Origin of the sequence: Streptomyces neyagawaensis, from assembly GCF_023516595.1 — a bacterium.
Taxonomy (GTDB): Bacteria; Actinomycetota; Actinomycetes; order Streptomycetales; family Streptomycetaceae; genus Streptomyces; species Streptomyces neyagawaensis.
This window is the reverse complement of sequence record NZ_JAMGBG010000103.1, coordinates 1-56,286: the sequence shown is the minus strand read 5'-3', so window position 1 is coordinate 56,286 and position 56,286 is coordinate 1. Positions and strand designations below refer to the sequence as shown.

At 72.0% G+C, this 56,286-nt stretch carries 53 protein-coding genes and 1 riboswitch (1 of these 54 only partly in view); of the genes, 29 read left to right on the top strand and 24 right to left on the bottom strand.

What is annotated here, in order from left to right; genetic code table 11:
• On the top strand, positions 1–1,198 hold the 3' portion of the coding sequence (locus M8J73_RS33095) for a Cif family virulence factor (protein ID WP_249829443.1). The gene continues 23 nt to the left of window position 1, outside the view; only the last 1,198 of its 1,221 coding nucleotides appear in the window; its start codon lies beyond the left edge, outside the window; the stop codon is at positions 1,196–1,198.
• A gap of 68 nt (positions 1,199–1,266) precedes the next feature.
• Here M8J73_RS33095 and M8J73_RS33090 read toward each other — a convergent pair whose 3' ends face one another.
• Positions 1,267–1,638, bottom strand: a complete 372-nt coding sequence (locus M8J73_RS33090) for a winged helix-turn-helix transcriptional regulator (RefSeq protein WP_055541227.1) — start codon at positions 1,636–1,638, stop codon at positions 1,267–1,269.
• A gap of 83 nt (positions 1,639–1,721) precedes the next feature.
• Between M8J73_RS33090 and M8J73_RS33085 the strand changes: the two genes are divergently transcribed.
• A complete protein-coding gene (locus M8J73_RS33085) occupies positions 1,722–2,630 on the top strand; it encodes an NAD(P)-dependent oxidoreductase (protein WP_055541226.1) in 909 nt (302 codons plus the stop codon).
• Between the two features lie 23 nt (positions 2,631–2,653).
• On the opposite strand, the gene M8J73_RS33080 is transcribed toward M8J73_RS33085, so the two are convergent.
• Positions 2,654–3,895 (bottom strand): glycosyltransferase 87 family protein, encoded by a 1,242-nt coding sequence (locus M8J73_RS33080; RefSeq protein WP_055541225.1) that lies wholly within the window; start codon positions 3,893–3,895, stop codon positions 2,654–2,656.
• 238 nt (positions 3,896–4,133) lie between these two features.
• Here M8J73_RS33080 and M8J73_RS33075 point away from each other — a divergent pair, with 238 nt between their 5' ends.
• A complete protein-coding gene (locus tag M8J73_RS33075) occupies positions 4,134–5,276 on the top strand; it encodes a glycosyltransferase family 4 protein (protein ID WP_249829442.1) in 1,143 nt (380 codons plus the stop codon).
• Positions 5,277–5,336: 60 nt separating this feature from the next.
• Positions 5,337–6,974 carry a GMC oxidoreductase gene (locus M8J73_RS33070; RefSeq protein ID WP_476718384.1) on the top strand — a complete coding sequence of 546 codons (1,638 nt, stop codon included), beginning with the start codon at positions 5,337–5,339 and terminating at the stop codon, positions 6,972–6,974.
• 18 nt (positions 6,975–6,992) lie between these two features.
• Here M8J73_RS33070 and M8J73_RS33065 read toward each other — a convergent pair whose 3' ends face one another.
• Entirely contained in the window at positions 6,993–8,789 is a 1,797-nt protein-coding gene (locus M8J73_RS33065; RefSeq protein ID WP_055539420.1) for an AMP-dependent synthetase/ligase, read from the bottom strand.
• Between the two features lie 306 nt (positions 8,790–9,095).
• Between M8J73_RS33065 and M8J73_RS33060 the strand changes: the two genes are divergently transcribed.
• The 6 genes from M8J73_RS33060 to M8J73_RS33035 all read left to right on the top strand — a co-directional run bounded on the left by M8J73_RS33060 (position 9,096) and on the right by M8J73_RS33035 (position 14,445).
• Entirely contained in the window at positions 9,096–9,893 is a 798-nt protein-coding gene (locus tag M8J73_RS33060; RefSeq protein ID WP_079054910.1) for a metallophosphoesterase family protein, read from the top strand.
• A gap of 83 nt (positions 9,894–9,976) precedes the next feature.
• Entirely contained in the window at positions 9,977–10,417 is a 441-nt protein-coding gene (locus M8J73_RS33055) for an SRPBCC family protein (RefSeq protein ID WP_055516449.1), read from the top strand.
• A gap of 174 nt (positions 10,418–10,591) precedes the next feature.
• Positions 10,592–11,761 (top strand): ArsA family ATPase, encoded by a 1,170-nt coding sequence (locus M8J73_RS33050; protein ID WP_055539418.1) that lies wholly within the window; start codon positions 10,592–10,594, stop codon positions 11,759–11,761.
• A 57-nt stretch (positions 11,762–11,818) separates the two neighbouring features.
• Positions 11,819–12,325, top strand: coding sequence for a DUF5304 domain-containing protein (locus tag M8J73_RS33045; RefSeq protein ID WP_055539417.1), 507 nt, complete (start codon positions 11,819–11,821; stop codon positions 12,323–12,325).
• 260 nt (positions 12,326–12,585) lie between these two features.
• Positions 12,586–13,539: an ROK family glucokinase gene (locus M8J73_RS33040; protein ID WP_055539416.1), complete on the top strand. Its 954-nt coding sequence runs from the start codon at positions 12,586–12,588 to the stop codon at positions 13,537–13,539.
• A 147-nt stretch (positions 13,540–13,686) separates the two neighbouring features.
• Entirely contained in the window at positions 13,687–14,445 is a 759-nt protein-coding gene (locus M8J73_RS33035; protein WP_055539415.1) for an endonuclease/exonuclease/phosphatase family protein, read from the top strand.
• Positions 14,446–14,572: 127 nt separating this feature from the next.
• Here M8J73_RS33035 and M8J73_RS33030 read toward each other — a convergent pair whose 3' ends face one another.
• On the bottom strand, positions 14,573–15,037 hold the full coding sequence (locus tag M8J73_RS33030; protein ID WP_107423993.1) for a MarR family winged helix-turn-helix transcriptional regulator: 465 nt from the start codon (positions 15,035–15,037) through the stop codon (positions 14,573–14,575).
• 102 nt (positions 15,038–15,139) lie between these two features.
• Between M8J73_RS33030 and M8J73_RS33025 the strand changes: the two genes are divergently transcribed.
• Positions 15,140–16,087 carry a quinone oxidoreductase family protein gene (locus M8J73_RS33025; RefSeq protein WP_055539413.1) on the top strand — a complete coding sequence of 316 codons (948 nt, stop codon included), beginning with the start codon at positions 15,140–15,142 and terminating at the stop codon, positions 16,085–16,087.
• A gap of 86 nt (positions 16,088–16,173) precedes the next feature.
• On the opposite strand, the gene M8J73_RS33020 is transcribed toward M8J73_RS33025, so the two are convergent.
• The 4 genes from M8J73_RS33020 to M8J73_RS33005 form a co-directional block, all read right to left on the bottom strand.
• Complete coding sequence (locus tag M8J73_RS33020) at positions 16,174–17,244, bottom strand: CU044_5270 family protein (protein ID WP_055539412.1); 1,071 nt, start codon at positions 17,242–17,244, stop codon at positions 16,174–16,176.
• Complete coding sequence (locus M8J73_RS33015) at positions 17,237–17,860, bottom strand: RNA polymerase sigma factor (RefSeq protein WP_055539411.1); 624 nt, start codon at positions 17,858–17,860, stop codon at positions 17,237–17,239. The genes M8J73_RS33020 and M8J73_RS33015 overlap by 8 nt, the downstream gene beginning before the upstream one ends.
• Positions 17,861–18,163: 303 nt before the next feature.
• Positions 18,164–18,877 carry a hypothetical protein gene (locus M8J73_RS33010; protein ID WP_055539410.1) on the bottom strand — a complete coding sequence of 238 codons (714 nt, stop codon included), beginning with the start codon at positions 18,875–18,877 and terminating at the stop codon, positions 18,164–18,166.
• On the bottom strand, positions 18,870–19,787 hold the full coding sequence (locus tag M8J73_RS33005; RefSeq protein WP_055539409.1) for an alpha/beta hydrolase: 918 nt from the start codon (positions 19,785–19,787) through the stop codon (positions 18,870–18,872). The genes M8J73_RS33010 and M8J73_RS33005 overlap by 8 nt, the downstream gene beginning before the upstream one ends.
• Positions 19,788–19,984: 197 nt before the next feature.
• Between M8J73_RS33005 and M8J73_RS33000 the strand changes: the two genes are divergently transcribed.
• The 4 genes from M8J73_RS33000 (at position 19,985) to M8J73_RS32985 (ending at position 24,051) form a co-directional block, all read left to right on the top strand.
• Positions 19,985–20,776, top strand: a complete 792-nt coding sequence (locus tag M8J73_RS33000) for a lysophospholipid acyltransferase family protein (RefSeq protein WP_055539423.1) — start codon at positions 19,985–19,987, stop codon at positions 20,774–20,776.
• Positions 20,777–20,845: 69 nt separating this feature from the next.
• Positions 20,846–22,090 (top strand): MacS family sensor histidine kinase, encoded by a 1,245-nt coding sequence (macS, locus tag M8J73_RS32995; protein ID WP_206187863.1) that lies wholly within the window; start codon positions 20,846–20,848, stop codon positions 22,088–22,090.
• 98 nt (positions 22,091–22,188) lie between these two features.
• Positions 22,189–22,836 carry a response regulator gene (locus M8J73_RS32990; RefSeq protein ID WP_055539422.1) on the top strand — a complete coding sequence of 216 codons (648 nt, stop codon included), beginning with the start codon at positions 22,189–22,191 and terminating at the stop codon, positions 22,834–22,836.
• Between the two features lie 186 nt (positions 22,837–23,022).
• Positions 23,023–24,051: a 6-phosphofructokinase gene (locus M8J73_RS32985; RefSeq protein ID WP_055539407.1), complete on the top strand. Its 1,029-nt coding sequence runs from the start codon at positions 23,023–23,025 to the stop codon at positions 24,049–24,051.
• Between the two features lie 130 nt (positions 24,052–24,181).
• Here the strand turns inward: M8J73_RS32985 and M8J73_RS32980 are convergent, their stop codons facing one another.
• Together M8J73_RS32980 and M8J73_RS45610 are read right to left on the bottom strand one after the other, a co-directional pair.
• Positions 24,182–26,095, bottom strand: coding sequence for an anthranilate synthase family protein (locus M8J73_RS32980; protein ID WP_249829441.1), 1,914 nt, complete (start codon positions 26,093–26,095; stop codon positions 24,182–24,184).
• A gap of 122 nt (positions 26,096–26,217) precedes the next feature.
• Positions 26,218–26,274 carry a trp operon leader peptide gene (locus tag M8J73_RS45610; RefSeq protein ID WP_359703140.1) on the bottom strand — a complete coding sequence of 19 codons (57 nt, stop codon included), beginning with the start codon at positions 26,272–26,274 and terminating at the stop codon, positions 26,218–26,220.
• 134 nt (positions 26,275–26,408) lie between these two features.
• Between M8J73_RS45610 and M8J73_RS32975 the strand changes: the two genes are divergently transcribed.
• The gene (locus tag M8J73_RS32975; RefSeq protein ID WP_055537706.1) at positions 26,409–27,758 is read left to right on the top strand and encodes a class II 3-deoxy-7-phosphoheptulonate synthase; all 1,350 of its coding nucleotides are present in this window, start codon (positions 26,409–26,411) and stop codon (positions 27,756–27,758) included.
• A gap of 148 nt (positions 27,759–27,906) precedes the next feature.
• Positions 27,907–28,149, top strand: a complete 243-nt coding sequence (locus tag M8J73_RS32970) for a (2Fe-2S)-binding protein (RefSeq protein WP_055537704.1) — start codon at positions 27,907–27,909, stop codon at positions 28,147–28,149.
• A 61-nt stretch (positions 28,150–28,210) separates the two neighbouring features.
• Here the strand turns inward: M8J73_RS32970 and bfr are convergent, their stop codons facing one another.
• Positions 28,211–28,690: a bacterioferritin gene (gene bfr, locus M8J73_RS32965; RefSeq protein WP_055521109.1), complete on the bottom strand. Its 480-nt coding sequence runs from the start codon at positions 28,688–28,690 to the stop codon at positions 28,211–28,213.
• Positions 28,691–28,864: 174 nt separating this feature from the next.
• Here bfr and M8J73_RS32960 point away from each other — a divergent pair, with 174 nt between their 5' ends.
• A complete protein-coding gene (locus tag M8J73_RS32960) occupies positions 28,865–29,512 on the top strand; it encodes a sulfite oxidase-like oxidoreductase (protein ID WP_055537705.1) in 648 nt (215 codons plus the stop codon).
• 57 nt (positions 29,513–29,569) lie between these two features.
• Here the strand turns inward: M8J73_RS32960 and M8J73_RS32955 are convergent, their stop codons facing one another.
• The 5 genes from M8J73_RS32955 to thiO all read right to left on the bottom strand — a co-directional run bounded on the left by M8J73_RS32955 (position 29,570) and on the right by thiO (position 35,005).
• Positions 29,570–30,517 (bottom strand): deoxyribonuclease IV, encoded by a 948-nt coding sequence (locus M8J73_RS32955; RefSeq protein WP_372504058.1) that lies wholly within the window; start codon positions 30,515–30,517, stop codon positions 29,570–29,572.
• A gap of 273 nt (positions 30,518–30,790) precedes the next feature.
• Positions 30,791–32,698 (bottom strand): Stk1 family PASTA domain-containing Ser/Thr kinase, encoded by a 1,908-nt coding sequence (gene pknB / locus M8J73_RS32950; RefSeq protein WP_055540869.1) that lies wholly within the window; start codon positions 32,696–32,698, stop codon positions 30,791–30,793.
• A gap of 109 nt (positions 32,699–32,807) precedes the next feature.
• Positions 32,808–33,602 (bottom strand): thiazole synthase, encoded by a 795-nt coding sequence (locus M8J73_RS32945; protein ID WP_055540868.1) that lies wholly within the window; start codon positions 33,600–33,602, stop codon positions 32,808–32,810.
• A gap of 3 nt (positions 33,603–33,605) precedes the next feature.
• The gene (gene thiS / locus M8J73_RS32940) at positions 33,606–33,806 is read right to left on the bottom strand and encodes a sulfur carrier protein ThiS (protein WP_055540870.1); all 201 of its coding nucleotides are present in this window, start codon (positions 33,804–33,806) and stop codon (positions 33,606–33,608) included.
• Positions 33,807–33,829: 23 nt separating this feature from the next.
• Complete coding sequence (gene thiO / locus M8J73_RS32935) at positions 33,830–35,005, bottom strand: glycine oxidase ThiO (protein WP_055540867.1); 1,176 nt, start codon at positions 35,003–35,005, stop codon at positions 33,830–33,832.
• A riboswitch (TPP riboswitch) is annotated at positions 35,003–35,114 on the bottom strand. It overlaps the preceding gene by 3 nt.
• 52 nt (positions 35,115–35,166) lie before the next feature.
• Here thiO and M8J73_RS32930 point away from each other — a divergent pair.
• The 6 genes from M8J73_RS32930 to M8J73_RS32905 all read left to right on the top strand — a co-directional run bounded on the left by M8J73_RS32930 (position 35,167) and on the right by M8J73_RS32905 (position 40,101).
• Entirely contained in the window at positions 35,167–35,547 is a 381-nt protein-coding gene (locus M8J73_RS32930) for an avidin-fold protein (protein WP_055540866.1), read from the top strand.
• 32 nt (positions 35,548–35,579) lie between these two features.
• A complete protein-coding gene (locus tag M8J73_RS32925; RefSeq protein ID WP_249829440.1) occupies positions 35,580–36,809 on the top strand; it encodes an NAD(P)/FAD-dependent oxidoreductase in 1,230 nt (409 codons plus the stop codon).
• A gap of 94 nt (positions 36,810–36,903) precedes the next feature.
• On the top strand, positions 36,904–37,269 hold the full coding sequence (locus M8J73_RS32920; protein ID WP_107462251.1) for an Rv2175c family DNA-binding protein: 366 nt from the start codon (positions 36,904–36,906) through the stop codon (positions 37,267–37,269).
• A 167-nt stretch (positions 37,270–37,436) separates the two neighbouring features.
• Positions 37,437–38,099 carry a thiamine phosphate synthase gene (gene thiE / locus M8J73_RS32915; protein ID WP_055542558.1) on the top strand — a complete coding sequence of 221 codons (663 nt, stop codon included), beginning with the start codon at positions 37,437–37,439 and terminating at the stop codon, positions 38,097–38,099.
• A 107-nt stretch (positions 38,100–38,206) separates the two neighbouring features.
• Complete coding sequence (gene metF / locus M8J73_RS32910) at positions 38,207–39,130, top strand: methylenetetrahydrofolate reductase [NAD(P)H] (RefSeq protein WP_055542559.1); 924 nt, start codon at positions 38,207–38,209, stop codon at positions 39,128–39,130.
• Positions 39,131–39,186: 56 nt separating this feature from the next.
• Positions 39,187–40,101, top strand: a complete 915-nt coding sequence (locus M8J73_RS32905; protein WP_055542560.1) for an SCO2102 family sporulation regulator — start codon at positions 39,187–39,189, stop codon at positions 40,099–40,101.
• A 10-nt stretch (positions 40,102–40,111) separates the two neighbouring features.
• On the opposite strand, the gene M8J73_RS32900 is transcribed toward M8J73_RS32905, so the two are convergent.
• The 4 genes from M8J73_RS32900 to M8J73_RS32885 form a co-directional block, all read right to left on the bottom strand.
• Positions 40,112–41,626: a phytoene desaturase family protein gene (locus M8J73_RS32900; RefSeq protein ID WP_249829439.1), complete on the bottom strand. Its 1,515-nt coding sequence runs from the start codon at positions 41,624–41,626 to the stop codon at positions 40,112–40,114.
• A 501-nt stretch (positions 41,627–42,127) separates the two neighbouring features.
• Positions 42,128–42,760 carry a TetR/AcrR family transcriptional regulator gene (locus M8J73_RS32895; RefSeq protein WP_055716610.1) on the bottom strand — a complete coding sequence of 211 codons (633 nt, stop codon included), beginning with the start codon at positions 42,758–42,760 and terminating at the stop codon, positions 42,128–42,130.
• A gap of 35 nt (positions 42,761–42,795) precedes the next feature.
• Positions 42,796–44,880, bottom strand: coding sequence for a YhgE/Pip domain-containing protein (locus M8J73_RS32890; RefSeq protein WP_055543406.1), 2,085 nt, complete (start codon positions 44,878–44,880; stop codon positions 42,796–42,798).
• Positions 44,852–45,847, bottom strand: coding sequence for an ATP-binding cassette domain-containing protein (locus M8J73_RS32885; RefSeq protein WP_274757573.1), 996 nt, complete (start codon positions 45,845–45,847; stop codon positions 44,852–44,854). The genes M8J73_RS32890 and M8J73_RS32885 overlap by 29 nt, the downstream gene beginning before the upstream one ends.
• 177 nt (positions 45,848–46,024) lie before the next feature.
• On the opposite strand from M8J73_RS32885, the gene M8J73_RS32880 reads away from it, so the two are divergent.
• The 3 genes from M8J73_RS32880 to M8J73_RS32870 all read left to right on the top strand — a co-directional run bounded on the left by M8J73_RS32880 (position 46,025) and on the right by M8J73_RS32870 (position 48,147).
• The gene (locus tag M8J73_RS32880; protein ID WP_055541624.1) at positions 46,025–46,564 is read left to right on the top strand and encodes an SAV_6107 family HEPN domain-containing protein; all 540 of its coding nucleotides are present in this window, start codon (positions 46,025–46,027) and stop codon (positions 46,562–46,564) included.
• 133 nt (positions 46,565–46,697) lie between these two features.
• Complete coding sequence (locus tag M8J73_RS32875; protein ID WP_055541623.1) at positions 46,698–47,468, top strand: methyltransferase domain-containing protein; 771 nt, start codon at positions 46,698–46,700, stop codon at positions 47,466–47,468.
• A 277-nt stretch (positions 47,469–47,745) separates the two neighbouring features.
• Positions 47,746–48,147 carry an SCO2097 family morphological protein gene (locus M8J73_RS32870; RefSeq protein ID WP_055541622.1) on the top strand — a complete coding sequence of 134 codons (402 nt, stop codon included), beginning with the start codon at positions 47,746–47,748 and terminating at the stop codon, positions 48,145–48,147.
• A 245-nt stretch (positions 48,148–48,392) separates the two neighbouring features.
• Here M8J73_RS32870 and M8J73_RS32865 read toward each other — a convergent pair whose 3' ends face one another.
• The 4 genes from M8J73_RS32865 to M8J73_RS32850 form a co-directional block, all read right to left on the bottom strand.
• On the bottom strand, positions 48,393–50,810 hold the full coding sequence (locus M8J73_RS32865) for a transglutaminase TgpA family protein (protein ID WP_249829438.1): 2,418 nt from the start codon (positions 50,808–50,810) through the stop codon (positions 48,393–48,395).
• Entirely contained in the window at positions 50,807–52,171 is a 1,365-nt protein-coding gene (locus M8J73_RS32860) for a DUF58 domain-containing protein (RefSeq protein WP_055539332.1), read from the bottom strand. The genes M8J73_RS32865 and M8J73_RS32860 overlap by 4 nt, the downstream gene beginning before the upstream one ends.
• Positions 52,168–53,208 carry an AAA family ATPase gene (locus M8J73_RS32855; RefSeq protein ID WP_055539331.1) on the bottom strand — a complete coding sequence of 347 codons (1,041 nt, stop codon included), beginning with the start codon at positions 53,206–53,208 and terminating at the stop codon, positions 52,168–52,170. Before M8J73_RS32855 ends, M8J73_RS32860 begins: the two co-directional genes overlap by 4 nt.
• A gap of 283 nt (positions 53,209–53,491) precedes the next feature.
• Complete coding sequence (locus tag M8J73_RS32850) at positions 53,492–54,100, bottom strand: beta-class carbonic anhydrase (protein ID WP_206187861.1); 609 nt, start codon at positions 54,098–54,100, stop codon at positions 53,492–53,494.
• Positions 54,101–54,456: 356 nt separating this feature from the next.
• On the opposite strand from M8J73_RS32850, the gene rsmH reads away from it, so the two are divergent.
• Both rsmH and ftsL read left to right on the top strand, forming a co-directional pair.
• Positions 54,457–55,413, top strand: a complete 957-nt coding sequence (gene rsmH, locus M8J73_RS32845; protein ID WP_055539329.1) for a 16S rRNA (cytosine(1402)-N(4))-methyltransferase RsmH — start codon at positions 54,457–54,459, stop codon at positions 55,411–55,413.
• 111 nt (positions 55,414–55,524) lie between these two features.
• Positions 55,525–56,196: a cell division protein FtsL gene (gene ftsL, locus M8J73_RS32840; RefSeq protein ID WP_249829437.1), complete on the top strand. Its 672-nt coding sequence runs from the start codon at positions 55,525–55,527 to the stop codon at positions 56,194–56,196.
• The last annotated feature ends 90 nt before the right edge of the window (positions 56,197–56,286 follow it).

Below are 56,286 nucleotides of genomic sequence, written 5' to 3'. Positions count from 1 at the left end.
CGCGGGAGGCGCGGGAGTCTGTCTCGCGCTGACCCTGCTCGCCGGCTGCGGCGGCGCGGCACCGGACTCCGCGCGCGCCGACGTCGAGGCCATGCTCGACCGGCGGGCGACGGCGGTCCTGGAACGGGACGCGGCGGCGTACCGGGCCACCGAGGAGCCGGTGGTCACCACGCGCGGTCAACGGGCCACCGGGGCGGCCGAGTTCGCGAACCTCCGCGATCTGCCCCTGGCCTCCTGGTCCTACGACCTCACCGGCTTCCGGCGCACAGGCGACCGGGCGACCGCCGAGGCGGCCCTGCGCTACCGGATACGCGGCTACGACAAGGCGCCCGTCACCGCCGTACGCACGCTGACCCTGGCGCGGGACGGCGACGGCCGCTGGCGGGTCGCCTCCGACGAGCCATCGGACAAGGGCACCGAACAGCTGTGGGAACAGGGGCCGATACGGGCCGTCCGCGGTGAGCGGAGCCTGGTGCTCGGGGTGGGCCGGTCGGACGCGGACCTGCGGGAGTACGCCCGGCTGGCGGACCGGGCCGTGCCCGCCGTGACCGAGGCGTGGGGCGAGGACTGGGCACGCCGGGTCGTCGTCCTCGTCCCGAAGTCGCTGGAGGAGATGGCGGAGCTCCTCGGGGCGCCCGCGTCCGGCTACCAGGGGATCGCCGCCGTCACCACCGGGGAGGCCGGAGGCGCGGCCAGGGCGCCCGCGGACCGGATCATCGTCAACCCCGACGCGTACGGGGTGCTCGGCGCGTTCGGCAAGCAGGTCGTCCTCACCCATGAGACGACCCATGTCGCCACCCGCGCCCACACCAACGCCGCCACGCCCCTGTGGCTCTCCGAGGGGTACGCCGACTGGGCCGGATACCGGGCGACCGGCCGCACCGCGCCGGAGGTCGCCCCGGAGCTGCGGAGGGCGGTCGCGGCGGGTCGGGTCCCCGGCGCGCTGCCGACGGACGCCGACTTCGGGTTCTCCGGCGACTCGGGCCGGCTCGCCCGCGCCTACGAGGGCGGCTGGCTCGCCTGCCGGCTGATCGCGGACCGCTGGGGCGAGGTACGGCTCGACGAGTTCTACCGCGCCGTCGCAGCCCACGGGAAGCGCCCCGGGGCCGTGGAGGGCGCCCTGAAGGACGTCCTGGGCACGAACCTCGCCGCCTTCACGGCACAGTGGCGGGATTACGTACGGGCGCAGCTCGACTGAGCGCCGGGCTCCTGGGCGCACGCGGCCCGCCGGGCGTGGCGACGCCGCGGAGATCCATCAGAAGGGCCCTAACCGTGCGCGGTGCCGGTGACGTCGACCGCTTCCGTGCCCTCGCGGCGCATCCGCTCCACACCCCAGGCGCCGAGCGGCTCCAACGCCCGGTTGAGCGTCCGCCCGTCCTCGGTCAGGGAGTACTCCACCCGCGGCGGCACTTCGGCGTAGACCTCCCGGTGTACGAGGCCGTCCTCCTCCAGCTCGCGCAGGTGCTGCGTCAGCATCTTTTCGCTCACGCCCGGCATCCCGCGGCGGAGCTCGGCGAAGCGGCGTACGCGGTGGACCTCCAGTTCCCAGAGGATGAACCCCTTCCACTTGCCGCTCAACACGTCGAACGCGGCGTCGATGCCGCAGATGTACGGCCCCCGTCTCGGCGCCCTCGCCATCACGATCCCCCTAACGGAAAGGTAAGTACCGCAGTAATTAGTCGGTACTTCCGAGACTAGTGGCGCTGTTCGAGCATGGAGGGGTGAACGCACACCAGAACACCCCTACCAGCAAGGACAGTTCCGTCACCGTCATCGGGCTCGGCCCGATGGGGCAGGCGATGACCCGCACCCTGCTCGCCGCCGGCCACCCGGTCACCGTCTGGAACCGCACCGCCTCCCGCGCCGACGGCCTCGTCGCCGACGGCGCGACCCTCGCGGCGACCCCCGGCGAGGCGGTCGAGGCGAGTGATCTCGTGATCCTCAGCCTCACCGACTACCGGGCCATGTACGACATCCTCGACCGCGCCGCCGCGTCCCTCGCGGGCCGGACGCTGGTCAACCTCAGCTCCGACACCCCGGGCCGCACCCGCGAGGCGGCGACCTGGGCGGCGGGCCACGGGGCCGCCTTCCTCACCGGGGGTGTCATGGTCCCCGCGCCGATGGTCGGCACGCCGGCGTCGCAGGTCTACTACAGCGGCGACGCCCCGGTGTTCGAGCGGCACCGGGAGGCGCTGGCCCGGCTGGGGACACCGCGGTACCTGGGCGCGGACCCGGGCCTCGCCCAGCTGATGTACCAGGCCCAGCTCGCCGTGTTCCTCACCACCCTGTCGGGGCTGATGCACGCCACCGCGATGCTGGGTTCGGCGGGGACACCCGCCAAGGAGGCGCTGCCGGAGCTGCTGTCCTTCACCGACTCGATCGGCGCCATGCTGAGGGCCGGTGAGGAGCACCCCGGTGCCGCGCTCGACGCGGGCGAGCACCCGGGCGACCTCAGCACGGTCACCATGATGGGCGCGACGTCCGACCACATCGTCGAGACCAGCACGTCGCTCGGCCTCGACCTCGCGCTGCCCCTGGCGGTGCAGGCCCACTACCTGCGCGCCATCGAGGACGGCCACGGCGGCGACAACTGGACCCGCATCATCGACAGCATCCGCGGCCGCGGCTGACGCCGCCGTCGCGCCGGGCACGCTCAGGAGTTCAGCGACTCCCTGGTGCGGGCCGCCTGCCCCGGGACCGCGGCCCGGCGCGGGTGCGGAACCGTGCTCCGCCACAGTTCGAGGGCGGCGACGAGCGAGGCCAGCACAAGGAGCCCGTTGCGGACGAAGAGGAGCGTGATGCCCAGCCAGTCGCTCATGACGACATGGCCGAACCAGATCGGGAACTCCAGCACGGTCACGAAGGACGCCATCAGGACCAGGACGGCGGGCCACCGCATACGATCCGCCCGGAAGCAGAGGCACACGGCCGCGAGGCCGACCAGCCACACCATGTACTGGGGGCTGATCACCCTGCTGGTCGCCGTGAACATCAGCACCGCCGTGAACGCGGCGTCCGCGAGGGTGTGCGGCGCGAACCGCCGGGCCCGCACCCGCCACAGCAGCAGCCAGGCGAACGCCACCCCGCTCAGGGCCAGGGCCGCGTCGCTCACGACGTCGACGTGGTCGCCGAGGAACTCGACCGAGCCGTAGTTCAGCAGTACCTGGCCGTCCCAGCCGAAGTGCCGGGCCACGTGGAAGACGAGGGCGCCCAGCGACTCCACCTCGGTGCCCCGGTCGCGCTGGAAGGTCAGGAAGGCGAACGCGCCGGGCATCGAGACGGCGAAGACCAGCGACAGGCCGGCCGCCGTGGCCGCCGCCCAGAGCCACGCCGTACGGCCGCGGGCCCCCAGGAGCAACAGGGCCGGCCACACCTTCAACAGGGCCGCGAAGGCCGTCAGCGCCCCCAGCACCGCCGGGCGGCGGCTGCCGGCGAGGAGCGCGGCGACGGCGACCGCGGTCACCATCACGTCGTAGCGGGCGTACACCGTCGGGCCGAGCAGCGGCAGGCCCACCGCCCACACCCAGGCACCGCGCCGGGACCGCCCCGGCCGGCCGCCGGTGTACAGGAGCAGGGCGAGCACCGCCAGATCGGCGAGGAAGGCGAGGACGAAGAACGCGGAGGCGTACTCCAGGAACGGCAGCAGCGCGGGGGAGAGGATCGCGAGGGCGGCGGCGGGCGGGTACTGCCACGTCACGTCGTCCAGCGGATACGTTCCGGTGCGCAGGGTGCCGTACCAGCCCTGGTAGATGACCGACACGTCCGTGGTGACGTCCGGGCCCGGGAACACCCACACCTTGAACACGAACAGCAGCAGGACCAGCCTGGTCGCGCCCCAGACCGCGAGCAGGCCGAACGGGGGCCGCCGTGTGCCCGTCATGTCCAGCTGAGCCATCCGATGCCCCTGTCCGAAGTGCCGCCGCGCCCGGCGTGTCGTCTCCGCGCGGGTTACCCCACGATTGTGCGGGTGGGGGGACATGATCTCCCGTCCGACTGGAAGACGGCGGTGAAACGGGGGCGGATCCTGCGCGAGGTGTCTGCCGCGCGGGTCCCGTGCGTGGTGCCTCTCGCCGGGTCCCGTGCGGGGTGCCTCGCGGCGGCTGTCACGGCCCCGTTCGGTAGGGTCGGCGGCGATGCACAAGACCCTGATCGTGACCAACGACTTCCCGCCCCGGCCCGGCGGCATCCAGGCGTTCCTGCACAACATGGCGCTGCGTCTGGACCCCGAGAAGGTCGTCGTCTACGCCTCCACCTGGAAGCGGAGCCGCGAGGGCGTCGAGGCGACGGCCGCCTTCGACGCCGAGCAGCCCTTCACCGTCGTGCGCGACCGCACGACCATGCTGCTGCCGACGCCCGGCGCCACGCGGACGGCCGTACGGCTGCTGCGGGAGCACGGCTGCACGTCCGTGTGGTTCGGGGCGGCGGCCCCCCTCGGCCTGATGGCCCCCGCGCTGCGCCGGGCGGGCGCCCGGCGGCTGGTGGCCACCACGCACGGCCACGAGGCGGGCTGGGCGCAGCTGCCCGCCGCCCGGCAGCTGCTGCGGCGGATCGGCGAGGGCACGGACACGATCACCTACCTCGGCGAGTACACGCGCTCCCGGATCGCCACGGCCCTCACCCCCGAGGCGGCCGGGCGCATGGTCCAGCTGCCGCCCGGCGTGGACGAGAAGACCTTCCACCCGGACTCCGGCGGCGACGAGGTCCGCGCCCGGCTCGGGCTCACCGACCGGCCGGTGGTCGTGTGCGTCTCCCGGCTGGTCCCCCGCAAGGGCCAGGACACCCTGATCCGGGCGATGCCGGTGATCCTCGCGAAGGAGCCGGACGCGGTCCTGCTGATCGTCGGCGGAGGGCCGTACGAGAAGGAGCTGCGCCGTCTCGCCGAGGAGACCGGCGTCGCCGGGTCGGTCCGTTTCACCGGGTCCGTGCCCTGGTCCGAACTGCCCGCCCACTACGGCGCGGGCGACGTCTTCGCCATGCCGTGCCGCACCCGGCGGGGCGGGCTGGACGTGGAGGGCCTCGGCATCGTCTACCTGGAGGCGTCCGCCACCGGCCTCCCCGTGGTCGCCGGTGACTCCGGCGGCGCCCCCGACGCGGTGCTCGACGGCGAGACCGGCTGGGTCGTGCGGGGCGGTCACCCGGAGGAGGCCGCGGAGCGCGTCGTCACCCTGCTCAGCGATCCCGAGCTGCGCCGCCGGATGGGGGAGCGGGGGCGGGCGTGGGTGGAGGAACGGTGGCGGTGGGACACATTGGCCGAAAAGTTGGAGTTGTTGCTGTAGGGGCAAAAGGGTCATCCAGCATCTCTGGTGGGAATGGGGGCGTCCGCCCATCCTGTGTGCATGACAGAGAAACTGACGCAACATCACCTTTCTCGCCGTCGCATCCTCGGCATGGCTGCCCTCCAGACGGCCGCCGCCCTCGGGCTCACCAGAGTCGGCCTCCAGTCGGCGCACGCCGTCGAGCCCGACGCCGTCGACACCTCCCCGGCCCTCGTCATCGGCTCGGGCTACGGCGCCGCCGTGGCCGCCCTCCGCCTCGGACAGGCCGGTATCCGCACCGTCGTCCTGGAGATGGGCCGACTGTGGAACACGGTCGGCCCGGACGGCAAGGTCTTCTGTTCGACCAGGGAACCGGACAGCAGATCCATGTGGTTCAAGACCCGCACGGAGGCCCCGCTCGCCACCTTCCTGTGGCTGGACGTCGTCAACCGGGACATCAGCCCCTACCCCGGCGTCCTGGACCGGGTCCGCTACGCCAACATGTCCGTCTTCCTGGGCCGCGGCGTCGGCGGCGGCTCCCTCGTCAACGGCAGCATGGCCGTCACCCCCCTCCCGTCGTACTTCGCCGAGCAGTTCCCCACCGTCGACGCCGCCGAGATGTACGGCACGTACTTCCCGCGCGCCCGCGCCATGCTCGGCGTCAACACCGTCGACCCGGCGTGGTTCGAGTCCACCGAGTGGTACCGCTTCAGCCGTGTCTCCCGCGCCCACGCCCAGAAGGCCGGCCTGCGGACCACCTTCGTGCCGAGCGTCTACGACTTCGGCTACATGCAGCGCGAGGCGGCCGGCACGGCGACCAAGTCGGCCCTCGCCGGGGAGGTCATCTACGGCAACAACCACGGCAAGAAGAGCCTCGACAAGACGTACCTCGCCGCCGCCCTCGGCACCGGAAACGTCACCATCCACACCATGGAGCGGGCCAGGGGCATCCGCAGGGAGCCCGACGGGACGTACGTCGTCACCGTCGACCGCGTCGACGACACCGACACGGTCGTCGAGACCAAGGAGTACGGCTGCACGTACCTCTTCCTCGGCGCGGGGAGCGTCGGTACCTCCGAACTCCTCGTCCGGGCACGGGCCAAGGGCACCCTGCCCGCACTGAACGCGAGCGTGGGGGCCGGCTGGGGCCCCAACGGCAATGTGATGCTCGGCCGGGCCAACCACCTGTGGGACACGGTCGGGGCGAACCAGTCGACCATGCCGGTGCTCGGCATCGACGACTGGGCCAACACCGCCAACCCCGTCTTCGCCGAGATAGCCCCGCTGCCCACCGGTCTTGAGCACTGGGTCAGCCTCTACCTCGCCCTCACCAAGAACCCCGAGCGCGCCTCGTTCACCTACGACGCCGCGAGCGACTCGGCGAAGCTCGGCTGGAGCGCCGCCCAGAGCGCGGTCTCCGTCTCCATGGCCAAGAAGCTGTTCGACCGGATCAACTCGGCCAACCACACGATCTACCGGTACGACCTGTTCGGCTCGTCCAACAAGGTGTTCGCCGACGACTTCACCTACCACCCGCTGGGCGGCTGTGTGCTGGGCAAGGCGACCGACGACTACGGGAGGGTGAAGGGCTACTCGAAGCTCTACGTCACCGACGGCTCGCTGGTGCCCGGCTCGATCGGCGTCAACCCGTTCGTCACCATCACCGCGCTCGCCGAACGCACGATGGCGCGGGTCCTCGCCGAGGACACCGCGCCATAGCCGTACAGCCGGGGCGTGCTACTTCGCGTAGATCGCCTCGATCTCGTCCGCGAAGTCCTTCGCCACCACGTTCCGCTTGAGCTTCAGGGACGGCGTCAGGTGGCCCGAGTCCTCCGTGAACTGGGAGGAGAGAATGCGGAACTTCCGCACCGATTCCGCCTTCGACACCGCGGCGTTGCCGTCGTCGATCGCGGCCTGGACGGCCGCGTTCAGATCGGCGTCCGCGCTCAGTGACGCCGCGGTGGACCCCGCGGGCTTGCCGTGCTCGGCGGCCCAACGGCCCAGGAACTCCTCGTCGATGGTGACCAGCGCGCCCACGAACGGACGCCCGTCGCCGACGACCATGCACTCCGCGACCAGCGCGTGCGCGCGGATCCGGTCCTCGATCACGGCCGGGGCGACGTTCTTGCCGCCCGCGGTGACGATGATCTCCTTCTTGCGGCCCGTGATGCTGAGGTAGCCGTCCTCGTCGAGGGTGCCGATGTCACCGGTGTGGAACCAGCCGTCGGCCAGCGCCTCCGCGGTGGCGCCCGGGTTGTTCCAGTACTCCTTGAACAGGTGGTCGCCGTGCAGGAGCACCTCGCCGTCGTCCGCGATGCGCACCACGGAACCCGGCAGCGGCTGCCCGACCGTACCGATCTTCTGCCGGTCCCACGGGTTGAACGCCGTCGCCGCACAGGACTCGGTGAGGCCGTAGCCCTCCAGGACCGTGAAGCCGATGCCGCGGAAGAAGTGGCCGAGCCGCTCGCCCAGCGGGGCGCCGCCGGAGATCGCGTACTCGCCCTTGCCGCCGAGCACCGCCCGCAGCTTGCTGTAGACGAGCTTGTCGAACACCTTGTGCTTGATCTTCAGCCCGAGGGCCGGGCCCGACGGGGTGTCCAGCGCCCTGCTGTACGCGATCGCCGTGTCCGCCGCCTTGTCGAAGATCTTGCCCTTGCCGTCGGCCTGCGCCTTGGCCCGGGCGGAGTTGTAGACCTTCTCGAACACCCGGGGCACACCGAGGATCAGCGTCGGCCGGAAGGAGGCCAGCTCGTCCGTGAGGTTCTTGATGTCCGGCACGGTGCCCAGCTTGATCGGCGCCATCATCGGCGCGACCTGCACCAGCCGGCCGAAGACATGCGCCAGCGGAAGGAAGAGCAGCACACTGCACTCGCCCGTGCGGAACAGTGGCCGCAGCCGCTCCACCACGTTGCCGCACTCGGCGAAGAAGCTGCGGTGGGTGAGGACACACCCCTTCGGGCGGCCCGTCGTGCCGGACGTGTAGACGATGGTCGCCGCGTCGTCGGCCTTCGCCAGCGAGCTGCGCTCCTCGACGGCCTGGTCGGTGACGTCCTGGCCGAGGCGCCCCAGCTCCTCCACACCGCCGCCCTCGATCTGCCACACATGCTTGAGCGCGGGCAGCCGCTCGCGCACCGACTCGACGGCGGCCGTGTGCGTGTCCAGCTCCACGATCATGGCGGTGGCGCCCGAGTCGGAGAGGATCCACTCCACCTGCTCCGGCGAACTGGTCTCGTACACCGGCACGGTGACCGCGCCCGCCGACCAGATCGCGAAGTCCAGCAGGGTCCACTCGTACCGCGTACGGGACATCAGCCCGACCCGGTCGCCCGGCTGGACGCCGGCGGCGATGAGCCCCTTCGCGGCCGCCCGCACCTCGGCGAGGAACTGGACCGCGTCGACGTCCTGCCAGACACCGTCCACCTTGCGGGCGATGACGGCGACATCGGGATGCTGCGCGGCGTTTCTCCGGACGATGTCGGTCAGATTTCCGTCCGCGGGGACCTCGTACAAAGCCGGAAGGCTGAACTCGCGCAAGACTGCTGCTCCTCATAGGGCGCCGGCGCCACGACTCTGTGTGTGATGCGACGGTGCGGTCCAAGGCTGGGGCTAGCGCCCAGGTCCCACTTGTTCCTCACTGGTTGAAAACCTGAGCACGACTGGACTGCCCGGACGTTACCCGCCGGTATGGCTTCTCCGCGAGGGGGGGTGCGGGAGATGTTTTCCGCGTCACACGTATGGGGTTCTCCGGGAACAATAATCCCCCCACTTACTGACTGGCCAGTAACCGCAGGTTCGGTCGACTCTGTTCACCTATGCCGCACCCGCCTACGCTTGATCGTCATGGCACCCACACGAGGCGGTAACCGCAGGACGCGTATTCATGTGGTCAGTGACGTGCACGGCAACGCGCGCGACCTGGCCAGAGCCGGCGAGGGTGCCGACGCCCTGGTGTGCCTCGGTGACCTGGTCCTCTTCCTCGACTACGCGGACCACTCGCGCGGGATCTTCCCCGATCTGTTCGGCGCCGAGAACGCCACCCGGCTCGTCGAGCTGCGCACCGCCCGGCGCTTCGAGGAGGCCCGCGACCTCGGCACCCGGCTCTGGGCCGGCATCGGCCAGGACCGCTCCGCCGTGATCGAGAAGGCCGTGCGCAAGCAGTACGCCGAGCTGTTCGCGGCGTTCCCGGAGCCGACGTACGCCACCTACGGCAATGTCGACATGCCGGCGCTGTGGTCCGAGTACGCGGGGCAGGGGACGACCGTGCTGGACGGGGAGCGCGTCGAGATCGGGGGCTGGGTCTTCGGGTTCGTGGGCGGCGGACTGCGCACCCCCATGCGCACGCCGTACGAGATCAGCGACGAGGAGTACGCGGCGAAGATCGAGGCGGTGGGGGAGGTGGACGTGCTGTGCACCCACATCCCGCCGGAGGTGCCCGAGCTGGTGTACGACACGGTCGCGCGCCGGTTCGAGCGCGGGAGCCACGCGCTGCTGGAGGCGATCCGCCGGACCCGGCCGCGGTACTCGCTGTTCGGGCACGTCCACCAGCCGCTGGCGCGGCGGATGCGGATCGGGGCGACCGAGTGCGTGAACGTGGGGCACTTCGCCGGGAGCGGTAAGCCGTGGGCGTTGGAGTGGTGAGTCCGTACGCGCGGTAGCCTTCACGCTGCACATACGTGCGCACCCACCTCCCTCACCGGACCGTCTCTGGAGGAGCCACGGCGATGGCGGAATTCACCAGTTCGAGCATCACGATCGAGGCTGCGGCGGCCGACGTCATGGGAGTGATCGCCGACTTCGCCCGCTACCCCGACTGGACGGGTGAGGTGAAGGAGGCGGAGGTCCTGAAGACCGACGACGAGGGGCGCGCCGAGCAGGTACGGCTCGTCATGGACGCCGGGGCGATCAAGGACGACCAGACGCTGGCGTACACCTGGACCGGGGCGAACGAGGTGTCCTGGACGCTGGTCAAGTCGCAGATGCTGCGGTCGCTGGACGGGTCGTACATCCTCAAGCCGGTGAGTGACTCGGCGACTGAGGTGACGTACCAGCTGACCGTGGACGTGAAGATCCCGATGCTCGGGATGATCAAGCGCAAGGCGGAGAAGGTGATCATCGATCGGGCGCTGGCGGGGCTGAAGAAGCGGGTGGAATCGGGCGCGTAGGTCCGCCCAAGGGGGCGGGGGTGCGCGTGTGTTCGCGGCTGCGGGTCCGCTGTGGTCGGGCGCGCGGTTCCCCGCGCCCCTTGAGTACCCGGCGGTTCCTCGGCGCCGTCCTCCGCCGCGTTCGCGTCGTGAGCTGAATCCCTGGCCCCGTTCAGTGGGTTACCGTTCAGCCCCATGCGCACCATCCTGATCACCGGGCAAGGCGGCAGTGGCCGTACGACGGTTGCCGCGGCCACGGCGGTGGCGGCGGCTCGGGAGGGCTGCCGCACGCTCGTGCTGAGCGCCGACCGGACCGACAGTCTCGGGGCGGTGCTGGGCACCCCGACCGGCGCCGAGCCCGTACCGGTCGGCCCCGGCCTCACGGCGTGGCGGCCCGACGCCGCCGCCGGCTTCCGCGCGGACCTCGTCGCGTTCCAGGAGCGCGCCGCCTCCGTCCTGGATCTGCTGGGCGCCGGCCGGCTGGACGCCGAGGAACTCACCCCGCTGCCCGGCGCCGAGGAGCTGGCCCTCCTGCGCGCGCTCCGCGACGCCGCGCTGTCCGAGGTGTACGACCTCCTCGTCGTCGATCTGCCGCCCCTCCCGCAGGCGCTCGCCCTGCTCGGCCTCCCCGAGGAACTCCGCCGCTATCTGCGGCGTTTGCTGCCCGCCGAACGCCAGGCGGCCCGCGCCCTGCGCCCCGTGCTCGGCCGGCTGGCCGGCGTGCCGATGCCCGCGGAGTGGCTGTACGAGACGGCCGGCCGCTGGGACGTCGAGCTGGCCGCCGTCGCCGCGGTCGTCGACGACCCGGGCACGACCGTACGGCTGGTCGCCGAGCCCGGCCCCGCCGGCGCCGACCACATCCGGACCGCGGGCGTCGGCCTCGCCCTGCGCGGCCTCCCCGTGGACGCGCTGGTCGCCAACCGGGTGCTGCCCGAGGAGACCTCCGACACCTGGCTCGCGGGTCTCGTCGCCCAGCAGGACAAGACGCTGTCGGAGTGGCGCGCCACCCACCCCGTGCGGGAGGTCGCCCACCTCGGCCGTGACCCGCGCGGCACCGACGACCTCACCGCTCTCGACGTACCCCCTGCGGGTGACAGGCCTGCCCGGGTCGAGTGGCCCGTCACCGACCGGCTCGCCGACGACGGCGTGCTCGTCTGGCACCTCCCGCTGCCCGGCGCCATACGCGACGAACTGGACCTCGTGCGGCGCGGCGACGAGCTGGTCGTCACCGCCGGGCAGTTCCGGCGCATCGTGCCGCTGCCCTCGGCCCTGCGCCGCTGCACGGTCGACGGGGCGGCCCTGCGGGACGGCGAGCTGAGGATCCGCTTCGCCCCGGACCCCCGGTTCTGGCCCCGCACCCGGTGAACCGCATACCCCCGTTCGGGTAACGTCGAAGGTACGAAACGTAGGCAGGAGTCCGCCATGAGCGAAGAGCGCCCCTCGTCCGATGCCGCTCGTCAGGACGCGGCCGGCCGGGCCGCCGCGGACGAGTACGAGGTACGGGCCACGGACGCCGACGCCTGGGCCACCGCGTGCGAGGAGGACCTCGCCGCGGAGAAGGCCCGCCGCCGGGCGCAGCACGGGCCGCCGCCGGGCTCGGCCGCCGAGGAACTGCGCAAGCTGGTCGACACCGTCGCCGACAAGCTGTCCGGCCTCCAGTCGCCGCTGCTCGGCGCGGTGGCGGGCGGAGCGGCCCAGCAGATGGTCAACCAGGTCGTCCAGCAGGCCAAGGCCGCCGTCGAACCCGTCATCGAACGCAACCCGGACGTCTTCGACCACCTCGCCGCCGCGGGCAACGAACTCCTCGCCGCGTACCGCTCCGCCGTCGAGGCCCAGGAACGCCGGTGGACCACCCGCGACCCCGCCCACCGGGAACGCCGTGACGAGGACGACGGGCAGGGCCCCGGCGAACGCATCGACCTGGACTGATGCAGAGCCTGTGAACGAACCCCCGTCCGGATCAGCCCGAGGTGCCTTGCGCCTTTGAATCCAAGGCGGAGGAGGGAGTGATGGCGGAGCCATCGCGACTGACGGCAACGCCGGAGGCGGAGGCGCCAGTCACCTCGGGCCCGGGCGCGGGTTTGTTCACAGGCTCTCAGGGGCGTCCGCCGGGCGGACGACGGGAGCTCCGGTGCTGGGCCCTCGGGTACGGTTGGCCGTAGCGGGGCTCGACCGAAACTGAGGGATTCATGGGACTCACCATCGGCGTCGACATCGGCGGTACCAAGATCGCGGCCGGTGTGGTCGACGAGGAAGGCAACATCCTCTCGACCCACAAGGTGCCGACCCCGGGTACGCCCGAGGGGATCGTGGACGCCATCGCCGCCGCCGTCGAGGGCGCGCGAGCCGGCCACGAGATCGTCGGCGTCGGCATCGGCGCTGCCGGTTACGTCGACCGCCAGCGCTCCACGGTCTACTTCGCCCCGAACATCGACTGGCGCAACGAGCCGTTGAAGGAGAAGGTCGAGGCCCGCGTGGGCCTGCCCGTCGTCGTCGAGAACGACGCCAACGCGGCCGCGTGGGGCGAGTACAGGTTCGGCGCGGGCAAGGGCCACCGGAACGTCATCTGCATCACCCTCGGCACGGGCCTCGGCGGCGGCATCATCATCGGCAACAAGCTGCGCCGCGGACACTTCGGGGTGGCCGCCGAGTTCGGCCACATCCGGATGGTGCCCGACGGCCTGCTGTGCGGCTGCGGCAGCCAGGGCTGTTGGGAGCAGTACGCGTCGGGGCGCGCGCTGGTGCGGTACGCCAAGCAGCGCGCCAACGCGACCCCCGAGAACGCCGAGATCCTCCTCGGCCTCGGTGACGGCACGCCCGACGGCATCGAGGGCAAGCACATCTCCATGGCCGCCCGCCAGGGTGACCCCGTCGCCGTCGACTCCTACCGCGAGCTGGCCCGCTGGGCCGGCGCCGGTCTCGCCGACCTCGCCTCCCTCTTCGACCCGTCGGCGTTCATCGTGGGCGGTGGCCTGTCCGACGAGGGCGAGCTGGTCCTCGACCCCATCCGCAAGTCGTACAAGCGGTGGCTCGTCGGCGGCAACTGGCGCCCGGTCGCCCAGGTGATCGCCGCCCGGCTGGGCAACGAGGCCGGCCTGGTGGGCGCGGCCGACCTGGCGAGAGAGCCCGACCCGATCATGTGACACCCGGTCGGCCGCGGCCCCGTGTCCCGGAAAGGGGCGCGGGGCCGTATCCATGTTCGGCTCCGCCGCACGCGCGTGCCGAGCCACGAACCGCCCCCGGCCGCAAACGGACAAATACCCCCGGGCTCGGGGCGTATCTTGATCCTCATGGCGACGAACCCGCTGCCCAACTCCCGCACGAACCCCGACGGTTCGGCGACCATCCGTGTCCTCAGCTACAACATCCGCTCCATGCGGGACGACACCGACGCCCTCGCCCGGGTGATCAAGGGCTGCGCCCCCGACCTGGTCCTCATCCAGGAAGCCCCGCGCTTCTTCCGCTGGCGCAAGAAACTCGCGCGGCTGGCCGCGGCCTCGGACCTCGTCACCCTCTCCGGCGGCGCCACCGCCTCCGGGCCCGCCCTGCTGTGCGGCCTGCGCGCCACCGTCGAGCACACGGAGGACGTCCTGCTGCCGCTCACCCCCGGCCTGCACCGGCGCGGCTTCGCCACGGCCGTGGTCCGCTTCGGCGGCGCCCGCCTCGGCGTCCTGTCCTGCCACCTCTCCCTGCAGAAGGACGAACGGTACGAGCAGGGCGGCATGCTCCTCGACCGCCTCGCCGCCCTGGGCGTGGAGCACGCGGTGGCGGGCGGCGACCTCAACGAACGCCCCGACGGCCGCACGTTCCGGAGGCTGGCCGGCACGCTCCAGGACTGCTGGGCCACCGCGCCCTGGGGCAGCGAGTACACCTCCACCCCTGCCGACCCCCACCAGCGCATCGACGCCGTCCTGGCCACCCCCGGCATCGAGGTCCTCGGCTGCGGTGTGCCGCTCGGCCTGCCCGGCATCAGCCGGGACGACCTGAGGGCGGCCACGGACCACCTCCCGGTCCTGGCCGCCCTCAGAGTGCCCGCGGCGTCGTCCTGAGCGGTCGGCGCTCGAAGTTCTTCGGGGGTTGATCCGCTGGCGGGGGCGGCGGAGGACTCCTCTGGGTGATCATCGGCGGTGTGTCGGTCTCGGTAGCGATCCGCGCGTTGCTGCGCCCGCCGAGACCTCAGGCTGTGGGCGGGGCGGTCGCTTGGCGCGTCTGCTGGATCAGCACGGTGGTGGCTCTCTCCAGGAGTTCGCAGAGTGCGGCGTGTTCGGAGGGAGTGAACGCATCGGTGAGTGCGCGCTCAAGGATGATCACCTCCTGGTAGGCGCGGTCCAGGAGCGCTCGGCCCTGGTCGGTGAGGGTGGCGATCTGCACCTTGGCATGCACGGGGGACGTCTGGCGGCGGATGAGCTGCTTGGTCTCCATGTTGGTGAGCACGCTGCTCATGCTCTGCTGGGTCACCCCGCAGGAGCGGGCCAGTTGGGAGCCGGACATGCCGCCCTCACGCGAGAGGGCAAGCAGCACCGTGTACTGGGTCATGGTCAGCCCGTAGGTGCGCAGCACCGCCTCGTGGTGCGCCATCAGCGCCTGTTCCGACCGCCTGATCCGGGTGCAGAGGTCGTCTTCGACCGGGGCGTGCGCCATGTGCTCCCACTCCATTAACAGATATATACGTTGACTAAGGAACCTTACACATCTACTCTCCCTGAGAGTAAGGATACTGAGTCAACGCAAAGGGCTGTAACCGTGAAGGCTGTCCTCCTCGATGCCGAAAACCACTACCGCGTCGCACAACTCGACGAGCCCGCACCTGGTCCCGGGCAGGTGGCGATCCGCGTCGCCTACGCGGGGATCCAGTGGGGCGACACCATGGTCCGGGACGGCCACTTCCCCGTGCCGCGCCCCTTCGTACCCGGCTTCGAGGCATCCGGACACATCGTCGCTGTCGGCGAGGACATCGACCCGGGCCGTATCGGTGAACCTGTCACAGCGCTGACCACCGCAGGCGCCTACGCCGAGGTGGCCGTGGCACCCGCCGTACTCACGCTGGACATCGGCGACATGCCGCTACGGACGGCGGCAGGCATCGGCTGGGGCGCGCCGACCGCCTACGACCTGATCAACACCGCCTCGCGTGTGCGGCCCGGAGAGAGCGTGCTGGTCCACGCCGCCGCCGGCTCGGTGGGCACCCTGGCCGCCCAGTTCGCCCGACTGGCCGGCGCCGGTCGTATCGTCGGAGTGGCAGGCAGCACCGCCAGGGCCGACTACGCCGCTCAGTTCGGCTACGACCAGGTCCTGCTGCGCGAGGAGTTCCCGGCCGGACTCGGCGACGAGAAGTTCGACGTGATCCTCGACCCGGTCGGCGGCCCGACCCGGCACGCCGGCCTCGACCAGCTCGCACCCCACGGCCGACTGGTGGCGTACGGCAACCTCAGCACCTACGAACCGGTCCTGACCAACGCCAACGACCTCCTCATGCAGGGCACATCTCTCCTGGCCTACAACAGCAACCTGCTCAGCCGAACACATCCGGATCGACTCGCCGACAGCGCCCGCCGCGCACTCGGCTACATCGCCGACGGCCGGGTACGCGTCGACATCACCGCCGAATACGACCTCACAGACCTGCCCAGGGCCGTACAACGGCTCGCCGATGGCTCCACCCATGGCAAGAGCATCCTCCGGGTCTCCTGACCACACATGCAGACTGGGCAGTGACCCTGGTCGCTGCCCAGTGCTGGTAAGAGGTCGGCTGCGCGAAGCAGGCCCTTACGAACGACCTAGCCGGCGGCCACCGGGCGCTGCTTGGCCCGGTCGACGATCGCCCAGCTGTCCAGGTACGACAGCTGGGTGTAACCCTTCATGTCCTTGCCGCCACCCGACGTGCGCTCGTCCCGGCAGCCCAGGAACCGGTACGTCACCGGGTCGAAGATGAAGTAGCCGCCGAAGCTCGACGACCCCTCCGGGAGCGTCGGGTCGTCGTAGGTGATGGCCACGCCGACCCTGCCCTTGGCGTCCTTCTGGTTCGGCACCGCCTTCACGCCGGGCACCATCCCGAGCGCCTCGTACGCCGCCGGCCGCAGCCCCTCCGGCATCACCGGGACCAGCTTGAGCAGCCCGGCCAGGCTGAAGTGGATGTGCGACCACTCCTGGTCGGTGATCTTCTCCAGGGAGGTGTTCTTCTCCCCGCCGCCGAAGAAGTCGGCCCGGATCGCGAGGATCAGCTTCTCCGGGTCGGTGGGCAGCTTGCGCAGCCTGCCCCAGTCCTGCGGGGGCCAGCTGCTCTCGTCGTCCGCCAGCGGCGGCGACCACCAGCCCTTGCCGATCTCCATGATCCAGGAGCGCTTCGAGCCGTCCACGGAGCGCCAGTTCTCGTCGACGTGGGTCTTCGTCCGCCCGGTCCTCTGGTCGGTCTCCTTGATGATCTCCTTGGTGTAGACGAACTGGTCGTCCCGCGGGCTCACGGTTTTCTCGTGCTCGCGCTCGTAGGCCGCCGCCCCGTCGAGCACCGTCCGTGCGCTCACGTTCCGCATCGGCGGCAGGCTTGTCACCCGCGGATGCGCGGTCCTGCCCCGGTCGGCGTCGTCGTCCTGCACGGCGACCAGCACACCGGCCGCGACCGCGGCGGCCACCGCACCCGTCAGGGCGACACGCAGCAGCGGCCGGCGGCTCACCACGCCGGTCCGGGCTGTCCGGTTCCCCGCGCGGTCCGTGTCGGGCGGGGTGATCGCGGCGAGCAGCCGGGCCCGGCCTCGGCGCCGGGTCTCGTCGTCCAACGGGGGAGTCCCCGCGTCGAAGTCGGTCAGGTCCCTCAGGTCCCTCAGGTCCCTCGGGTCGTCGATGTCACGCATGGGCGTCCGCCTCTCGGAAAGCTGTCGGATCGGATCCGCCCAGTGCTTCGCGCAGTTTGCTGCGAGCCCTGTTCAGCCGGGATCTGATGGTGCCGACGGGCACGCCGAGGGCATGGGCCGCCTCCTCGTAGTCGAGGCCGGCCCACGCGATCAGCAGCACGACGTCGCGGTGCCGGGCGGAGAGCCCGGCCAGCGCGGCCGCCAGGTCCCGGCGCACCCCCGTGGCACCGGCCCTGGCGACCGCGCGGTCCGCGACCGGCTCCTCGTGCTCCACCGGCTCCGGCAGCCGGGACAGCGCCTTGAACCGGCGTGCCTCGGCCCGGCGGTGCCGGCCCACGAGGTTCGTCGCGATGCCGAACAACCAGGGGCGGGCGTCGGCCCGCTCCAGGTCGTACGTGTGGCGTCGCTGGAAGGCGGTGACGAAGGTCTCCGCCATCAGATCCTCCGCCGCCTCCGGACCGAGCCGCCGGGCCGCGTAACCGTGCACGGTGTCGGCATGCCGGTCGTAGAGCACGGCGAACAGCTCGGGCTCGTCCCGGGACCGCGCGATCACGCGGGCATCACTCTCCTCGCGATCCTCGTCGCGGGTGCCGATGCCCGGTGGTCCGACGGTCATCGGGGCTCCTCTCGTTCGTCCGAACGCCTCGCAGGCTTGGGCTTGTTCAGGTTCTTCACCCGTCCTTCGCCGCTCGCCGGAATCGAGTTCCATTCCGGCGGAGGCCGGCGCGCGCCCACGAGCCACGGCCGCGCGCCCGACTCCGGAAACGACGGCGAGGCCCGCCCGGCGCACAACGGCGAAGGGCCGCCCGGCGCACAACGGCGAAGGGCCGCCCCGCGCACAACGGCGAAGGCCCGCCGCGCACAACAGCGAGGGCCCGCCCGGAACGCTCCCGGGCGGGCCCTCGTTCGGCGGCGGGGGTCAGACGACCGCGCCCCGCCCCGGATCGTCGTCGTCCTCGTCGTCGGTCTTCATCCGCATCACCAGCGTGGCGAAACCGCCGAGGAAACCGCCGATGCCCAGGGTGGTCAGCCACCAGGTCATGTCCCAGCCGAGCAGCACCGCGAGCAGCAGCAGCACCGGGCCGCCGACCACGCCCAGCCAGGCGAACTTGGCGGTCGCGTCGGCCTCCGGCAGCGGCGGCGGCTCCGGGGGCACGAAGTGGCCCTCGCCGTCCTCGTCCTCGTCGTCGTCCTCGTCGGTGTCCTCACCCACGGGGTCGGGCACCGTGTAGTCCCGTGGACCGGCGCCGACACCGGGCGCGAACGCGACCGAGCTGCCCAGCGGCTTGGTGGCCGCCGGCCCGGCACTGTCCGCGGCGCCGCCGGCGGGCGGGTCGGTGGGCTCCTCCGGGTCGGCCTCCAGCAGCGCCAGGTCCTCCACGGAACGGAACGGCTTGGCGCCCGGCGGGTCCGGCGGCTCCTCACCGAACCCGGCGACGATGGCCCGCCAGGCGGCGTCCTCGTCGAACGGCACCTGCTGCTCCTCGCCCGGCGTGTCACCGGACGCGGCACCCGAGCCGCCCGAGCCACCGGAACCCGATCCGCCCGAGCCCGATCCGCGTGAGTCACCGTGGCGCTCACCGAGGGGCGCGCCCTTCTCCTCCGGCTCACGCTCGGAGTCGTGCTCAGCCACCAGTGGCCGTCCCTTCCCTCTGCTCCATGGATCCCGCACCGAACCGCTCCGCGGACCCCGACCCGGACTGCTGTACGGATTCCGTCCCGGACTCCTTCATCGACTCCGTGCCGGAACCCTCCGCGGACTCCCCGTCGGTCCCCTTCGCGGTGTCCGGCGCGCCGTCCCCCACGACACGGGTCATGAACGCCAGGCTCTCCTCGAAAACGCGGTCCGCGTCGTGGTCCAACGTCGCGACATGGTGGCTGTGTTCCAGCAGGATCTCCGTGACGTCCGTGGACGACACCCGGCCGAGCACCCGCGCGGAGTCGGCGGCCGGCACCACATGGTCCTGTGTGCTGCGCAACAGCAGCAACGGCTGCGTCACCTGGGGCAGTTCACCGTCGACCAGGCGCAGAAAGGTCCGCAGGGAGTGCGCCGCGTGCAGGGGCACCTTGTCGTACCCCAGCTCCGTGACGCCCTCCTTGGCGATGTCGTCGGTGATCCCCCTGGTGCTGGGGACGAGGTGCCGGAGCACGGGGAGGGCACGGGCCGCCAGGCCGTGCACCTCGTTGGCCGGGTTGACGACCACGACGCCGTCGACCGCGTCCCCGTGCTTCGCGGCCAGCCGCAGGGCCAGCGCGCCGCCCATGGACAGCCCGGCCACGAAGACCCGCGCACAGCGCTCGCGCAGGGCGCGCAGCTCGCGGTCCACCTCCGCGTACCAGTCCTGCCAGCCGGTGATCCGCAGGTCCTCCCAGCGGGTGCCGTGCCCCGGCAGCAGGGGCAGGACGACGGTCAGATCGCGCTCGGCGAGGTACTCCGCCCAGGGGCGCAGCGACTGCGGGGAACCGGTGAAGCCGTGACAGAGGAGCACCCCGACCTGCCCGCCCTCATGGCGGTAGGGCTCGGCTCCAGGAAGGACCGGCACGGTTCGGTCTCCTGTTCATGAGAAGGATGTGAAACGAGTCCCGGTGTGGTTCACCGTACGCGACCGCACTGACACCGACCAGGGGCTTCGGCGGGGGGAGGAGCGGCGGAGGGCGGGGCGCCGGGCTGTTCGTCCGCCGTCCGGGTTAAGGTCTGATCCTCAGAACACAGAGAGGCACTCGGTTGTTGTACGGCGCGATGAAGGTCGCCATCGGGGGACCGCTCAAGGTCACCTTCCGGCCCTGGGTGGAGGGCCTGGAGAACATTCCGGCCGAGGGCGCGGCGATCCTGGCGAGCAACCACCTCTCGTTCTCCGACTCGTTCTTCCTGCCCGCGGTCCTCGACCGCAAGGTCACCTTCATCGCGAAGGCGGAGTACTTCACGACGCCCGGCGTGAAGGGCAAGCTCACGGCGGCCTTCTTCAAGGGCGTCGGCCAGCTCCCCGTGGACCGCTCCGGCGCGCGCGGCGCGGGCGAGGCCGCCATCAAGAGCGGCATCCAGGTCCTGGAGCGGGGCGAGCTGTTCGGCATCTACCCCGAGGGCACCCGCTCGCCCGACGGCCGCCTCTACCGGGGCAAGCCCGGCGGCCTCGCCCGCGTGGCCCTCGCCACCGGCGCGCCCGTCATCCCCGTCGCGATGATCGACACCGAGAAGATCCAGCCGCCCGGCAAGGTCCTGCCGAAGGTCATGCGGCCCGGCATCCGGATCGGCAAGCCCCTCGACTTCAGCCGCTACCAGGGCATGGAGCACGACCGCTTCGTCCTGCGGGCGCTGACCGACGAGGTCATGTACGAGATCATGAAGCTCTCGGGCCAGGAGTACGTCGACATCTACGCGACCGCCGCCAAGCGGCAGATCGCGGACGCGGCCAAGGCGGAGAAAGAGGCCGACAAGGCCGCCAGGGCGGCCCTCGCCAAGGCCGAGAAGGAGCAGGCGGCCAAGGAGCAGGCCGAGGAGTCCACGGGGGACCGGGACCAGCCGGCTTCGTAGCGTCGCGTTCGGCGGATACGGTCGCGTGCGGACAACGCGTCCGTCGTGGGTGGGGTGGGGGTCGGGCACATGCCGAAGCGCGAGAGAGTCATGAGGATGTCGGTCGAGCTGCCGCTGTGGCGCGCGCTCACCGGCTACCGGGTCCTGACGATGATCTACGCGGTCGGCCTGTTCATCAGCGCGTACGGCAAGTTCCCGCGCCCCTGGCTCGCGATCGCCTACTTCGTGGTGCTGGTCGGCTGGACCCTGGCGACCCTGCCCCGGGTCGCCAACGCGGCCGCCTGCACCAAACGGTTTCTCGCCGCCGACCTCACCATCGCGGTCGTCGGCATCCTGCTCACCCGGCTCGCGGACTCCCCGGCGCGGATCGAGGCCGGCGGCCCCACCCTGCCGTCGATATGGACCGCGGGCGCCGTGCTGGCCTTCGCCATCAAGGGCGGCTGGCGGTGGGCGGCCCTCGCCTCCACCCTCGTCGCCGTCGCCAACCTGGTCCACCGCGGCGCCCCCACCCGCGACACCGTCCACAACGTGCTGCTCGTATGGGTCGCTGCCATCGCCATCGGCTACGTCGTCGAGGTCGCCCGCGCCTCCGAGCGCACCCTCGCCCGCGCCCTGGAGATCGAGGCCGCCACCCGCGAGCGGGAGCGCCTCGCCCGCGACATCCACGACAGCGTGCTCCAGGTCCTCGCCATGGTGCAGCGGCGCGGCACCGCCCTCGGCGGCGAGGCCGCGGAGCTGGGCCGGATGGCCGGCGAGCAGGAGGTCGCGCTGCGCACGCTGGTCTCCGGCGGCCTCGTACCGGTCTCCCGGATCTCGGAGGACGCGGCCGAGGGGGCGCTCGTCCGGGTGGTCGACGAGCCGGACACGGCGGAGTCCGGGGACGGCCCCCTCGACCTGCGCTCCCTGCTCGCCCCCTACGCCGGGGCGAAGGTCACCCTGTCCGAGCCGGGCGGCCCGGTGGAACTGGCCGCGCCCGTGGCACGGGAGCTGGCCGCCGCCGTCGGCGCCGCCCTGGACAATGTGCGCCGGCACGCCGGTGAGCAGGCGCGGGCCTGGATCCTGGTCGAGGACTGGACGGACGAGGTCATCGTGACCGTACGGGACGACGGGCCCGGCATCCCCGAGGGGCGGCTCGCCCAGGCCGAGGGCGAGGGACGACTCGGGGTGGCCCTGTCCATCCGGGGCCGGCTGCGCGACATCGGCGGCACGGCCGAGCTGATCTCGGTGCCGGGACAGGGCACGGAAGTCGAACTGAAGGTACCCAGGGCCTCGGAAGCACCGAAGGACACACGGGGGAAGGCGGAGAAGCGGTGACGGACAACGTGCTGGACGGACAGGAGCGGTCGGGCGTCGACGGGGAGGAGCGGTCGGGCGTCGACGGGGAGGACCGGTCGGGCGACCCGATCAAGGTCATGGTGGTCGACGACCACCCCATGTGGCGCGACGCCGTCGCCCGCGACCTGGCCGAGTCCGGCTTCGACGTGGTCGCCACGGCCGGCGACGGCGACCAGGCGGTCCGCCGTGCCAAGGCCGCCGCGCCCGACGTCCTGGTGCTGGACCTCAACCTGCCCGCGAAGCCCGGCGTCCAGGTCTGCAAGGAACTGGTCGGCGCCAACCCCGCCCTGCGGGTCCTCGTGCTGTCGGCGAGCGGCGAGCACGCGGACGTGCTGGAGGCGGTGAAGTCGGGCGCCACGGGCTATCTGCTGAAGTCCGCCTCGACCGAGGAGCTGATCGACGCCGTACGCCGCACCGCCGTCGGCGACCCCGTCTTCACCCCCGGCCTCGCCGGCCTCGTCCTCGGCGAGTACCGCCGTCTCGCCTCCGAGCCGGTGCCCGCCGCGGGCGCCGACGAGCCGAAGGCGCCGCAGCTCACCGACCGGGAGACGGAGGTGCTCCGCCTGGTCGCCAAGGGCCTGAGCTACAAGCAGATCGCCGAGCGCCTCGTCATCTCGCACCGCACGGTCCAGAACCATGTGCAGAACACCCTCGGCAAGCTCCAGCTCCACAACCGGGTGGAACTGGTCCGCTACGCCATCGAACGCGGCCTCGACGACGAGTAGACCGAGGGACACCCGGCCGGCCCGGCCCGCGTAGATCGACAAATGCGTCCATAGACCAATCCGAGGAGTAAACCAACCGCCCGACAGTTCACCGGAATTGCCCTTACCCGGTCATGTCGAAGTGACCTGCGTCACCATTACGGTGCTGCGGAAGGCTTACGGCAACCGCGGTGAAGGGACATTTCCATGCGGGTCGGAGTACTGACCGGAGGCGGCGACTGCCCCGGGCTCAACGCCGTCATCCGGGGCATCGTCCGCAAGGGCGTGCAGGAGTACGGCTATGACTTCGTCGGCTTCAGGGACGGCTGGCGGGGTCCGCTCGAGAACGACACCGTCCGCCTCGACATCCCCGCCGTGCGCGGCATCCTGCCGCGCGGCGGCACGATCCTCGGCTCCTCGCGCACCAACCCGCTCAAGGAGGAGAGCGGCATCCGCCGCATCAAGGACAACCTCGCCAAGCAGGAGGTCGAGGCGCTCGTCGCCATCGGCGGCGAGGACACGCTGGGCGTGGCCGCGCGTCTGTCGGACGAGTACGGCGTGCCCTGCGTGGGCGTTCCGAAGACGATCGACAACGACCTGTCGGCCACGGACTACACCTTCGGCTTCGACACGGCCGTGGGCATCGCGACCGAGGCGATCGACCGGCTGCACACCACGGCCGAGTCCCACATGCGGGTCCTGGTGGTGGAGGTGATGGGCCGCCACGCAGGCTGGATCGCCATCCACTCCGGCCTGGCCGGTGGCGCCAACGTCATCCTCATCCCCGAGCAGCGCTTCGACGTCGACAAGGTGTGCGCCTGGGTGACGTCACGCTTCAAGGCGTCGTACGCGCCGATCGTGGTCGTGGCGGAGGGCGCGATGCCGAAGGACGGCCAGATGGTCCTGAAGGACGAGTCCCTGGACTCCTTCGGGCACGTCCGGCTGTCCGGGGTCGGCGAATGGCTCGCCAAGGAGATCGAGAAGCGCACGGGCAAGGAGGCCCGGACGACCGTCCTCGGCCATGTCCAGCGTGGGGGCACGCCGAGCGCGTTCGACCGCTGGCTCGCCACGCGGTTCGGGCTCCACGCGATCGACGCGGTCCGTGACGGGGACTTCGGCAAGATGGTCGCGCTGCGCGGCACGGACATCGTCCGCGTCCCGATCGCCGACGCCACCGCCAAGCTGAAGACGGTGGATCCCGCGCTGTACGAGGAGGTCGGCGTGTTCTTCGGCTGACCGGGGGAGGGGCGCGTGTGCGTTGCCGGGTGCGGGTGGGTTCGTGGTTTCTCGTGCCCACGCGGCGGAGCCGCATGTGTCACTGCCCCGCGCGCCCCTGAAAAGCCCACCCGCACCCGGCGACGGGGCCCTACCCCGCCCGAAGGGCCCGCAGCCCCGCCACCAGTTCCCGCACCACCGTCACCCCGTCCAGCGTCAGCACCGACTCCGGATGGAACTGCACCCCCGCGAACCCGGCCCCCCGCAGCGCGTGCACCTCCCCGGTGGCGCTGCGGCTGACCTCCACCCCGTGCGCGGCCAGCTCCCCGGCCGCCCCGTCGCCGCAGCGCGCCACGAAGCTGTTGTAGAAGCCGACGACCTCCTCCCGCCCGAACAGGTCGATCGAGGTCTGCGCCCCCTGGTACGGCACCTCCTTGCGTACGATCTCCAGCCCCAGCTCCGCCGCGATCAGCTCATGCCCGAGACACACCCCGAGCACCCCGTACGGGTGGTCCCGGATCACCTCGGCGGTCAGCTCCCGCAGGAACCGCATCTTGGGGTCGTCCGCGTCCCCCGGGTCGCCGGGCCCGGGGCCCAGCACGACCACCCCGGCATGCCCGAGCACGGCCTCCCTCAGCCCCGGCTCGTCGTACCGCCGTACCGTCACCTCCAGCCCCGACGACCGCAGCAGATGCGCGAGCATCGCGGTGAACGTGTCCTCGGCGTCCACCACCAGCGCGTGCCCGGTCAGCTCGGCCGTGCGGTCCTGCATCCGCAGCCAGAACGGCGCCAGCGACGCGCGCCGTCCGTCCAGCGCCGCCCGCACCCGGGGGTCCTCCGCGAGCCCCGGCCGCACCCGCTCCCGCTCCGGCCGCCCGGGCCGCACCCCGAGCGCCGCCAGCACCCCGGCCGCCTTGGCGTGGGTCTCGGCTACCTCGCCCGCCGGATCGGAGCCCCGGACGAGCGTGGCGCCGACGGGCACCCGCAGCCGGCCGTCGGCCGCGATGTCCGCGGTCCGGATCAGGATCGGCGAGTCCAGGGTCTGCGCCCCGCCCTCGTCCCGGCCCAGCAGCGCGAGCGCCCCCGCGTAATAGCCGCGACCACCCACTTCGTGCCGCTCGATGACCCGGCAGGCGTTCTGCACGGGCGACCCCGTGACGGTCGCCGCGAACATGGTCTCCCGCAGGACGTCCCGCACGTCCAGCGAGGAGCGTCCGCGCAGCTCGTACTCGGTGTGCGCGAGGTGCGCCATCTCCTTCAGCCGGGGCCCGATCACCACCCCGCCCATGTCGCCGACCGTGCACATCATCTTGAGCTCCTCGTCGACGACCATCGAGAGCTCCTCGATCTCCTTGCCGTCGGCGAGGAAGTCCAGCAGGTCCTCCGGTGTCGGCCCGCCGGCCGGATAGCGGTACGTGCCGCTGATCGGGTTCATCACGACGGTCCCGCCGGACATCCGCACATGCACCTCGGGGCTCGCCCCGACCAGGGTCCGCCCACCCGTCTCCCGGCCCCGCCCTTCCAAGGAAGGCCCTTCGGGCCCTTTCTGTTCTCCGGTGTGCACCACGAACGTCCAGTACGCGCCCCGCTCGCCCTCCAGCAGCCGCCGGAACAGCGCCAGCGCGTCGGCCCGGCCGAAGCCCCGGATGCCGCCCTCGTACGTCCGCCGGATCACGAAGTTCGCGCCCTCGCCCCGCCCGATCTCCTCGCGCAGCACCCGGCCGACGATCTCCGCGTACTCCTCGTCGCCGACGTCGAAACCGCCGCCCTCGACCCGCACGTCATGCGCGGGCAGCTGGGCCAGCGCCCGCTCCAGCGGCAGTGCGTACGACTCCTCCGGCACGAGCACCGACAGGGGCGTGCCGTCGTCGCGGACGTCGAAGCCGCGTTCGCGGATCTGCCGGAACGGGACGAGGGCAAGCCCCTCGTCGGGGAGGTCGGCGAGCCGTTCGCAGGTGGCGACCGGGCCGATCAGCACCTCCACGGTGTCGTGGTCGAGACCGGGGGTGCGGCGGCGCAGCAGCGCGAACGGTCGGGGGTCGTGCAGGAGTCGAGCCAGGTCCATCGGGTTCTCCTCGTGGCTGATCGGAGCGTGATCAGTGCGGTGATCGAGGAGGGACGGCCCGGTGGTGGAAACACGGAAGGCCGCCCCTCGGGCGGCCTTCGCGAAGTCGTGCGTACGCGCAGTCAGTGGGCCGCCGGATGAGCGGTCCACCACCAGTTCTGGTTGAAGTGCGCGAACATGCGCCGCACCCTACCGGAGGCGTTCCGGCGGCGCCACGGGCCACGCCCGCGGGTCCTGTCCCGATCGAGCGGGGTTCGTCTCACTTGATGAGCAGGGGGATGGACGCCCGACATGACCCCGTAATGTGGACGTCGTGACCGTGAACGCTAAGTCCAGCGCGAGCGCTGGCAACACCTGGCGAGACCTGCCCGCGGCGCAGCAGCCCGAGTACCCCGACACCGAGGCTCTGCGCGCAGTCGTTGCGGAGCTCGAGTCGTATCCGCCGCTCGTCTTCGCGGGCGAGTGCGACCAGCTGCGCGCCCGGATGGCGTCCGTCGCCAAGGGAGAGGCGTTCCTCCTCCAGGGCGGCGACTGCGCCGAGGCCTTCGACGCCGTGTCGGCGGACCACATCCGCAACAAGCTGAAGACGCTGCTCCAGATGGGCGCCGTCCTCACGTACGCGGCCTCCGTGCCGGTCGTGAAGGTCGGCCGGATCGCCGGGCAGTACTCCAAGCCCCGCTCCAAGGGCACCGAGACCCGCGACGGCGTGACCCTGCCGACGTACCGCGGCGACTCGGTCAACGGCTTCGACTTCAACGAGGCCGCCCGCGTCCCGGACCCCGAGCGCCTGAAGCGGATGTACCACGCCTCCGCCTCCACGCTGAACCTGGTCCGCGCCTTCACCACCGGCGGCTACGCCGACCTGCGCCAGGTCCACGCATGGAACCAGGACTTCGTGAAGTCGTCCCCGTCCGGTCAGCGCTACGAGCAGCTCGCCCGCGAGATCGACAACGCGCTGAACTTCATGCACGCCTGCGGGGCCGACCCGGAGGAGTTCCGCACCGTCGAGTTCTTCTCCTCGCACGAGGCGCTGCTGCTCGACTACGAGTCGGCGCTGACCCGCGTCGACTCCCGCACGGGGCAGCTGTACGACGTCTCCGCGCACATGGTGTGGATCGGTGAGCGCACCCGGCAGCTGGACCACGCGCACATCGAGTTCGCCTCGAAGATCCGCAACCCGATCGGGATCAAGCTCGGCCCGACGACCACGGCCGAGGACGCGCTGCAGTACATCGAGCGCCTCGACCCGGAGCGCGAGCCCGGCCGTCTCACCTTCATCGTGCGCATGGGTGCGGACAAGGTCCGCGACAAGCTGCCCGAGCTGGTCGAGAAGGTCACCGCATCCGGCGCGACCGTGGCCTGGGTGACCGACCCGATGCACGGCAACACCTTCGAGGCGGCCTCCGGGCACAAGACCCGCCGCTTCGACGATGTGCTCGACGAGGTCAAGGGCTTCTTCGAGGTCCACAAGTCCCTGGGCACCCACCCGGGCGGCATCCATGTGGAACTCACGGGTGACGACGTCACCGAGTGCGTGGGCGGCGGCGACGAGATCTTCGTCGACGATCTGCACCAGCGCTACGAGACCGCCTGCGACCCCCGGCTCAACCGCAGCCAGTCCCTCGACCTGGCCTTCCTGGTCGCGGAGCTGTACCGCGACTAGTACGGGAGTGACGACACAGTGGAGTGGGGCGCGGATCACATACGATCCGCGCCCCACTCCACTTTTGCGCTCCCTGGCCGCCGGGTAAGGTTAGGTTAGCCTCACCGATCATCGTCGGGACGGCGTTTCGTATCGATCCCGGCGGGAGGTGGACCGCGTGTTCGTCTGCAGTTGCTTCGGTGTCACCGAGCAGCAGGTCAAGAAGCACGCGGCGGACGGCGCCTGCACCCCTCGCCAGATCGCGTCGGCCTGCAAGGCCGGTACGGACTGCGGTTCGTGCGTCCGCCGTATCCAGGCGATCCTGGGCAGGGGCGCGTGCCCGCGCCGTGAGTCGGCCGACCAGGGGCAGCCCGCCTTCTCCGAGGTGCAGGAACTCGAGGAAGCCGCCTAGCCCGTCCGGCGCGGCCCCTCGACACGAGGAATCTCGACACGAGGAATCTCGGCGCGAGGAATCAGCTCTCCGGCTGTTCGATCAGCTGTGCGATGTACAGCGCCTCACCGAGCTTCTCCAGCAGTTCGAGCTGGGTGTCCAGGTAGTCGATGTGGTGCTCCTCGTCGGCGAGGATCGACTCGAAGATGTTCGCGGACGTCACATCGCCCTTGGCCCGCATCACCTCGATGCCGCGCTTGAGGCGGTCGATCGCCTCGACCTCGATCTGCCGGTCCGCCTCGAACATCTCCTTCACCGTCTGGCCCACGCGGACGTGGAACAGTCGCTGGTAGTTCGGTAGGCCGTCCAGGAACAGGATCCGGTCGGTGAGGACCTCCGCGTGCTTCATCTCGTCGAACGACTCGTGCCGGGTGTACTTCGCGAGCTTCGTCCAGCCGAAGTTCTCCTGCATCTTCGCGTGCAGGAAGTACTGGTTGATCGCGGTCAGCTCGGCCGTCAGCTGCTCGTTGAGGAATTCGATGACCTCGGGGTCGCCCTGCATCGCAAAGGCTCCTTCCAAGCGGGGAACTGGGAGGTTGCGCCGCGATGATTGCACCGGCATCGAAGATCGTCCAGTAAGTGCAAGCTTAGTAAGTTAGCCCAGCCTTAGTTCGTTTTGTTCCCATTGGGCGGGGGGCGGTCATGTGCACCACTCGGGGTCTGTCAGGATGGAGTCATGGGTCAGCCGGTGGGACGCGAGTCGGGAGATCGCGCATCTGAGAACGCGGCACAGCCGCAGCTTCCGCCGGGACAGCGACTCCAGCGCGGCTGGCCGGTGACGCACTACGGTCCCGTACCCAAGTTCCGCCCCGAGCGGTGGGACTTCCGGGTCTTCGGCGCCACCGCCGACGGTGAGAAGCAGAGCTGGACCCACGACGAGTTCACCGCGCTGCCGTACGCCTCGGTCGTGGCCGATCTGCACTGCGTGACGAAGTTCAGCATGGTCGGCGCGGAGTGGGGCGGCATCCCCGCCCGCACGATCCTGGAGATCGCGCCTCCGGCCGCCGAGGTCACCCATGTGATGGTGTGGGCCGAGTACGGCTTCAGCTCCAACCTCCGGCTCAGCGACTTCGCCTCGGACCGCACGATCTTCGCCACCCACAAGGACGGCGAACTGCTCACCGCCGAGCACGGCTTCCCGCTGCGGCTCGTCGTGCCGCAGCTCTACGCCTGGAAGGGCCCCAAGTGGGTCCGGGGCATCGAGTACATGACCGCCGACCGGCGGGGCTTCTGGGAGGAGCGCGGCTACCACAACATCGGCGACCCGTGGCGCGAGCAGCGCTACTCCTACCAGGAGGAACCGGGGGAGGGGCCCGAGCTCTGACCGGGCCCGGCACCTGGGGGGTGTTGTGAGAGTCCCGCACAGCACCCCCTGGCCGTCTCAGCCGTCGCGGAGCTTCTTCAGGCGTTCCACGTCCGCCGCGTGGCCCTCCTTGCCGCCGGGGGTCTCGATGATCAGGGGAACGCCCTCGGTGGCCGGGTGGGTCATCAGCGCGCGGAACGGGTCCTCGCCGATGTGGCCGGAGCCGATGTTCTCGTGGCGGTCCTTGTGCGCGCCGACGACGTCCTTGGAGTCGTTGGCGTGGATCAGTTTCAGCCGGCCCTCGCCGACGGTGTCCACCAGCAGGTCCAGCGTCCGATGCATGCCGTCGGGCCCGGTCAGGTCGTGGCCCGCCGCGAAGATGTGGCAGGTGTCCAGGCAGACGCCGAGCTTCGGGTGCGCGTCGAGCGCCTCGAAGTACGGGCCGAAGTCCCAGGTGCGGGAGCACAGGGAGGCGCCCTGGCCGGCGGTGGACTCCAGCAGCAGATACGGGTCGTCGTCGTGGGTCAGCTCCTCCAGCAGCGGCAGGAGGTGTGCGCGCACCTGCTTCAGCGCGACCGAACGGTCCCGCCCGCCGGTTGCGCTCCCGGTGTGCACGACCACGCCGAGGGCGCCGATCTCCCGGCCCCGGCGCAACGAGTGCCGTAGTGACTCCACGGACTTCTCGACCGTCGCCTCGGTGTGCGAGCCGAAGTTGATCAGGTACGGGGCGTGCACGTACGCGGGGATCGACTCGGCCGCGCAGGCCGCCCGGAACTCCTCGTCCTGCCGCGGGTTCCCGACCGGTGTGGCCCAGCCCCGCGGGTTCGCGACGAAGACCTGCACGGTCTCGGCCTTGAGATCACGGGCGTAGGTCAGCCCGACGGAGTTCAGCCCACCGGCGACGGGCACATGCCCGCCGACGGGGTTGCGCGCGGGCCCGGACACGGGGGCGGGCGCGGGGGAGAAGACGGGGTCGGACGCGGGGGCGGAGGGGCCGGGACGACCGGGGGACTGCTCAGTACTCACCGCACAAGGGTGACATGCGGCGGAAGCCACCCGGACGGCGGATGCCCGCGGCGACGGCGGATGCCTGCGGCCGCCCGGGCCTGCCCGGCAAGCGCGGGCCGCCGTGTGCCGCCCCCCGCGCTCTCGGCGGACACGAGCCGCTGTGTGCCGAGACCCTGCCTCCTCGGCAAACGCAGGCCGCAGTGTGCCGCCCCCGCGCCCTCGGCGGACGCGGGTGCCCCCGGCCGCCGGTCGGCCCCAATGCCCCGGCGCCCCGACCGTGGTGAACCGGGGTCAGCCGATCTCGATGGTGATCGTCGAGCCCTTGGGTGCCGTCTCGCCGCCGTCCACCGACTGTCCCTTGACCTCGTCGCCGAAGAGGCCGAGGAGACCCCGGTCCTCGTCGACCTCGAAGCCCGCGTCCTCCAGCTTCCGCGTGGCGTCGTCGACGCTGTCGCCCACGACGTCCGGGACCTCGATCATCTCGGGGCCCTTGGACAGCGTCAGCGTGACCGTGTCGCCCGCCCCGACCTGCTTGCCCGCGCCCGGGGACATCTCGGCGACCAGACCCTTGTCGTACTCGGAGTTGACCTGCTCCGAGGCGATCTCCACCTTCAGGCCCTCGTCCTCCAGCGCGGCGGTGGCGTCCTCGACCGAGTCGCCGGCCACGTCCGGGATCTCCACCGGAGCACCCCGGCTGACCACGAGCGCGACCGCCGAGCCCGAGGACGCCTTGGTCCCGGCGCCCGGCTCGGTGCGGATCACCTGACCCCTGATGACCTCGTCGCTGAACTCCCGCGTCACCAGACCCGGTTCCAGCCCGGCGCTCTTGAGCCGGTCCTTCGCCTTGTCCAGGCGGTAGCCCTTCAGGTCGGGCAGCGCCACGGTCTCGGGGCCCTTGGAGATCGTCAGCGTGACCGTGTCGTTGTCCCGGATGCGGTCGCCCGGCTCCGGGTCGGTGCGGATCACCTTGCCGCGCTTGACGGTGTCGCTGAACGCGCGCTCGACCTTGACGCCGAGCCCGGCACCCTGGATCCGCTGCTTCGCGACGGCCTCCGACTGGGCCAGCACCGCCGGGACCTTCGTGAACTGGCCCGAGTTGATGTACCAGATGCCCCCGCCCACACCGAGGACGAGCAGCACGGCGGCCACGATCGCGAGCAGGCCCCGCCGGGGCGGGGTGCCGCCGGTGCGCCGGGGCGGCGGCGGGGACGTCTCGAACCGGCTCGTGCGGTTCATCCCGTCGAGCCCGGCCGACCGGGACACGGTCAGCGACCGCGGGATGACGCTCGTGCGGTCCTCCGCGTTGTCGTGCCCGGCGGTTCTCGCCTGCGGCGGCACCGCGTCCAGCTGCTCGACGCTCAGCGCGGACCGCGCCTCCAGCGTCTGCGCGAGCAGTGCGACCGCGTCGTACGGCCGCAGCTCCGGAGGGCGGGCGGTCGCCGAGGCCACCAGCTCGTCCAGCTCGTACGGCAGACCGGGCACGGCGGCCGACGGCGGCGGCACGTCGTCGTTCAGCGCGTGGTAGAGCACCTGCGCGGGGGTGTCCCCGCCGTGGGGTTTGCCGCCGGTGAGCATCTCGTAGAGCATCACCCCGCACGCGTACACGTCGACGCGGGTGTCGGTCGTGCCGTGCTCCAGCTGCTCCGGGGCCAGATAGGCCACGGTGCCGAGCACGGTGCCCGTGGTGCTGGTGACGGTGTCCACGGAGCGGACCAGCCCGAAGTCGGCGACCTTGACCCGGCCGTCGTCCCCGATCAGCACGTTCTCCGGCTTCATGTCGCGGTGCACGAAACCGGCGCGGTGGGCGGCGCCCAGGGCGGCGAGGATCGGCTCCAGGATGTCCAGCGCGGCCCGCGGCTGCAGGGCGCCGCGCTCGCGCAGCACGTCACGCAGGGTGCACCCGGCGACGTACTCCATGGCCAGATAGACGTACGACCCGTCGGTGCCCTGGTCGTAGACCCCCACCACGTTCGGGTGGGAGAGCCGTGCCACCGATTTGGCCTCGCGGATGAACCGCTCCACGAACGAACCGTCCGCGGCCAGCGTCGGATGCATCACCTTGAGCGCGAGCACCCGGTCCAGGCGGGTGTCCACGGCCCGGTAGACCGTGGCCATCCCGCCGACCGCGATCCGCGCCTCGACTCGATACCGGCCGTCGAGCACCTGGCCGACAAGCGGGTCCTGAAGGGTCGTGTCCACGCAGGTGAGTCTACGAGCCGCCACGGACACCCCCACCCCTTCCGTGGCGGCGGTGGCGTACTGCAGCAGACCTGTGACCGTCCCGCACCCGGACGAGGGACCCGCCCGCTCAGAACGCCGGCCGCTCCGGGTCCAGTCGCGCCAGCCCCTCGCTCGGGGACGACGCCTCCGCGAAGTGGCGCCGGGGGATGCGGCCCGCCCGGTACGCGAGGCGGCCCGCCTCCACCGCGCTGCGCATGGCGGTCGCCATCAGCACCGGCTCCTGCGCCCGGGTCACCGCGGAGGCGAGCATGACGCCCGCGCACCCCAGCTCCATCGCGAGCGCCGCGTCCGACGCCGTACCGGCCCCCGCGTCCAGGATCACCGGCACGCGCGCGTGCTCCACGATCAGCTGGAAGTTGTGCGGGTTGCGGATGCCGAGCCCCGACCCGATCGGCGACCCCAGCGGCATGATCGCGGCACAGCCGACGTCCTCCAGCTTCCGGGCCAGCACCGGGTCGTCGTTGGTGTACGGCAGGACGGTGAAACCGTCGTCGACCAGCGTCTCCGCGGCGTCCAGCAGCTCGATCGGGTCCGGCAGCAGGGTCCGCTCGTCGGCGATGACCTCCAGCTTCACCAGGTCCGTGCCGAGGGCCTCCCGCGCGAGCCGCGCGGTGAGCACGGCCTCGCCCGCCGTGAAGCAGCCGGCGGTGTTGGGCAGCACCCGGATGCCCAGCCGGTCGAGCACCGAGAGCACCGAGCCGTGCACGGCCGCGTTCACCCGGCGCATCGCGACCGTCGTCAGCTCCGTGCCGGAGGCCACCAGCGCCCGCTCCAGCACGTCCAGGCTGGGGGCGCCGCCGGTACCCATGATCAGCCGGGACGAGTAGGTCGTACCGCCGAGGACGAACGGGTCGTCTGCCATGGGTCAGCCTCCTTGGACGGCGGTCAGGACCTCGACGCGGTCCCCGTCGGACAGGAGCGTCGACGGCCACTGCGCGCGCGGGACGACGGTTTCGTTGAGTGCGGCGGCCACCCCGGACGGGGACGCGGCGAGCGTCCGCACGAGCGTGTCGAGGGCGGTGCCGGGGGCGACACGCCGGTGCTCCCCGTTGACGAGGACGGTCAGGGCGTCGGTACGGTCCACGGTGCTCATACGGGCTGCTCCGAGAGTTCCCTGGGCTGACCCGCCCGGAAGCGCAGCGGTGTGAAGTCCCGCGCCACCTCCGGTAGTTCCCCGCTGATCAGGACATGGGCCAGGACGTCGCCGGTGATCGGGGTGAGGAGGACCCCGTTGCGGTAGTGGCCCGTCGCGAGGAGCAGGCCGTCGAGTTCGGTGGGGCCGAGGAGCGGGGCGTTGTCGGGGGAGCCGGGGCGCAGTCCCGCGCGGGTCTCGGTGAGCGGGAGTTCGGTGATGCCGGGGACGAGTTCATGGGCGTCCCGCAGCAGTTCGTACACCCCGCCCGCGGTGACCGTGGTGTCCCAGCCGAGTTCCTCGCTGGTCGCGCCGACGACGAGTTCGCCGTTCTCGCGCGGCACCAGATAGACGTGGCTGCCGCGGACCACGGCCCGCACGGTCCGGGTCAGGAAGGGCGCGTACCGCTTCGGCACGGTCAGCCGCAGCACCTGCCCCTTCACGGGCCGCACGGGCGGCAGCACGTCGTCGGGGACACCGGCGAGCCGCCCGCTGTGGCTGCCCCCGGCCAGGACCACGTGCCCCGCGGTCAGCTCGGTGCCGTCGTCGGCCCTGACCCCGGCGGCCCGTCCCCGCACCACGGACAGCTCCTCGGCCCACGCCCGGTGGAACACGACCCCGGCCCGCTCACAGGCCGTGACGAGGGCCCTGGAGAGCCGCCTCGGGTCGATCTGGTGGTCCCCGTCGACCCGCAGCCCGCCACGCACGCCCGGCGCCAGCATCGGCTCCAGACGGCGGCACTCGCGGCCGTTCAGCCACTCCGACTCCAGGCCCGAACGGCTTTGCAGGGCGTGCAGTTCCCGCAGATGGGCCCGGTCGTCGGCGTCGAGGGCGACGGCGAGCGTCCCGGAGCGGCGGTAGCCGAGGTCGAGGCCGGTCGCCTCGGTCAGCTCGGCGGCGAAGTCGGGGTAGCGGCGCGCGGACTCCAGGTTGAGCCCCAGCAGCGTCTGCTCGCCGTAGTGCAGTTCCGTGACCGCGGCGAGCATCCCGGCCGCCACCTGGGCCGCCCCGCCGCCGGGCCCGGGATCCACGACGGTGGTGGTGAACCCGCGCTGGGCGGCCCGCCAGGCCGTGACCAGCCCGATGATCCCGCCCCCCACGACGAGGACGTCTGAGGTGTGCGTACGCGACATGGGCGTCCAGCCCCTCCCTTCGCCGGCATGACCCGGATCAGGTTCGTACGGTCGGAGGCCGCCAGCCTCCCTCTCAGCCCGGTGCGTCCGGGCTCCCGCGAGTGCTCTACGGTGGCCCACCCTAGCCCGTGCCGTATCGCTCAGTAAGGGAGCCTCCCGCCATGCCCCGCTCGCTCGACGGACTCGTCCTCGCCCCCGTGGCCGACCAGGCCCCAGGTCAGGTCGGCACCCTCACACGGTTCGCGTACCACGAGAAGGACGGCGAGATCTGGGCCGACTACGCGGGCGGCGACGTCGTACGAGGCCACCTCCTGGGTACCCGTGAGGGTGACCGGCTGGACTTCCGCTACGTCCAGCTGCGGACCGACGGGACGACCGCGTCGGGGCACTGCGTGTCCCTGGTGGTCGAGCTGCCGGACGGGCGGGTGCGGCTGGAGGAGACCTGGGAGTGGGAGTCGAGGCCGGGCAGCGGGACGAGCACGGTGGAGCAGATCGAGACGGCGGACGGCGCTGTGGAGCAGGTCACGGCACACGACCGCTGACTGACGGATCGTCAGTTGTCTATGGTGATCAGGTGAACGAGCAGACGCGGGCAGCGGGAGGGACGACGGCGCGCCGGGTCGTCGTCGTGGGCGCGGGCATGGCCGGGGTGCAGACCGCGGTCGCCCTGCGCGAACAGGGCTTCTCCGGCGAGGTGACGCTGATCGGCGCCGAGCCCCACCAGCCGTACGACCGGCCGCCCCTGTCCAAGGCCGTCCTGCTCGGCAAGGCCGAGGACTCCGCCTTCGACGTCGACTTCGAGGCGCTCGGCATCGAACTCCACCTTGGCCGCGAGGTCTTGGGCGTCCGCCCCGACGAGCACGAACTGGACACCGCCGCCGGGCCCGTCCCGTACGACCTCCTGGTCCTCGCAACCGGCGCCGAACCGATCCGGCTGCCCGGCGTGGAGGGCGTGCCCGGCGTGCACCTGCTGCGCACCCTGGACGACGCCGAGCGGCTGCGCCCCGTCCTGGCCGAGCAGCACGACATCGTCGTCGTGGGCGCGGGCTGGATCGGCGCCGAGTTCGCCACCGCCGCGCGGGAGGCGGGCTGCGCGGTCACCGTCGTGGAGGCTGCCGACCGGCCGCTGGCCGGGGCGCTGCCCGCCGAGGTGGCCGCGCCGATGGCCGCCTGGTACGCCGACAGCGGCACCACGCTGCGCACCCACGCGCGCGTGGAGCGCGTCGAGCAGGGCACGGTCGTCCTGGACGACGGCTCCCGGATCCCGGCCGGTGCCGTGGTCGTCGGCATCGGGGCCCGCCCCGCGACGGCCTGGCTGAGGGGCTCCGGCATCGAACTGGGCCCGCGCGGCGAGGTGGTCGCCGACGACCACCTGCGCTCCTCCGCGCCGGACGTCTACGCGGTCGGCGACTGCGCCTCCTTCCCCTCGGGCCGCTACGGCGAGCGCCTCCTGGTCCACCACTGGGACAACGCCCTCCAGGGCCCCCGCACGGTCGCCGCGAACATCCTCGGCGAGACGCCCGAGCCCTACGACCCCGTCCCGTACTTCTGGTCGGAGCAGTTCGGCCGCTTCGTCCAGTACGCGGGGCACCACCCCGCCGCCGACACCATGGTCCGGCGCGGGGACCCCGCGGGCGCCGCCTGGACGGTGTGCTGGCTGCGCGAGGACCGCCTGGTCGCCCTGCTCGCCGTCGGCCGGCCGAGAGACCTGGCCCAAGGTCGCCGCCTCATCGAGTCGGGCACCCCGATGAACCCCACCCTGCTCGCGGACCCGGCGAGGCCCCTGAAGGCGGCGACGGCCTAGCACAGCGCGGCTCCCGCCCCCTTCCGGGGGTCCCGCCCCCCGGAGGGCCCCGCCCGGCTACCCACTGTCAGTCCCAGATGGCAGTCTTGGTGACGTGACCGAGATTGACGCAAAGATCGATGCTCTCGTCCCCGCGTGGCTGACCCTCCCCGACATCGCCGAGATGCTCGGCGTCGAGGTGACCCGTGTGCGGCAGCTGGTCAAGGAGGGCCAGCTCATCGCCGTACGCCGTGGTGAGAACCGCGCGCTGCACGTCCCCGCCGCCTTCATCGACGGGGACAAGGTGGTCAAGGGCCTCACCGGCACCCTGACCCTGCTGAAGGACGACGGCTTCACCGACGAAGAGATGCTGGAGTGGCTCTTCACTCCGGACCCCAGCCTGCCCGGCACCCCGGCCCAGGCCCTGAGCGAGAATCGCGGCACGGAGGTGAAGCGCCGCGCCCAGGCGCTCGCCGTGTGATCACCGGAGGCTGAGAAGCCGCACCACCGGCAGGATCCGCACCACCGGCAGGATCCGTACTACCGCACCACCCGAACAGCACCGTGCGGCGTACGGCGGCCGGGGCCGCCTGTGCCCCGGCCGCCGTACGCCGCACCGACATGGCACCGCCCACGGGGGACTCATCCATGACCGACGCCGCTGCCCGGCTCGACGACGCCCGTCTCTACCTCTGCATGGACGCCCGCGAGCGCCAGGGCGACCTCCCGGAGTTCCTGGACGCGGTCCTCGACGCCGGTGTGGACATCGTCCAGCTGCGCGACAAGGGCATGGAGGCGGCACAGGAGCTGGAGCTCCTGGAGCTGTTCGCCGAGAAGTGCCGCCTTCACGGCAAGCTGCTCGCCGTGAACGACCGGGCCGACGTGGCGCACGCCTCGCGGTCCGCGCACCCGGGCGGCGCCGACGTCCTGCACCTCGGCCAGGGCGACCTCCCGGTGCCCGCCGCACGCGCGATCCTCGGTGACGACGTCCTCATCGGCCGCTCCACACACTCCGAGGAGGAGGCCGCGGCGGCCGCCGTCCAGGAGGGCGTGGACTACTTCTGCACGGGCCCCTGCTGGCCCACCCCCACCAAGCCCGGCCGGCACGCGCCCGGCCTCGACCTCGTGCGGTACACCGCCGCGCTCGGCACCGACCGGCCCTGGTTCGCCATCGGGGGCATCGACCTCGGCAACCTCGACGAGGTCGTCGCCGCGGGCGCCCGACGGGTCGTCGTCGTCCGTGCGATCACCGAGGCCGACGACCCCGCGGCCGCGGCGGCGGCGTTCGCGAAGCGCCTGCGCGCCCTGTGAGACCGCCCGCAGCCCGGATGTCCAAGGCGTGGACATCCGAGCCGATAAAGCGGACAAATGGGGGTGCTCTGGTTGGGGGACGGCCCCGACCTGACTAACCTGCGGTTATGGCCCTAGGAACCGCCTCCACCAGGACTGATCGCGCACGGACCGTGCGGGACATGCTCGCCACGGGCAGGACCACGTACTCGTTCGAGTTCTGGGCCCCCAAGACCGAGAAGGGCGAGCGGAACCTGTGGAACGCCCTCCGCAGGGTCGAGGCGGTGGCCCCCAGCTTCGTCTCCGTGACCTACGGAGCGGGTGGTTCCACGCGCGCCGGCACCGTCCGGGCGACCGAGCAGATCGCCGCCGACACCACCCTCACCCCGGTCGCCCACCTGACCGCCGTCAACCACTCCATCGCCGAACTGCGCAACATCATCGGCCAGTACGCGGACGCCGGTATCCGCAACATGCTCGCGGTCCGCGGCGACCCGCCCGGCGACCCCATGGCCGACTGGGTGCCGCACCCGCAGGGCCTGACGTACGCCGCCGAACTCGTCCATCTCATCAAGGAGTCGGGTGACTTCTGCGTGGGTGTCGCGGCCTTCCCGGAGATGCACCCCCGGTCCGCCGACTGGGACTCCGACGTGGCCCACTTCGTGGACAAGTGCCGGGCCGGCGCCGACTACGCGATCACCCAGATGTTCTTCCACCCGGACTCGTACCTGCGTCTGCGGGACGCCGTCGCGAAGGCCGGCTGCGAGACCCCGGTCATCCCGGAGGTCATGCCCGTCACCAGCGTGAAGATGTTGGAAAGGCTGCCCCAACTCAGCAACGCGGCCATCCCGGACGCCCTGAAAGAGCGGATCGTCACAGCCAAAGACGATCCGGCCGCTGTACGCTCCATTGGCATCGAGTTCGCCACGGAGTTCTGCGCGAGGCTGTTGGACGAGGGAGTCCCCGGACTTCACTTCATCACCCTGAACAACTCCACCGCGACTCTGGAAATCTACGAGAACCTGGGCCTGCACCACCCACCGGGGGCCTAGACCGGTCGCACTCGCGTACGACACACTGCGTAGCGGCCACAGGGAGAGGGGCGTACATGGGCTGGACGGTCCTCTACATCGCGTTCGGTGTCGTCGCGTTGTGGCTGCTGGGCGAGGTGCTGCTGCAGTACAAGGCGCGGTTGCGGTGGAGGCTGCTCGCCTTCGTCGGGTTCCTCTGTGTCGTGCTCGGCGTCCTGATGCCCAATGTGATCGTCATCGGCGTCGGCGCGATCGCCTTCGCGGTCGGCCAGACGTATGTGACCCTGTCGTTCCGCCGTGGTTTCGAGGCGGGTTGGGCCGTCCGCCCGCGCTCCGGTGAGGATGCGGAGGCCCCCGCGGCCAAGCCCGGCAAGAAGCGACGCCGGGGCGGCGAGCCGGAGCGTCAGGACCCCACGCTGGAGGTCTCCGACCTGCAGCCCGACGTTGCCGGAACGTACCAGCAGGACGACGACCCGCTGGACCAGGACGACGACGTCTTCGTACGCCCGAAGTCCACCCCCTCCGGGGCGGCCACCGTGTACTCGCCGGAGCCCCTGCCCGACGACACCAGCACCTACGGCGTCTACCGCGACGACAACGCGTACGCGGCGGCCCCGGGCCAGTCCTACGCCAACGCCGACCAGGCCCAGGACGAGGCGTTCGCCTACTACGGCTACGACCAGCAGGGCTACGGCTACGACCAGTCCGAGCAGCAGTACGCCGCCTACTCCGACCCGTACATCGGCACCCAGACCTACGACGCCACCGCCCCCTACGACCCGTCCTACGGCCAGCAGGGGTACGGGCAGCAGGGCTACGGGCAGGACCAGTACGGCAACGGCGCGTACGGCGGCGAGACCCCGCCCGGCGGTGTCTGGGTCCCGCAACAGCGCAACACCGACGACCCGTTCGGGTCGGATCTCCCGACGGACCAGTCGTACCCGTACCAGGGGAACGGCAACGGGTACGACGAACAGCAGTACCGTTTCTGACGGTCGGTGCTCACTGGGAGCCGCGGAAGCCGGGTCCCTCCACGATCAGGCCCGCCACCAGGGAGCCCGACATGCCGGCGTGCGGGAGGCCGCCGCCGGGGTGTGACCAGCCGCCGACCGTGAACAGGCCCGGTAGGGCCGTGGTGTTGGACGGTTGCAGGAGGCGGCCCTCGCCCGCCGCCAGCGCCGGGGCCGGGATCGCGCCGCCGGGCGCACCCGTCGTCCGCTCGATGTCCGCGGGGGTCTGCACCTCGTGCCAGAGCAGCCGGTCGCGCAGGCCGGGCACGGCCCGCTCCGCGGCGGTGATCACCGCCTGGGCATGGCGCTCGAAGACCTCCGCCTCCGACCATCCCCGGTCGGGTTGGGCAGGCACCACCGAGCTGAGCGTGATCGCCTCGTGCCCGGCGTCCGGCACCCACGCCGGATCGTCCGGGCGCACCACCGTCACCGTGGGGTGCGCGACCATCCCCGACGAGGCGCCGAACAGCAGCTCCAGCTCGCTGTCGCGGTCCTCCGCGTGCACCACCGTGCGGTGCGCCGTGCCCTCCGGCCGGCCGCCGCGCAGCGCGAGCAGTACGGTCAGCCGGCTCGTCCGCACCCGCTGCGCCGGTACCTCGCCGGAACCCCGGACGACGGACTGCCGCACCGCCCCGTCCAGGACCTCGGGCGCGACCCCGGCGACCACGAAGTCCGCCTCGGACACCGTCCCGTCCGCCGACTCGACCCCGGCCACCCGGCCGTCCTTCTCCACGATCCCGGTTATCTCGGCGTCGAAGACGAACTCGACCTTCCGGGCCAGGCACCGCTCGTACACGGCCCGCGCCAGCTCCCGGAGGCCGCCCCGGACGTACCAGACGCCGAAGGCGTGCTCCATGTACGGCAGGACCGCCGCGCTCGCCGGGGTGGTGCGCGGGTCCAGCCCGTACGCCAGGGCGTGGCTCTCCAGCAGGGCCGTCAGCCGGGGGTCGCGCAGCTCCAGGGTGCCGACCTCGGCGAGCGTGCCGGCGCGGCGGGTGCGCAGCAGCCGCTTGTGGGGCACCGCCGGATAGGGCTCACGCTCGGCGAGGACCTGCCAGTCGGGCCACAGCGGCTCCTCCAGGAGGGGCCGCCGGGTGCGGTCCCACGCCTCGCGGGCCCGGACCAGGAAGTCGCCCCAGCGGTCGCCCGCCCCCGAGCCGAGCGCCGTGTTCAGGGCGGCGACCACGCCCGCGCGGGAGGCGTTCGGCAGCAGCAGGTCCGTGCCGTCGGCGAAGACGTGCCGTGCGGCCGGGTCCACCTGGACGAGGTCGACGCACTTCTCCAGCGGCTCCTTGCCGGTCTTCAGGAACAGGTCGCGGTAGACGGCGGGCAGGGGCAGCAGCGCCGGGCCCGTGTCGAACGCGAAGCCGTCGCGCTCGTACCGGCCCACCGCACCGCCGTAGGTCGTCGTGCGCTCGTACACCACCACCCGGTGGCCCGCGACGGCCAGCCGGGCGGCCGCCGCCATGGCGCCGAGACCGGCGCCGATCACCGCAATCCTTGCCATGTCTGCGACCTTAGCGGGCGCCGCCGACAACCGGTTTCCGGGCCTGTGCACAGGCCCCGGGCGAGTATCCGCGCGGACGCCGTCGTGACCAGAGGGGCACCGGGGGGCGTGGGTGTGAGTGCGCAGGGGTGAGTACGCGTACCTACGGGGGGAGATGAGTAGGCGCGCGGATGGGCTCCCCTCCGCGCGGACGGAAGAGTGGAGGCACGGGAAGGGGCGTGGCTCCGGAACCGCCGGCACGGGGCGGCGGAACGGGTCTCGCGCTCCGACCGCTCCTTCCGTCGACACGGTCGAGGCTTCGACGGTCGGCGGGAGCGAGGCACGGGGGAATGGGGGACCGGGGGACACGGGGCACGGGGGCAGGGGGAACGGGGGGAATGGGGAAGCGCCGGTTCGAGGTGGCCCGCGGGGGACGCGGCCAGTCCGAACCGGCGCTCTCGTTCGTTCGCTCTCGTCCGTTCGCGCGCGGGCAGGTGCGCGGCGCGGGCGCCTCGGTGACGGCTACCGGTTGCCGCTGACCCGGCCCTGGAGCAGCCGCGACAGCGCCGAGTGCACGTCGTCCAGGGAGCGCTCCGGCTGGAAGGCCTTCCAGTCCAGGGCGGCCACCAGGACCATGCCGACCAGGGCCGACGCCGTGAGGCCGATGTCGATCTCGTCGCTCAGCTCGTCCGCCTCGACGCCCTCGCGGAGCACCTTCTCCACGACCGCGACCGCCTCCTGCCGGACGACCATCAGCGTGGACTGCCACGCCCGGTTGGTGCGCCACAGCTCGGCCACGTACAACTGCGTGAACGACGGGTAGCGGTCGATGAAGACCAGTCCGGCCCGGATCATCGCGTCCAGGGCGTCGACCCTGCTGCCGCCGCCCTCGGCGCTGCGGTCGGCAGCCTCCCGCAGCGACGCCGTGAGGAGCCCCACGCCGTGCCGCAGCAGCTCCTCGAAGAGGACCGACTTGCTGGCGAAGTTGTAGTAGACGGTGCCCTTGGCCACGCCGGCGCGCTCGGCGATCTCGTCGACCGTCGTGGCGGAGAACCCCTGCTCCGCGATGAGCGTGACGGCCGCCTCGTAGAGCTTCTGCCGGGTCGCCTCGCGGCGGCCCCCGCCTGTGCCACCGGGGGCGTTGCTGCTTTCCATGGCCCTGATTGTCACAGGAACCGTGCGGTGCGCGGTCACAGAGTCAACTCCGGGTGCAGTCGGTCCAGGGTCCACACCTGCTTGCGGCGGGCCGACACGGCGGTCAGGGCGAGCGCTCCCGCGGTGAAGGCCACCAGCACGGCGCACGCCTGCCAGACCGGGCCCAGACCGCCGCCGGTGATCAGCCGCCGCAGGGCGTCCACGACGTGGCTCATCGGCAGGAACGGGTGGACCGCGTTGAAGAAGTCCGGGCTGGTCTGCACGGGGTACGTGCCGCCCGCGGACGTCAACTGGAGCATCAGGAAGGCGAGGACGAGGATCCGGCCGGCGGCCCCGAATCGTGCGTTGAGCCACTGCACGATCGCCGCGAAGCACGCCGTCACCAGGAACAGGAAGCCCACCGTCCCGGCCGCCCGCGCCATCTGCAGGCCCACCGCCCAGTGCAGCACCGCCATGAGCGCGACCGTCTGCAGCACACCGAGGGCGGCCACGGGGAGCCAGCCCGCCAGGGCGACCCGCCAGGCCGGGGAACCTGCCGCGAGGGCACGCCGGTTGAGCGGCGGGATCAGCATGTACGCCACCATCGCGCCCACCCACAGCGACAGCGGGATGAAGTACGGGGCGAAGCCGGTGCCGTAGTTGGGCGCCTTGTGGAGGTCCTTGCTGGCCAGTCGGACCGGGTCGGCCATCACCTCGGTGCGCCGGTCGCGGTCCTTCTCGTCGTAGTCCGGGATCCGGTCGGCCCCGTCGTGCAGCCCGCCCGCGAGTTTGCCGGAGCCGTCGGCCAGCTTGTACATGCCGCCCTTGAGGTCGTTCGCGCCGGTCTTCAGGTCGCCCACGCCGGTGTCGAGGTTCTCGGCGCCCGTCTTGGCGGTGCCGAGACCCGTGTGCAGCGTCTTGGCGCCCTTGGCGACCTTCGTTGCGCCCTTGTTGAGCGCGTTCACCTTGGTCACGGCGTCGTCGAGGTCCCCGGACAGGTTCGGCGCGGCCTTCGCCAGGGCGCGGGCCTGCCGCTCCAGGGTCGTCAGATCCTTCTTGAAGGCCTTCAGGTCACCGTCGTAGTTCTTCACCACGGTGTTGACGTCCTCGGCGAGACGGGCCGCCTCCGCGGCAGCCTCCTTCGCCTTCTTCAGGTCCGCGCAGGCCGCGTCCGGCAGCACCGGGTCCTCGCAGCGCCGCTTGTAGACGTCGTCGAGCGTGTCGGAGGCGGTCCGGGTGCCGGTCGCGGCGGCCGGGGCCGTGGTCACGAACGCCGAGAGGTGGGTGCGGATCGTCGCCGCCGAGTCGGCGACCAGGGTCGCGGTGTCGGCGATCGTGTCGCTGTTCTCGTCGAGGAAGGGCCGGACCTGGTCGGCGGACTTGTTGACCTTGTCGGCGAGGCTCTGGGTGCCGTTCGCGACCTGCTGGGCGCCGTCCTGGAGGTCACCCGCGCCCTGGTCCAGGTCGGAGAGGCCGCCGGACAGTTTGCCACTGCCGTCCTTGGCGGTCCTCAGCCCGTCGGCGAGGTCCTTGGAGCCCTTCTCCGCCTTGTCGATGCCGCCCTTGAGGTCGTCGGCGCCGTTCGCGGCCTTCTGGGTCTTCTCGTGGATGTCGGAGAAGGAGATGAAGATCCGGTCCAGGAACGACCGTGACGTCTTGGTCGACGCCGCCGTCCGCACCTCGGAGAACACGGTCCGGGAGATCTGCCCGACGATGTAGTTGTTCGCGTCGTTCGTACGGACCTGGAGGGCGCCCGTCTCCGGCGCGTCACCGGAGCTGGACGCGATGCGCCGGCTGAAGTCCGACGGCATGGTCAGCGAGAGGTAGTACGTGCCGTCCTCGACGCCCTCGCGGGCCTGCTCGGCGCTCACCTCGTGCCACTCGAAGGTGTCGCTGTCCCGCAGGCCGTCGGCGATGTCGTCGCCGGCCCTGAGCTTCTGCTTGCCGACCGAGGCTCCCTTGTCGTCGTTCACCAGCGCCACCGGGATACGGTCCAGCCGGCCGTACGGGTCCCAGAAGGACCACAGGTACAGGGCGCCGTACAGCAGCGGCAGCAGCATGAGCGAGGCCAGCGCGGCGCGCGGGAGCTTCCCCCGTCCGAACCGCCTGAGCTCAAGCGAGGCGAGTTTCGGCGATCGCATCGCCCATCTCCTTGTCGTCGTCACCGCGGTCGGCCTTGGAGGCGGTCTTGGTGTCGGTCTTGGTGCCGGTGCCGGTGCCGGTGCCGGTGCTGGTGCTGGTGCTGGTGCTGGTGTCGGGCTCGGCTTCGGGTTGGGTTCCGGTCTGGGTCCCGGCCTTGTCCTCGGTCCCGGCTCGGGTCCCGACCCCGGCCGTGGTCTCGGCCTCGGCCCCCGCCCCCGTGTCCGTCCCGGCCTCGTTCTTCTTCGCGGTGGACACGACGAGCGCCCCCTGAGGGGCCTCGCTGCACACCGCCACGACCGTGGTCCCGGCCTCGGTGAGGGACCGCAACAGGGCCCATATCTCGGTGCGTTCGGCCTCGGAGAGCTTCAGGTCGGTGTCGTCGACGCCGAGCAGGCGGGGCCGGCCGATGAGGGCCAGGGCGAGCGAGAGCCGCAGCGCCTCCATCCGGTCCAGGTCGCGCACGGCGGTCCGGTCGGCCTTGGGCAGCGACGCCCGGTCGAGCCCGGCGGCGGCCAGCGCGGCGTCGATCCGCTGCTCGGCCTCGGCCGTCCGCTCACGGCGGGGCCGGAGCAGCCCGCGCAGGGAGCCGTCGAACCGCCGCTGCAGCAGCGCGCGTTCCCGCAGGTGCTCCCCGACGGTGAGCGCCGGGTCGAGGTCCGTGACGCCGGGGACATGGGCGAGGGCGCTGATCCGGCGGACGGCGGCCATCTGCTTCGGCAGCCGCACGGCGCCCACCGTGGCGTGCCCCTCGCTCGGTTTCATGCGCCCGGTGAGGGCGAGCAGCAGACAGGTCCTGCCCGACCCCGAGGGACCTTCGATCGCGATCAATGAACCGGGCTCGGCGTGGAACCCCACCCCTCGGAACACCCACCCGCGCGGGCCCTTCATTCCGAAGCCCTCGGCGCCGACGGCGGTGCCGCCGCCCTCCCCGGTGGGTGCCGCGGCTGTCGTAGGCGGCTCGTCCATGTGCTCCGGACCCCCTCGTGCCTTTTTGAACTGACTGGTCAGTGCAAAACTTACCCCGAACTGTCGATCGAAGCAAAAGCCCAGGTCGGAACGGATTGTCAGTGGCATACCTCACGATGGGCACATACGGCACCCCGTGTCAGGGCGTGCCGTCACGCAGACGACAGGAGGTTCGTCATGGCCACGTACCACGCAGCAGCCGGCAATCGGCGCCGCGCCACCGGCCCTGCCCCCTCACTGACCGGCCCGGCGGGCGACGTGCACCCCGTGCTGCGCCGGGCGACGGCCCCGCCCGCCGCCCTCGACCTCCTCGCCCAGGCCCGCGCCGGCCTCGACGAGGCGACCGCCCTCCAGGCCGCCAACGAGCGGTACGCGACGGCCCATCTGGCCGCCCTGCGCACCGCCGCCGCCGTGCTCGCCGCCCGGGGCCGCCCCGAGCCCACCCCGAAACGACGGGCGAAGATCCGGAGCGCCTGGGAAGTGCTCCCCGAGATCGCACCCGAACTGACCGAGTGGAGCGCGCTGTTCGCCTCCGGCGCGTCCCGCCGGGCACGGGCCGAGGCGGGCATACGGGGCGCGGCGAGCGCGCGCGACGCCGACGACCTGATACGCGACGTGGCGATGTTCCTGCGCCTGGTCGAGCGCATGCTGGTGCTCCAGCCCGTCCTGCCCCAACCCCGCCAGGACGCAGGGGGAGGCGTCCCGGACGCGGGCTGACCGACCCTCCCGGCGCCGCCCATTAGGGTTGGGGGCACCCGTAACCTCCGTCACGGCCCCGGCCGCCGACGGAACCAGCAAGCCCACCGCTCCGCCGCACACCAGGCGGTGCCGCGCCGAGGAGTCAACTGCCGTGTCGGACCCGTCGCGCCCCCGCGCCTCCCTCCGTACCGCCGTGGTCTGGGACGTTCTCCAGGACGCCCTCGAGCGCCGAGTGAAGGCCACCGGGCGGGAGTCGCTCGACGTGCTCGACACCGGGGGCGGCAGCGGCAAGTTCGCGGTGCCCGCGGCCCGCCTCGGCCACCGCGTCACCGTCGTCGACCCCAGCCCCAACGCGCTGTTCGCGCTGGAGCGCCGAGCCGCCGAGGCGGGTGTCGCCGACCGGGTGCAGGGCGTCCAGGGCGACGCCCATGGCCTCTTCGATGTCGTCGAGCGCGGCGGCTACGACGCCGTGCTGTGCCACGGCGTGCTGGAATACGTCGACGACCCCGCCGAGGGCATCGGCAACGCGGTCGCCGCGCTGCGCCCCGACGGCGTCCTCAGCCTGCTCGCCGCCGGACTGGGCGGCGCTGTGCTCGCGCGAGCCCTCGCCGGCCACTTCAAGGAGGCCAGGCAGGCACTCGACGACCCGAACGGACGCTGGGGCGAGGGTGATCCCGTACCTCACCGTTTTACCGCCGAGCAGCTCACCGCGCTCGTCGAGAACGCGGGCCTCGCGGTGACCGCCGTCCATGGCGTCCGGGTCTTCGCCGACCTCGTCCCCGGTGTCCTCGTCGACACCGAACCGGGTGCCCTGGACGCCCTCCTCAAGCTGGAGGCCGCCGCCGCGGAACTGCCCGCGTTCCACTCCGTGGCCACGCAACTGCATGTGCTCGGAGAGACCCGGGGGGACGCCGAGGCCTGAGCGTCTCCTGTGCCGTGCCCCCTGATCAGGGACGCGGCGGCGGATGGAGTACGCCACAGGCCCCCCGATCGGGCGCTCGGAGCCGTATGATCGAGGGAGACCGTCCGGCATGACGGGCCGCTCGCTGGGGAATCCACACCTCAGCGAGTCGGGGTGCCATGGCGGGTTCCGGTTGGCGAATTGGCGTAGAGGGGCGGGTTTCAAGGGGGCGATTCCCTGCCTATCCTGAAGAGGACCCCCCGGGTCGCTCCGGCGACCGCACGATGAGGAGGACTCCGTGCCGCTCTCAGAGCACGAGCAGCGCATGCTCGAGCAGATGGAGCGAGCGCTGTACGCCGAAGATCCCAAGTTCGCGTCAGCGCTTGAGGGAAGCGGGCTGCGTACGTACACCCGGCGGCGGGTCTACCAGGCGGTCGCGGGCTTTCTGGTGGGTATCGCGCTCCTCATGGCCGGAATGGTCGCACAGCAGATCTGGGTCAGCGTGGTGGGATTCCTCGTCATGCTGGGCTGCGCCGTGCTCGCCGTCACCGGTTGGCGCAAGGCCCCCAAGCCGGGTGAGCAGCCCACCGCTCCCACAGGCTCCGCCGGTGCCCGTCGTCAGACACGACAGCGCCGCTCCATGATGGATCGAATCGAACAGCGCTGGCAGCGCCGCCGCGACGAGCAGGGCGGCCACTGAGCCCCCGGGTTGCCGGACTCCACGCCAGACCTGAAGACAGATGAAGGGTGACCGCCCTCAGGGCGGTCACCCTTCACGCACGCCCACAATCGAACGCCGGGCGGGCGCCACGCGCCGCCGTCCGCCGACCCACGCGCCCCGGCCCCGGCAGCGGCCCCGCCCCGGCCCGGCCCCGACATGAGTCTGCCCCCACCGGCTTCGCCTGGTGGGGGCAGACTCATGCGGACCCAGGTCGGACCAGGCCCTCAGTTGTTCTGACCGGTCGGGGCCGACGGCCGGCGCAGGGTCGGGCGACGGGCCGCCAGTTCGGTCGTGAGAGCCGACCAGCGGGCCGAAACCGCCCAGATCACGCGGACGGTGGAACGGGGCAGGAAGAGCGCCCGCAGGTGGGGCCAGCGGCCGACCTGGGCCCGCAGCCCGGCCGCCACCTCGTGCGCGTCCTGGGCGAGCCCCGCCGGCACCTGCGGTTGCGGAGCGTAGAGCACCTGCTCCACGGCCGCCGCCAGCCGGTGCACCGCCGCCTCGGCCTGCGGTTCGAGCCGCCCCAGCCGCACGATCCGCGCGGCGGCCCTGCGAGGCGTCTGCGACTCGTCCGGCGCGATCCCGTAGTCCCACGCCGTGTCCGTCACCTCCTGCCAGACCCCCAGAGCATGAGCCGCCGCCTCGGCGGGCGTCCGCCCGTGAGCGCCCAGCCGCACGGACCGCATCCGCATCCGCCACAGCATCGGCAGCAGCGGAAGGGCGAACAGCGCGAGCGCCCCGGGGACGATCAGCAGCGTCCAGGGGGAGAAGAACACCAGCCCCCAGAACCCGCGCTCCTCGTCGTCGGAACCCGGCAGGGCCGCCGCCGACTCGGAAGAGCAGCCGCCCTCCAGGCGCACCTGCTGCGCCGTGCAGCTCTCGCTCTCCGAGGGCTGCGCGGACGGCTCCGAGGACGACGACTCCGAAGGCCGCGGCACATCGGGCAGACCGTTGTCACCGGACGACTCGGGCTGCGTGTACTCGGGGGTCGTGCCCCGGTTCGGGGTCGGCTCGAAGCGGGTCCAGCCCACGCCCTCGAAGTACAGCTCCGGCCAGGCGTGCGCGTCACGCAGTCCCACCGACATCGCACCGTTCGCCTCCGGCGTGCCGGGGGTGAAGCCCACCGCGACCCGGGCCGGAATGCCCAGCGTGCGGGCCATGGAGGCCATCGCGAACGAGAAGTGGACGCAGAAGCCCTCCTTCTCGTCGAGGAACCGGGCGATCGCCCGCGAGCCGGTCCCGCTCTGCACCTCGGTGTCATAGGTGAACTCGCCGCTGAACGCGAACCAGTCCTGGAGCTTCACCGCCCGCTCGTAGTCGTTCGCCGAGCCCGCCGTGATCTTGCGGGCGGTCCGCGCCACCACCGGCGGCAGCGACGGAGGTACCTCGGTGTACTCCCGCTTCAGCGCCGGCGGCGGCTCCGGCGCCGCGGCCAGCTGCTTCGCGGTCGGCCGCACGATCAGGCTCTTGACCGTGTACTGCGCGCCCTTGGTGTCCTGACCGTGGTCGCCGACGAGCGTGCGCCCCACCGGCTCGTACCGCCAGTCGCCGTCGATGTCCACCGACGTCACCGGATACGGCATCGGCAGCCAGTTCTGCGCGTAGTCCTTCGCCGACGCTATCCGGGTCTCGATCTCGTTCCGCTTGACGTCGGGCCCCAGGCCGTTCGGCGTGCCGAAGTCGTCCGGGACACCGGTGATGGACCGCTCGGTGGGCTTCCAGGAGGTGCCGTCGAAGTCGTCCAGGGAGACGATCCGCAGATACATCTCCTGGATGTTGTCGGTGTTCGTGCGGTACGACAGGACCTGGCGGTCCCGGTCGACGTTCAGGCTCTCGCTCAGCTGGACCAGCGGGTTCACCGCGGAGATCGTGCCGCCGCCCCCCGAGCCCGCGCCGATCCCACCGCCCGCGCCGCCCAGCAGTCCGCCGTCGAGGGCGGGCAGCCCCAGCGGCACCACCAGGGCGATGCCCAGCGCGACCGCGCCGATCCGCCGCCCGGTGCGCACCGGGGCGACGGCGCCACCGGTCTCCATGCCGGGGGCGCGCGCCGCGCCGCCGAAGACCCGGCCCCACTGCGAGAGACGGTCGCGGCTCTCGGCCAGCAGCAGCGTCAGATAGCCCACGGAGGCGATCAGGAAGAACAGCCACGCGGCGCCGTCCGACAGCCCCGCCGCCACCGAGTAGAGCGCCAGCAGCGGCAGACCGGCCGGGGCCGCGCTGCGGAACGTCACCGCGAGCGCGTCGACCATGAGGCCGATGACCAGGACACCGCCGATCACCATCAGCTGGATGCCGTCCGTCATCGGCGCCGGGATGGCGTACCGGCTGACGTCGTCGGCACCGCTCCGCAGCAGCGAACCGAAGTGCTGGAACGCCTCCGGGCCCGGGAACAGCCCGGCGACGGCCTGCTGCCGGGCGAAGACCAGGGTCAGCATCGCCAGCGTGACCAGGGCCTGCGCGGCCACCGTCAGCGCCCGGGCCAGCGGCACCCGCCGGGCGAGCGCTCCCACGCCGCTCTGTACGGCCAGCATCACGGCCGCCTGGAAGATCCACGTCTCCGGGTCCACCAGCGGCAGCAGGGTGCACGCCGTCATGATCGTGGCGGCCCAGGCGCACAGCGCCAGCCTCGCCCGACCGCTCATGACCGTCCCTCCGTCCCGAGCCCGGACACCAGGCCGGCGCGCTGCCGGTCCGCCTGGCGCCACAGGTCCGTCAGCGAGGCGCCGCGCGGCACGCCCAGCGCCGTCCAGCCCGCCTCGTGCAGCAGGCGCAGCGACTCCTCGCCCGCGCTCTCACCGCCCGCGGCGGGCACCTCGCCCGACTCACGGGTCCATGTCTCGCTGTCCAGCAGGAACGCGATCGCCCCGCCGCTGCGCCGGCGCATCCTGCCGATCAGCCCCGCCTGCTCCTCGTCGAGGTCGCCGAGGAAGGCGACCAGCAGCCCCTCGTTGCCCCCGCGCAGCACGTCGTACGCGGAGGACAGGCTCGTACCGTCGGACTGGTCGACCACTGCGAGGGTGTCCATCATCAGGCCGGCCGCGTCGGCGGACTCCTGGCTGGAGCCCGCGAAGCCGTCGGCGCCCTCGCCCGGCACCGAACTGCCGGTGTCCGTCAACAGTCGTACGGAGTAACCCCGTTCGAGCATGTGCACCAGCATGGACGCGGCGCCCGAGACGGCCCACTCGAAGGCCGAGTCGGGGCCCGCGCCCAGATAGGCCACGGCCCGGGTGTCCAGCAGGACGGTGCAGCGGGCGCGCTGCGGTTGCTCCTCGCGGCGCACCATCAGCTCGCCGTAGCGGGCGGTGGAGCGCCAGTGCACCCGGCGCAGATCGTCGCCGCGCCGGTAACCGCGCGGGATCACGTCGTCCTCGCCCGCCAGCGCCAGCGAGCGCTGCCGGCCGTCGCCGTACCCCTTCGCCTCACCGCTCAGCCGCACCGGCGGCAGCGCCTCCACGCGCGGGATCACCGTCAGGGTGTCGAACGTGGAGAAGGACCGGGTCAGCTCGCACATCCCGAAGGGATCGGTCAGCCGCAGCTGGAGCGGGCCCAAGGGGTAGCGGCCGCGCAGATCGGAGCGGACGCGGTACGACACCTCGCGTCGGCCGCCCGCCTCGACCCGGTCCAGGACGAACCGGGGACGCGGACCGAGCACGTACGGCACCCGGTCCTGCAGCATCAGCAGCCCGGTGGGCAGTCGCGAGACGTTGTCCATCCGCAGGTGGACGCGGGCCTCGCTGCCGGCGGGCACCCGCGCGGGGGAGAGACGGCGGCTGCCCGCGACCCGGTAGCGGGTGCGGTACAGCACGGTCGCGCACACCAGCGGCAGTACGGCGAGCAGCAGGCCGACCCGGAGCAGATCGCTCTGCCCGAGGACGTACGCGCATATCGCGGCCGCCACTCCGGCGGCGAGGAAGGAGCGCCCGCGTGTGGTGAGCCCGGCGAGAGCCGTGCGCAGCCCGCCCTTGTCCTGCTCCGGGGTGGGAGCGGGCCCCGCGGTGGTCATCCAAGCCTCCGCGGCGGCTGCTGCGGATACGCGGGCGCCGAGCGGACCGCGCCGAAGCCGGCCTGCGGCGGCGCGGCCTGCGGCACGGGCGTGCGCTGCAGGATCTCCTGGACGACCTGCTCGGGCGTGCGGCGGTTGAGCTGGGCCTGGGCGGTGGGCAGCAGCCGGTGCGCGAGGACCGCCACCGCCAGGGACTGGATGTCGTCCGGCAGCGCGTACTCCCGGCCGCTCAGGGCGGCGGTCGCCTTCGCCGCGCGCAGCAGATGCAGCGTGGCGCGCGGCGAGGCACCGAGTCTGAGGTCGGGGTGGGTGCGGGTGGCGCCGACCAGGTCCACCGCGTAGCGCCGGACCGTCTCCGCGACGTGCACGCCGCGGACGGCCTCGATCAGCTTCACGATGTCATGGGCGTGGGCCACCGGCTGCATGTCCTCCAGGGGCGAGACGCCGCCGTGGACGTCCAGCATCTGGAGCTCGGCCTCCGGGCTGGGGTAGCCGACGGAGACCCGGGCCATGAAGCGGTCCCGCTGGGCCTCGGGAAGCGGGTAGGTGCCCTCCATCTCGACGGGGTTCTGCGTGGCCACCACCATGAAGGGGTGGGGCAGCTCGTAGGTGTGTCCGTCGATGGTGACCTGGCGCTCCTCCAGGGACTCCAGCAGCGCGGACTGCGTCTTCGGCGACGCGCGGTTGATCTCGTCGCCGATCACGATCTGCGAGAAGATCGCGCCCGGCTTGAACTCGAACTCCTTGCGCTGCTGGTCCCAGATGGACACACCCGTGATGTCCGACGGCAGCAGGTCCGGCGTGAACTGGATACGCCGTACCGAACAGTCGATGGACCGTGCCAGCGCCTTGGCCAGCATGGTCTTGCCGACGCCGGGGACATCCTCGATCAGAAGATGTCCCTCGGCGAGCAGCACTGTCAGCGAAAGCCGTACGACCTCAGGCTTGCCCTCGATCACCGCCTCGACCGAACTGCGGACTCGCTCCACAGTGCTGGTCAGATCAGTGAGGCTCGCTCGATCGTCATAGGTCGTCACCCGGCCCTCCTCGGCCCGTTCTTTCTCCGGGCCGACGCTCTGCGATGCGGACCGGCCCACCCCGAAACACGGGCACCACGCGCGAACAGTTCCGCGTGTTGCCACACGTGCATTCTTGCTGCCGTTACCGATTCGTGTCACTCGCCTGTGGATAACGGTCGACTATTTGTCAGGCTCACACCGTATTGAGCGCCAAGGTGCCAGGCGATTGACAGGAACCCCGGACGGCGGAAGACCGTCCGGGGTGGCGGCGGAGCAGGTGCGGAGGCCGGTTCGACGCCGCTCAGGCCGCGCCGACCTCACGCAGCAGACCCGTCTTCACGTCGAAGACGAAACCGCGCACGTCGTCGGTGTGCAGCAGGAACGGGTTGGTCCGCACCCGCTGCATGGACTGCCGTACGTCCTGGTCGACATCCCGGAAGGACTCCACGGCCCAGGCCGGACGCTGGCCGACCTCCGCCTCCAGCTCGGTGCGGAAGTCCTCGGTGAGGGCCTCCAGGCCACAGCCGGTGTGGTGGATCAGCACGATGCTGCGGGTGCCCAGCTTGCGCTGGCTGATGGTGAGGGAGCGGATCACGTCGTCCGTGACCACGCCGCCCGCGTTGCGGATGGTGTGGCAGTCGCCCAGTTCGAGGCCGAGCGCGGCGTGCAGGTCGAGGCGGGCATCCATGCAGGCCACGACGGCGACACGCAGGACGGGGCGGGCGTCCATGCCGGGGTCGGTGAACGCCGCGGCGTACCGCCCGTTGGCCTCGACCAGCCGGTCGGTGACGGTGTCGCCGCTTATGGCGCCTTCGGATTCGGTAGGAACTGATGCGGAGGTCGTCATAGCCATGACGGTACTGGTCACGCGTGCCGATGGCGCTCTGTGAGAGGGGACAAAGAACGTCATTGAGGGTTGTTGTGAGGTAACCCACAGGGGTGGCGGGATTGCACCACTCCGAGTGATTTCTCGGCTTTCCGGGCTTCGCTTCGAGGGCGGCGTCGCGACGCGCAGGCCGGTTGATTGACCGCGAGGGGCCGTGGACTAAAGTGACGCGGAGCGGGAGGCGAGGACCCCCTGCTCGACTGACATACCCCAGAGATCCGGTCACTGCCCGGCATCTCCCCGCGTGCGCGGCGCGTACGTACGGCTCGGCCTCCTCCCGCTCCCGGTCGGCCGGCACTTCCGGCGCCGGTCGACCTCCCCTTCCTGAGCGGGCGGGGACCCGGCGGTGCGTACGGGCCCGCCGGACTTGAGAGGGCCCCTTGACCGAGAGCCGACACGTCCCCGTCATGCTCCAGCGGTGCCTGGACATGCTGGCACCGGCCCTCACGGAGCCCGGCGCCGTCGTGGTCGACTGCACCCTCGGGCTCGGCGGCCACAGCGAGGCGCTCCTCACCCGGTTCCCCGAGGCCCGGCTCGTCGCCCTCGACCGGGACAAGGAGGCGCTGCGCCTCTCCGGGGAACGACTCGCCCCCTTCGGTGACCGCGCCACCCTGGTGCACGCCGTCTACGACGAACTCCCCGACGTGCTTGCCCGCCTGGGCGTCCCCCACGTCCAGGGCGTCCTCTTCGACCTCGGCGTCTCCTCCATGCAACTCGACGAGGCCGACCGGGGCTTCGCCTACGCCCAGGACGCCCCCCTAGACATGCGCATGGACCAGACGACCGGCATCAGCGCCGCCGAGGTCCTCAACACCTACCCGGCCGGCGAACTCGTCCGGATCCTCAGGGCGTACGGCGAGGAGAAGCAGGCCAAGCGGATCGTCTCCGCGATCGTGCGCGAGCGCGAGAAGGAGCCCTTCAGCAACAGCGCGCGCCTGGTCGAACTGATCCGCGACGCCCTGCCGCAGGCCGCCAAGCGCACCGGGGGCAACCCCGCCAAACGCACCTTCCAGGCACTGCGCATTGAGGTCAACGGCGAACTCACCGTGCTGGAGCGGGCGATCCCCGCCGCCGTCAAGGCCCTCGCCGTCGGCGGCCGGGTCGCCGTGCTGTCGTACCACTCGCTCGAAGACCGCCTCGTCAAGCAGGTGTTCGCGGCGGGCGCCGCCACCACCGCGCCTCCCGGACTGCCGGTCGTCCCCGAGCGCTACCAGCCCCGGCTCAAGCTCCTGACCCGTGGTGCCGAACTTCCCACGGAGGAAGAGGTCGCCGAGAACCGGCGGGCCGCCCCCGCGCGGCTGCGCGGGGCGGAGCGCATCCGGGAGGACGTCGAGTGAGGCGGACGAGGCGGCCGGAACACGGTGCGTGAAGGGGACGGTGGTGGGTCCGAGAACCGAACTCGCTGGCGCCAGGAGTGACTCCGAGAAGCGAACTGGCAGGGAGGGTGTGTGAGCAGGAAACCCGAACTGAGGGGCCGCGCCGCCCGGCTCGCGCGGCTCCTGCCCGCCGGCTCCGGCCGGGCCGCCCGCACCCCGTTCGTCCTCCTCGTCGTCGTGCTCCTGGGCGGGGGCCTCATCGGCCTCCTCGTCCTGAACTCCGCGCTGAGCGAGGGATCGTTCCAGCTCGACGACCTCCAGGACGACGTCAAGAGCTACACCGACGAGGAACAGGCGCTCCAACGGGACGTGGACGCCTACTCCGCCCCGGAGGCCCTCCAGCGCCGCGCCCGCGAGCTGGGCATGGTGCCCGGCGGCGACCCCGCCTTCCTGGAGCCCGACGGCCGTGTCAAGGGCGTGCCGAGCCCCGCGGCCCCGCAGTCGCCGGCGAGCCTTCCCCTGGTCCTCGCGCCCGAGGCACTCGCCCCCGCGTCCGCCGGCGGCCCGGCCCCCACGCCCACGCCGACCCCCTCACCATCGGACTCGCCCGCGCCGCCGCCCGCGGGGCCCCCCGGAGCCGCGCCGGGCGTCGGGGCGACTCCGGGCCCCGGCCCCGAAACAGTCCGTGGTGCCGCCCCAGGAGCCGTCCGTGGTGCCGCCCCGGACAGCGCCCCCGGAGCCGTACCCACCCCCACCGGCCCGTCCGCACGGTCCGCCCCGCTCACGACGAACCCCGGCAGGTGACGGAAGTGGTCGATTCAGGCAGGCAGCCGCCCCGCCGCCGCGTGCCCGGCCCCGCCCGGCCCGTGCGTCCGGGCGGCCAGCAGCGCCGCC

Coding starts and splice junctions, on each gene's coding strand:
- M8J73_RS33090 (WP_055541227.1), bottom strand. CDS start 1,638: ATGGCGAGGGCGCCGAGACGGGGGCCGTACATCTGCGGCATCGACGCC.
- M8J73_RS33080 (WP_055541225.1), bottom strand. CDS start 3,895: ATGGCTCAGCTGGACATGACGGGCACACGGCGGCCCCCGTTCGGCCTG.
- M8J73_RS33075 (WP_249829442.1), top strand. CDS start 4,134: ATGCACAAGACCCTGATCGTGACCAACGACTTCCCGCCCCGGCCCGGC.
- M8J73_RS33070 (WP_476718384.1), top strand. CDS start 5,337: ATGACAGAGAAACTGACGCAACATCACCTTTCTCGCCGTCGCATCCTC.
- M8J73_RS33060 (WP_079054910.1), top strand. CDS start 9,096: ATGGCACCCACACGAGGCGGTAACCGCAGGACGCGTATTCATGTGGTC.
- M8J73_RS33055 (WP_055516449.1), top strand. CDS start 9,977: ATGGCGGAATTCACCAGTTCGAGCATCACGATCGAGGCTGCGGCGGCC.
- M8J73_RS33050 (WP_055539418.1), top strand. CDS start 10,592: ATGCGCACCATCCTGATCACCGGGCAAGGCGGCAGTGGCCGTACGACG.
- M8J73_RS33045 (WP_055539417.1), top strand. CDS start 11,819: ATGAGCGAAGAGCGCCCCTCGTCCGATGCCGCTCGTCAGGACGCGGCC.
- M8J73_RS33040 (WP_055539416.1), top strand. CDS start 12,586: ATGGGACTCACCATCGGCGTCGACATCGGCGGTACCAAGATCGCGGCC.
- M8J73_RS33035 (WP_055539415.1), top strand. CDS start 13,687: ATGGCGACGAACCCGCTGCCCAACTCCCGCACGAACCCCGACGGTTCG.
- M8J73_RS33030 (WP_107423993.1), bottom strand. CDS start 15,037: ATGGCGCACGCCCCGGTCGAAGACGACCTCTGCACCCGGATCAGGCGG.
- M8J73_RS33020 (WP_055539412.1), bottom strand. CDS start 17,244: ATGCGTGACATCGACGACCCGAGGGACCTGAGGGACCTGAGGGACCTG.
- M8J73_RS33015 (WP_055539411.1), bottom strand. CDS start 17,860: ATGACCGTCGGACCACCGGGCATCGGCACCCGCGACGAGGATCGCGAG.
- M8J73_RS33000 (WP_055539423.1), top strand. CDS start 19,985: ATGAAGGTCGCCATCGGGGGACCGCTCAAGGTCACCTTCCGGCCCTGG.
- macS (WP_206187863.1), top strand. CDS start 20,846: ATGCCGAAGCGCGAGAGAGTCATGAGGATGTCGGTCGAGCTGCCGCTG.
- M8J73_RS32990 (WP_055539422.1), top strand. CDS start 22,189: ATGGTGGTCGACGACCACCCCATGTGGCGCGACGCCGTCGCCCGCGAC.
- M8J73_RS32985 (WP_055539407.1), top strand. CDS start 23,023: ATGCGGGTCGGAGTACTGACCGGAGGCGGCGACTGCCCCGGGCTCAAC.
- M8J73_RS32980 (WP_249829441.1), bottom strand. CDS start 26,095: ATGGACCTGGCTCGACTCCTGCACGACCCCCGACCGTTCGCGCTGCTG.
- bfr (WP_055521109.1), bottom strand. CDS start 28,690: ATGCAGGGCGACCCCGAGGTCATCGAATTCCTCAACGAGCAGCTGACG.
- M8J73_RS32960 (WP_055537705.1), top strand. CDS start 28,865: ATGGGTCAGCCGGTGGGACGCGAGTCGGGAGATCGCGCATCTGAGAAC.
- M8J73_RS32945 (WP_055540868.1), bottom strand. CDS start 33,602: ATGGCAGACGACCCGTTCGTCCTCGGCGGTACGACCTACTCGTCCCGG.
- thiO (WP_055540867.1), bottom strand. CDS start 35,005: ATGTCGCGTACGCACACCTCAGACGTCCTCGTCGTGGGGGGCGGGATC.
- M8J73_RS32930 (WP_055540866.1), top strand. CDS start 35,167: ATGCCCCGCTCGCTCGACGGACTCGTCCTCGCCCCCGTGGCCGACCAG.
- thiE (WP_055542558.1), top strand. CDS start 37,437: ATGACCGACGCCGCTGCCCGGCTCGACGACGCCCGTCTCTACCTCTGC.
- metF (WP_055542559.1), top strand. CDS start 38,207: ATGGCCCTAGGAACCGCCTCCACCAGGACTGATCGCGCACGGACCGTG.
- M8J73_RS32905 (WP_055542560.1), top strand. CDS start 39,187: ATGGGCTGGACGGTCCTCTACATCGCGTTCGGTGTCGTCGCGTTGTGG.
- M8J73_RS32900 (WP_249829439.1), bottom strand. CDS start 41,626: ATGGCAAGGATTGCGGTGATCGGCGCCGGTCTCGGCGCCATGGCGGCG.
- M8J73_RS32895 (WP_055716610.1), bottom strand. CDS start 42,760: ATGGAAAGCAGCAACGCCCCCGGTGGCACAGGCGGGGGCCGCCGCGAG.
- M8J73_RS32890 (WP_055543406.1), bottom strand. CDS start 44,880: ATGCGATCGCCGAAACTCGCCTCGCTTGAGCTCAGGCGGTTCGGACGG.
- M8J73_RS32885 (WP_274757573.1), bottom strand. CDS start 45,847: ATGGACGAGCCGCCTACGACAGCCGCGGCACCCACCGGGGAGGGCGGC.
- M8J73_RS32880 (WP_055541624.1), top strand. CDS start 46,025: ATGGCCACGTACCACGCAGCAGCCGGCAATCGGCGCCGCGCCACCGGC.
- M8J73_RS32865 (WP_249829438.1), bottom strand. CDS start 50,810: ATGAGCGGTCGGGCGAGGCTGGCGCTGTGCGCCTGGGCCGCCACGATC.
- M8J73_RS32860 (WP_055539332.1), bottom strand. CDS start 52,171: ATGACCACCGCGGGGCCCGCTCCCACCCCGGAGCAGGACAAGGGCGGG.
- M8J73_RS32850 (WP_206187861.1), bottom strand. CDS start 54,100: ATGACGTTCTTTGTCCCCTCTCACAGAGCGCCATCGGCACGCGTGACC.